This window comes from Erythrobacter tepidarius (assembly GCF_002155695.1).
Taxonomy (GTDB): Bacteria; Pseudomonadota; Alphaproteobacteria; order Sphingomonadales; family Sphingomonadaceae; genus Erythrobacter; species Erythrobacter tepidarius.
The window spans coordinates 57672-113275 of record NZ_MUYJ01000013.1; the positions used below are offsets into that span (position 1 = coordinate 57672).

The 55604-nt window shown below is 66.0% G+C and carries 54 protein-coding genes and 1 pseudogene (2 of these 55 cut by a window edge); 20 read left to right on the top strand and 35 right to left on the bottom strand.

Annotation, left to right across the window (positions count from 1 at the left end; translation table 11 throughout):
- The 5 genes from scpA to BZF61_RS12930 all read right to left on the bottom strand — a co-directional run.
- Window positions 1-115, bottom strand: the 5' portion of a protein-coding gene (gene scpA, locus BZF61_RS12915) for a methylmalonyl-CoA mutase (RefSeq protein ID WP_086619803.1). 2039 nt of this gene lie to the left of the window's left edge; 115 of the gene's 2154 nt are visible here — the first part of the coding sequence; it begins with the start codon at window positions 113-115; its stop codon lies beyond the left edge, outside the window.
- A gap of 117 nt (window positions 116-232) precedes the next feature.
- A complete protein-coding gene (locus BZF61_RS12920; RefSeq protein WP_086619804.1) occupies window positions 233-1018 on the bottom strand; it encodes an enoyl-CoA hydratase-related protein in 786 nt (261 codons plus the stop codon).
- Window positions 1019-1035: 17 nt separating this feature from the next.
- Window positions 1036-1488, bottom strand: a complete 453-nt coding sequence (mce, locus tag BZF61_RS12925; RefSeq protein ID WP_086619805.1) for a methylmalonyl-CoA epimerase — start codon at window positions 1486-1488, stop codon at window positions 1036-1038.
- The gene (locus BZF61_RS15650; protein WP_143737055.1) at window positions 1488-1730 is read right to left on the bottom strand and encodes a hypothetical protein; all 243 of its coding nucleotides are present in this window, start codon (window positions 1728-1730) and stop codon (window positions 1488-1490) included. Before BZF61_RS15650 ends, mce begins: the two co-directional genes overlap by 1 nt.
- Complete coding sequence (locus BZF61_RS12930; protein WP_086619806.1) at window positions 1727-3259, bottom strand: acyl-CoA carboxylase subunit beta; 1533 nt, start codon at window positions 3257-3259, stop codon at window positions 1727-1729. The genes BZF61_RS15650 and BZF61_RS12930 overlap by 4 nt, the downstream gene beginning before the upstream one ends.
- A gap of 91 nt (window positions 3260-3350) precedes the next feature.
- Here BZF61_RS12930 and BZF61_RS12935 point away from each other — a divergent pair, with 91 nt between their 5' ends.
- A complete protein-coding gene (locus BZF61_RS12935) occupies window positions 3351-4454 on the top strand; it encodes an NAD(P)/FAD-dependent oxidoreductase (RefSeq protein ID WP_169711968.1) in 1104 nt (367 codons plus the stop codon).
- Window positions 4455-4773: 319 nt separating this feature from the next.
- On the opposite strand, the pseudogene BZF61_RS16040 reads toward BZF61_RS12935, so the two are convergent.
- The 5 genes and pseudogenes from BZF61_RS16040 to pgi all read right to left on the bottom strand — a co-directional run.
- A pseudogene (locus tag BZF61_RS16040) lies at window positions 4774-5271 on the bottom strand (class I SAM-dependent methyltransferase); the annotation flags it as partial.
- A 97-nt stretch (window positions 5272-5368) separates the two neighbouring features.
- Window positions 5369-6721, bottom strand: a complete 1353-nt coding sequence (gene gorA, locus BZF61_RS12945; RefSeq protein WP_086619809.1) for a glutathione-disulfide reductase — start codon at window positions 6719-6721, stop codon at window positions 5369-5371.
- A 124-nt stretch (window positions 6722-6845) separates the two neighbouring features.
- Window positions 6846-8354: a DEAD/DEAH box helicase gene (locus tag BZF61_RS12950; RefSeq protein WP_086619810.1), complete on the bottom strand. Its 1509-nt coding sequence runs from the start codon at window positions 8352-8354 to the stop codon at window positions 6846-6848.
- 324 nt (window positions 8355-8678) lie between these two features.
- Window positions 8679-9074: a hypothetical protein gene (locus BZF61_RS12955; protein ID WP_086619811.1), complete on the bottom strand. Its 396-nt coding sequence runs from the start codon at window positions 9072-9074 to the stop codon at window positions 8679-8681.
- A 238-nt stretch (window positions 9075-9312) separates the two neighbouring features.
- Window positions 9313-10875: a glucose-6-phosphate isomerase gene (pgi, locus tag BZF61_RS12960; protein WP_086619812.1), complete on the bottom strand. Its 1563-nt coding sequence runs from the start codon at window positions 10873-10875 to the stop codon at window positions 9313-9315.
- A gap of 49 nt (window positions 10876-10924) precedes the next feature.
- Here pgi and lepB point away from each other — a divergent pair, with 49 nt between their 5' ends.
- From lepB to era, 3 genes are all read left to right on the top strand, one after another.
- A complete protein-coding gene (gene lepB, locus BZF61_RS12965) occupies window positions 10925-11761 on the top strand; it encodes a signal peptidase I (RefSeq protein WP_086619813.1) in 837 nt (278 codons plus the stop codon).
- Window positions 11716-12441 (top strand): ribonuclease III, encoded by a 726-nt coding sequence (gene rnc / locus BZF61_RS12970; protein ID WP_086619814.1) that lies wholly within the window; start codon window positions 11716-11718, stop codon window positions 12439-12441. Before lepB ends, rnc begins: the two co-directional genes overlap by 46 nt.
- Before the next feature lie 121 nt (window positions 12442-12562).
- Entirely contained in the window at window positions 12563-13489 is a 927-nt protein-coding gene (gene era / locus BZF61_RS12975; protein ID WP_086619815.1) for a GTPase Era, read from the top strand.
- 146 nt (window positions 13490-13635) lie between these two features.
- Here the strand turns inward: era and BZF61_RS16100 are convergent, their stop codons facing one another.
- The 5 genes from BZF61_RS16100 to plsY all read right to left on the bottom strand — a co-directional run bounded on the left by BZF61_RS16100 (window position 13636) and on the right by plsY (window position 19410).
- Window positions 13636-14295 (bottom strand): response regulator, encoded by a 660-nt coding sequence (locus BZF61_RS16100; protein ID WP_342742815.1) that lies wholly within the window; start codon window positions 14293-14295, stop codon window positions 13636-13638.
- Window positions 14296-14297: 2 nt separating this feature from the next.
- Window positions 14298-14588, bottom strand: coding sequence for a hypothetical protein (locus BZF61_RS15790; RefSeq protein WP_086619816.1), 291 nt, complete (start codon window positions 14586-14588; stop codon window positions 14298-14300).
- Between the two features lie 90 nt (window positions 14589-14678).
- Window positions 14679-17228, bottom strand: coding sequence for a type I DNA topoisomerase (gene topA, locus BZF61_RS12990; RefSeq protein WP_086619817.1), 2550 nt, complete (start codon window positions 17226-17228; stop codon window positions 14679-14681).
- Between the two features lie 412 nt (window positions 17229-17640).
- Entirely contained in the window at window positions 17641-18792 is a 1152-nt protein-coding gene (dprA, locus tag BZF61_RS12995) for a DNA-processing protein DprA (RefSeq protein WP_086619818.1), read from the bottom strand.
- A 30-nt stretch (window positions 18793-18822) separates the two neighbouring features.
- Window positions 18823-19410 (bottom strand): glycerol-3-phosphate 1-O-acyltransferase PlsY, encoded by a 588-nt coding sequence (gene plsY, locus BZF61_RS13000; protein ID WP_245804638.1) that lies wholly within the window; start codon window positions 19408-19410, stop codon window positions 18823-18825.
- A gap of 134 nt (window positions 19411-19544) precedes the next feature.
- On the opposite strand from plsY, the gene murI reads away from it, so the two are divergent.
- The 3 genes from murI to BZF61_RS13015 all read left to right on the top strand — a co-directional run bounded on the left by murI (window position 19545) and on the right by BZF61_RS13015 (window position 22496).
- Window positions 19545-20342 carry a glutamate racemase gene (gene murI / locus BZF61_RS13005; RefSeq protein WP_086619819.1) on the top strand — a complete coding sequence of 266 codons (798 nt, stop codon included), beginning with the start codon at window positions 19545-19547 and terminating at the stop codon, window positions 20340-20342.
- Between the two features lie 158 nt (window positions 20343-20500).
- Window positions 20501-21721: a 5-aminolevulinate synthase gene (gene hemA, locus BZF61_RS13010; RefSeq protein ID WP_086619820.1), complete on the top strand. Its 1221-nt coding sequence runs from the start codon at window positions 20501-20503 to the stop codon at window positions 21719-21721.
- 82 nt (window positions 21722-21803) lie between these two features.
- The gene (locus BZF61_RS13015) at window positions 21804-22496 is read left to right on the top strand and encodes a nitroreductase (protein ID WP_086619821.1); all 693 of its coding nucleotides are present in this window, start codon (window positions 21804-21806) and stop codon (window positions 22494-22496) included.
- A gap of 217 nt (window positions 22497-22713) precedes the next feature.
- Here the strand turns inward: BZF61_RS13015 and BZF61_RS13020 are convergent, their stop codons facing one another.
- The 6 genes from BZF61_RS13020 to BZF61_RS13045 all read right to left on the bottom strand — a co-directional run bounded on the left by BZF61_RS13020 (window position 22714) and on the right by BZF61_RS13045 (window position 28470).
- Complete coding sequence (locus BZF61_RS13020; RefSeq protein WP_086619822.1) at window positions 22714-23919, bottom strand: type III PLP-dependent enzyme; 1206 nt, start codon at window positions 23917-23919, stop codon at window positions 22714-22716.
- 259 nt (window positions 23920-24178) lie between these two features.
- Window positions 24179-24706: a YbjN domain-containing protein gene (locus BZF61_RS13025; RefSeq protein ID WP_086619823.1), complete on the bottom strand. Its 528-nt coding sequence runs from the start codon at window positions 24704-24706 to the stop codon at window positions 24179-24181.
- Window positions 24707-24744: 38 nt separating this feature from the next.
- A complete protein-coding gene (locus BZF61_RS13030) occupies window positions 24745-25938 on the bottom strand; it encodes a carboxynorspermidine decarboxylase (protein ID WP_086619824.1) in 1194 nt (397 codons plus the stop codon).
- Complete coding sequence (locus BZF61_RS13035; protein WP_086619825.1) at window positions 25938-26291, bottom strand: DMT family protein; 354 nt, start codon at window positions 26289-26291, stop codon at window positions 25938-25940. The genes BZF61_RS13030 and BZF61_RS13035 overlap by 1 nt, the downstream gene beginning before the upstream one ends.
- Window positions 26288-27187, bottom strand: a complete 900-nt coding sequence (locus BZF61_RS13040) for a peptidyl-alpha-hydroxyglycine alpha-amidating lyase family protein (protein WP_245804639.1) — start codon at window positions 27185-27187, stop codon at window positions 26288-26290. Before BZF61_RS13040 ends, BZF61_RS13035 begins: the two co-directional genes overlap by 4 nt.
- 56 nt (window positions 27188-27243) lie before the next feature.
- Complete coding sequence (locus BZF61_RS13045; protein ID WP_086619827.1) at window positions 27244-28470, bottom strand: saccharopine dehydrogenase family protein; 1227 nt, start codon at window positions 28468-28470, stop codon at window positions 27244-27246.
- 232 nt (window positions 28471-28702) lie between these two features.
- On the opposite strand from BZF61_RS13045, the gene BZF61_RS13050 reads away from it, so the two are divergent.
- The 5 genes from BZF61_RS13050 to BZF61_RS13070 all read left to right on the top strand — a co-directional run bounded on the left by BZF61_RS13050 (window position 28703) and on the right by BZF61_RS13070 (window position 32550).
- Window positions 28703-29656, top strand: coding sequence for a threonine ammonia-lyase (locus BZF61_RS13050; RefSeq protein WP_086619828.1), 954 nt, complete (start codon window positions 28703-28705; stop codon window positions 29654-29656).
- A gap of 78 nt (window positions 29657-29734) precedes the next feature.
- The gene (locus tag BZF61_RS13055; protein WP_086619829.1) at window positions 29735-30949 is read left to right on the top strand and encodes a BtaA family protein; all 1215 of its coding nucleotides are present in this window, start codon (window positions 29735-29737) and stop codon (window positions 30947-30949) included.
- On the top strand, window positions 30949-31590 hold the full coding sequence (locus tag BZF61_RS13060; protein ID WP_169711969.1) for a class I SAM-dependent methyltransferase: 642 nt from the start codon (window positions 30949-30951) through the stop codon (window positions 31588-31590). The genes BZF61_RS13055 and BZF61_RS13060 overlap by 1 nt, the downstream gene beginning before the upstream one ends.
- Window positions 31591-31661: 71 nt before the next feature.
- Window positions 31662-32117, top strand: a complete 456-nt coding sequence (locus tag BZF61_RS13065; protein ID WP_086619830.1) for an MAPEG family protein — start codon at window positions 31662-31664, stop codon at window positions 32115-32117.
- 10 nt (window positions 32118-32127) lie between these two features.
- Complete coding sequence (locus tag BZF61_RS13070) at window positions 32128-32550, top strand: MAPEG family protein (RefSeq protein ID WP_169711970.1); 423 nt, start codon at window positions 32128-32130, stop codon at window positions 32548-32550.
- A gap of 21 nt (window positions 32551-32571) precedes the next feature.
- Here the strand turns inward: BZF61_RS13070 and trxB are convergent, their stop codons facing one another.
- A complete protein-coding gene (trxB, locus tag BZF61_RS13075; protein ID WP_086619831.1) occupies window positions 32572-33546 on the bottom strand; it encodes a thioredoxin-disulfide reductase in 975 nt (324 codons plus the stop codon).
- A 58-nt stretch (window positions 33547-33604) separates the two neighbouring features.
- Window positions 33605-34408, bottom strand: a complete 804-nt coding sequence (locus BZF61_RS13080) for a tyrosine-protein phosphatase (protein WP_086619832.1) — start codon at window positions 34406-34408, stop codon at window positions 33605-33607.
- Window positions 34409-34568: 160 nt separating this feature from the next.
- On the opposite strand from BZF61_RS13080, the gene BZF61_RS13085 reads away from it, so the two are divergent.
- Window positions 34569-35030 (top strand): response regulator, encoded by a 462-nt coding sequence (locus tag BZF61_RS13085; protein WP_086619833.1) that lies wholly within the window; start codon window positions 34569-34571, stop codon window positions 35028-35030.
- Here the strand turns inward: BZF61_RS13085 and BZF61_RS13090 are convergent.
- The gene (locus BZF61_RS13090) at window positions 35027-36685 is read right to left on the bottom strand and encodes an acyl-CoA dehydrogenase family protein (protein ID WP_086619834.1); all 1659 of its coding nucleotides are present in this window, start codon (window positions 36683-36685) and stop codon (window positions 35027-35029) included. The genes BZF61_RS13085 and BZF61_RS13090 overlap by 4 nt on opposite strands.
- Window positions 36686-37094: 409 nt before the next feature.
- On the opposite strand from BZF61_RS13090, the gene BZF61_RS13095 reads away from it, so the two are divergent.
- Window positions 37095-40427 carry a TonB-dependent receptor domain-containing protein gene (locus BZF61_RS13095; protein WP_086619835.1) on the top strand — a complete coding sequence of 1111 codons (3333 nt, stop codon included), beginning with the start codon at window positions 37095-37097 and terminating at the stop codon, window positions 40425-40427.
- 267 nt (window positions 40428-40694) lie between these two features.
- Here BZF61_RS13095 and BZF61_RS13100 read toward each other — a convergent pair whose 3' ends face one another.
- A complete protein-coding gene (locus BZF61_RS13100) occupies window positions 40695-41933 on the bottom strand; it encodes a GTP-binding protein (protein WP_086619836.1) in 1239 nt (412 codons plus the stop codon).
- 82 nt (window positions 41934-42015) lie between these two features.
- Here BZF61_RS13100 and BZF61_RS13105 point away from each other — a divergent pair, with 82 nt between their 5' ends.
- The 5 genes from BZF61_RS13105 (at window position 42016) to BZF61_RS13125 (ending at window position 45200) form a co-directional block, all read left to right on the top strand.
- The gene (locus tag BZF61_RS13105; RefSeq protein ID WP_143737060.1) at window positions 42016-42408 is read left to right on the top strand and encodes a MerC domain-containing protein; all 393 of its coding nucleotides are present in this window, start codon (window positions 42016-42018) and stop codon (window positions 42406-42408) included.
- Window positions 42409-42469: 61 nt separating this feature from the next.
- A complete protein-coding gene (locus BZF61_RS13110) occupies window positions 42470-42805 on the top strand; it encodes a hypothetical protein (protein ID WP_143737062.1) in 336 nt (111 codons plus the stop codon).
- A gap of 1 nt (window position 42806) precedes the next feature.
- Complete coding sequence (locus BZF61_RS13115) at window positions 42807-43436, top strand: ABC transporter ATP-binding protein (protein ID WP_086619839.1); 630 nt, start codon at window positions 42807-42809, stop codon at window positions 43434-43436.
- Window positions 43433-44662 (top strand): ABC transporter permease, encoded by a 1230-nt coding sequence (locus BZF61_RS13120; RefSeq protein ID WP_086619840.1) that lies wholly within the window; start codon window positions 43433-43435, stop codon window positions 44660-44662. The genes BZF61_RS13115 and BZF61_RS13120 overlap by 4 nt, the downstream gene beginning before the upstream one ends.
- A gap of 4 nt (window positions 44663-44666) precedes the next feature.
- Window positions 44667-45200: a DUF3299 domain-containing protein gene (locus tag BZF61_RS13125; RefSeq protein ID WP_245804640.1), complete on the top strand. Its 534-nt coding sequence runs from the start codon at window positions 44667-44669 to the stop codon at window positions 45198-45200.
- 9 nt (window positions 45201-45209) lie between these two features.
- Here the strand turns inward: BZF61_RS13125 and BZF61_RS13130 are convergent, their stop codons facing one another.
- From BZF61_RS13130 to BZF61_RS13175, 10 genes are read right to left on the bottom strand one after another with little or no spacing between them, the layout of a single operon-like run.
- On the bottom strand, window positions 45210-45983 hold the full coding sequence (locus tag BZF61_RS13130; RefSeq protein ID WP_086619841.1) for an enoyl-CoA hydratase-related protein: 774 nt from the start codon (window positions 45981-45983) through the stop codon (window positions 45210-45212).
- Window positions 45980-46384 (bottom strand): c-type cytochrome, encoded by a 405-nt coding sequence (locus BZF61_RS13135; RefSeq protein ID WP_086619842.1) that lies wholly within the window; start codon window positions 46382-46384, stop codon window positions 45980-45982. The genes BZF61_RS13130 and BZF61_RS13135 overlap by 4 nt, the downstream gene beginning before the upstream one ends.
- Entirely contained in the window at window positions 46381-48057 is a 1677-nt protein-coding gene (locus tag BZF61_RS13140; RefSeq protein ID WP_086619843.1) for an AMP-binding protein, read from the bottom strand. Before BZF61_RS13140 ends, BZF61_RS13135 begins: the two co-directional genes overlap by 4 nt.
- A gap of 2 nt (window positions 48058-48059) precedes the next feature.
- Window positions 48060-49463: an aldehyde dehydrogenase family protein gene (locus BZF61_RS13145; protein WP_086619844.1), complete on the bottom strand. Its 1404-nt coding sequence runs from the start codon at window positions 49461-49463 to the stop codon at window positions 48060-48062.
- A 13-nt stretch (window positions 49464-49476) separates the two neighbouring features.
- A complete protein-coding gene (locus tag BZF61_RS13150) occupies window positions 49477-51693 on the bottom strand; it encodes a TonB-dependent receptor (protein WP_086619845.1) in 2217 nt (738 codons plus the stop codon).
- 24 nt (window positions 51694-51717) lie between these two features.
- A complete protein-coding gene (locus tag BZF61_RS13155; protein ID WP_245804641.1) occupies window positions 51718-52188 on the bottom strand; it encodes a c-type cytochrome in 471 nt (156 codons plus the stop codon).
- Entirely contained in the window at window positions 52185-52742 is a 558-nt protein-coding gene (locus tag BZF61_RS13160) for a methylamine dehydrogenase light chain (RefSeq protein WP_086619846.1), read from the bottom strand. The genes BZF61_RS13155 and BZF61_RS13160 overlap by 4 nt, the downstream gene beginning before the upstream one ends.
- Entirely contained in the window at window positions 52742-53338 is a 597-nt protein-coding gene (locus BZF61_RS13165) for a thioredoxin domain-containing protein (RefSeq protein ID WP_086619847.1), read from the bottom strand. The genes BZF61_RS13160 and BZF61_RS13165 overlap by 1 nt, the downstream gene beginning before the upstream one ends.
- Window positions 53335-53835: a MauE/DoxX family redox-associated membrane protein gene (locus BZF61_RS13170; RefSeq protein ID WP_086619848.1), complete on the bottom strand. Its 501-nt coding sequence runs from the start codon at window positions 53833-53835 to the stop codon at window positions 53335-53337. Before BZF61_RS13170 ends, BZF61_RS13165 begins: the two co-directional genes overlap by 4 nt.
- On the bottom strand, window positions 53836-55008 hold the full coding sequence (locus tag BZF61_RS13175; protein ID WP_086619849.1) for an amine dehydrogenase large subunit: 1173 nt from the start codon (window positions 55006-55008) through the stop codon (window positions 53836-53838).
- 118 nt (window positions 55009-55126) lie between these two features.
- On the opposite strand from BZF61_RS13175, the gene BZF61_RS13180 reads away from it, so the two are divergent.
- On the top strand, window positions 55127-55604 hold the 5' portion of the coding sequence (locus BZF61_RS13180; protein ID WP_086619850.1) for a TetR/AcrR family transcriptional regulator. Its footprint extends 203 nt past the window's final position; only the first 478 of its 681 coding nucleotides appear in the window; it begins with the start codon at window positions 55127-55129; its stop codon lies beyond the right edge, outside the window.

The window sequence follows — 55604 nt, forward strand, 5'->3', positions numbered from 1 at the left end:
CGGTATAGAGCGGCTTGATCGCGAAGCCTTCGGGCGTGTGCCAAGTCAGGTCGCGGCCCTTCACTTCCTTGGCGGCGAGGGCGGTCCAGTCTTCGAGCGTGGGTTTTTGGGTCATGACTCTTCCAAAGCAAATTCGTCATGCCAGCGAAAGCCGGCATCTCGTGCCGCCCCAGGCCCCGGCGTTCAGCCTTCGGCTGTGCTTCGCAACCGCCGGGGTAACGAAGTGGTGGGCTTACTCCCCCCTGAATTCCGCTTTCCGCTTCTGGAGGAAGGCCATGCCACCCTCCATCGCATCCTTGGTTGCGCCGGCGATCCGCTGGGCCTCGGCCTCGGCGAGCAGCACCATCTGGAGGTTCTGATCGAGCGCGATCGCGATGTTGCGCTTCATCTGCGCGTAGGCGATCGTCGGGCCGTTCGCCAGCTTCTCGGCGAGCGCGCGGGCTTCGCTCATCAGGTCGGCATCCTCGACGCACTTGTAGACGAGGCCCCATTCCTCGGCCTGAGCGGCAGAAATCTTTTCGCCCAGCATCATCATCCGCGTGGCGCGCGCGCGGCCGATGGCGCGGGTGAGCAGCCAGGTCGAGCCGCCATCGGGCACGAGGCCGATATTGACGAAGGCCTGAAGGAAATAGGCGCTCTTGGCGGCAATGGTGAAGTCTGCCGCCAGCGCGAGCGAGCAGCCCACGCCCGCCGCCGGGCCGTTGACCGCGCAGATCACCGGCACGCTCGCGCGGATCAACTGGCTGATCGCGGGGTTGTAGTGATTGATCAGCGCCTCGTGGCTGCCGCCCTTGCCGCCCAGCGCCGAGCTATCGCCGCGCGCCGCAAGGTCTGCGCCCGAACAGAAGCCCTTGCCCTCGCCGGTGATCAGCACCGCACGTGCATCGCCCAGGTCGTAGAAGGACTGGCCCAGCTCGTCCGCCATCTTGGGCGGCATGGCGTTGAGGCGTTCCGGACGGTTGAGGGTGATGGTGAGCAGCGGGCCTTCGCGGGTGACGCGGATGGTTTCGTAGGACATTTCTCTCTCCCGGGGGTTCAGTTCGACCAGTGCGCGCCCTCCTTGGGCGTTTCCATGATCTCGGTAAGCATGCCGCCCATGTCCTTGGGATGGACGAAAAAGATAGGTGTACCGTGGGCGCCGATGCGGGTGGGGCCGAGGATCCGTTTGCCCATCGCCTCGAACTCCGAGCGCGCCTCGGCGATATCGGGCACCTCGAAGCACAGGTGATGCTGCCCGCCCAAGGGGTTCTTGGCGAGAAAGCCTGCGAGGGTGGAATTCTCCCCGAGCGGCTCGATCAGCTCGATTTGCGTTCCGTTCATCGCCCCGTCCGCGCCGGGCGTGTCGACGAAGCAGACCTTCACGCCCTGCTCTTCAAGGTCGAAGGGGGTGTGGATCTTGGTCGCGCCCATGACGTCGCGGTAGAAGGCGATCGAGTCCGCGATGGAGGGCGTGGCGACCCCGATGTGGTTCAAGCGGCCGAGTTTCATCATTTGGCTCCAAGAAATGCAGCGAGGCGATCATATTCGCCGATTGCCAGTACGACCGGGGCAACAAACCCGAAAAAGCTGATCAAGAGCATCGTCACCCAGAAGGCAGCCGGTTGCTCCTGCCGATGCAAAATGCGTCCTTCATAGGTGATCGCGCCCTTCTTCATCGACTTACGCAAGGCCCAAACACCCCAGATGGGCATGGCTGCGATAAAAACGACAAGGAGAAGCGGGTGGATCACAGCGGAATATTGTCATGCTTCTTCCACGGGTTCTCCAGCTGCTTCGTCCGCAGCTTCCTTAGCCCCAGCGCGATCCGGCGTCGGGTCGAGTGGGGGTGGATCACCTCGTCGATATAGCCTCGGCTCGCCGCCACGAAGGGGTTGGCGAAGCGGTCTTCGTATTCCTTGGTCCGCTCGGCGATCTTGGCGGGGTTGTCCTTTTCCTGGCGGAAGATGATCTCCACCGCGCCCTTTGCGCCCATCACCGCGATTTCGGCGGTGGGCCAGGCGTAGTTGAGGTCGCCGCGCAGGTGCTTGGAGGCCATCACGTCATAGGCCCCGCCGTAAGCCTTGCGGGTGATGACGGTGATCTTGGGCACGGTCGCCTCGGCATAGGCGAAGAGCAGCTTCGCGCCGTGTTTGATGATCCCGCCCAGTTCCTGCGCCGTGCCGGGGAGGAAGCCGGGGACATCGACGAAGGTGATGATCGGGATCTCGAAGGCATCGCAGAAGCGCACGAAGCGCGCGGCTTTCTTCGAGGAATTGATGTCGAGCACGCCCGCCAGCACCATCGGCTGGTTCGCCACCACGCCCACGGTGCGGCCCTCAACCCGGCCGAACCCGCAGATGATGTTGGCGGCATGGGCCGGCTGGATCTCGAAGAAATCGCCCTCGTCCAGCACCTTGGTGATCACCTCGTGCATGTCATAGGGCTGGTTGGCGTTCTCGGGGATCAAGGTGTCGAGGCTCATCTCCAGCCGGTCCCATGGATCGCTGGTCGGCAGCGTCGGCCCTTCATCGCGGTTCGAGAGCGGCAGGAAATCGAAGAAGCGGCGGGTCGCCAGCAGCGCCTCGACATCATTCTCGTAGGCGAGATCGGCCACCGAAGTCTTGGTGGTATGGGTGATCGCGCCGCCCAGTTCCTCCTGCGTGACGACCTCGTTGGTGACGGTCTTGACCACGTCGGGGCCGGTGACGAACATGTAGCTCGAATCCTTCACCATGAAGATGAAGTCGGTCATCGCCGGCGAATAGACCGCCCCGCCCGCGCAAGGCCCCATGATCAGGCTGATCTGCGGCACCACGCCGCTCGCCAGGACGTTGCGCTGGAACACCTCGGCATAGCCGCCCAGCGATGCCACGCCTTCCTGGATGCGCGCCCCGCCCGAATCGTTGAGGCCGATCACCGGCGCGCCGACCTTTATCGCGGTGTCCATGATCTTGCAGATTTTCTCGGCATGACGCTTGGACAGCGAACCGCCGAACACGGTGAAGTCCTGCGAGAAGACGTAAACGAGGCGCCCGTTGATCGTGCCCGAACCCGTCACCACCCCGTCGCCGGGGATGCGCTGATTTTCCATGCCGAAATCCATGCAGTCGTGCTCGACATAGGTGTCGATTTCCTCGAAGGAACCCTCGTCGAGCAGCACGTCGAGCCGCTCGCGCGCGGTCAGCTTGCCCTTGGCGTGCTGGGCGTCGATGCGCTTCTGGCCGCCGCCCATCCGGGCAGCTTCGCGGCGGCGTTCCATTTCGGCGATGTTGGCGGACACGCGAGGTTCCTCTCCTGTGGCTCTCTTGCCCCGGTGCGTTGCCTTAGCGCGTCCCAGGCGTCAACGTGGCAAAAGTGCGGGAGATGCGGTGATGCAGAGGGCGGATGTGCTGGTGGTGGGCGGCGGAATCGCGGGGCTTTCGCTGGCCGCACGGCTGGCGGCGCAGGCGCAGGTGGTGGTGCTGGAGGGCGAAAGCGCGCCGGGCTACCATGCCTCGGGCCGGAGCGTGGCTTTCGCGCATTACGGGCTCGGCAACGTGCCGGTGCGCGATCTCACCGCGCTGAGCATGGCCGAACTCGCCGCGCACGCGCATGTCCATCCCGCACTGCATATCGCCTCTGCCGACCAGATCGCGGCGCTCGATGCGCTGGAGGACGTGCACCGGCATTACGCTTGCGATTACGCCCGCATCGGCCCCGAGGAAGCCCTTGCGCTGATGCCCGCCCTGAGGCCCGAGGCCTGCGCGGCGGCGCTGGTCGATCGCGGTTCGCTCAAGCTCGATACCCACGCGATGCTCCAGGCCGCGAGCGCAGACGTGCGCGCCGGCGGCGGGCAGGTGATAACCGGCGCGCGGGTCACCGCGGTCGCGCGTGAGGGCGAGACATGGCGGGTGACCACCTCAGCCGGGGACTTCACCGCCCCGATCCTCGTCAACGCGGCAGGTGCCTGGGCGGATGAATTCGCACGGCTCGCGGGCGTGCGCCCCATCGGCATCGAGCCGCGCCGCCGCACCGTGATCAGCTTTGCCGCCCCGGAAGGGGTGGACGTAAGGGCCTGGCCCTTCACCAAGACCGTGGGCGAAGGCTTCTATTTCCTGCCCGAGGGCCGCAGCCAGATCCTCGCCTCGAGCATGGACCAGACCCCGTCCGAACCCTGCGATGCGGCGCCGGAAGAACTCGACATCGCCATCGCCGCCGACCGGGTGGAACGGGCAACCACCCTCGGCATCCGCCGCATCCCCCACAGCTGGGCGGGTCTCAGGAGTTTTGCGCCGGACGAATTGCCGGTGGTGGGCGAAGCGGCCGGCGCACCCGGCTTTTTCTGGTGCGCAGGCCAGGGCGGCGCGGGGTTCCAGACCGCGCCTGCCCTCTCGCGCATCGCGGCAGCGGCGGTGCTGGGCCAGCCCTTGCCTGACGATTGTGCGCAGGCAGGCCTGACAGCGGCGATGTTTTCGCCCGCCCGCCTCGGCGCGTAACGCGGTACTTCGCCAGCCTGCCGCTGAACACCACGCGACCGGCCAGCACCGGCGCCAGCGGCGCCAGCGGACGCATCAAGGCCCGCTCGATCCGTGCCGCCCAGCGCAGGCGCGACGGGTAGAGCCGACCTTCGAGGATGTTGAACCAGTCGGTCTCCACACCCGTCAGGCGCGCGGTGACGAGCGCAAATTCGTGCTCGTCGATCTTGTGCTCGTCCGCGGTGATGTAGGGCGTCTCGCCGCTGTAGATCCAGCGCCGCATCCGCGGATAGAGCACCCGCCGAACCGGGCCGCTCTCGCGGATGGCTTGCAGGCGGGTATGGGTATAGAGCTCGTCGCCGACAACCTGTGCGCCGGGCTTCAGCACCCGCGCGATCTCGGCCACGGTCGCGGCGATATCGACATGGTGCAGGATATCGACGAACACCGCGGCATCAAAGCTGTTGTCGGGATAGGTCAGGGCCTCGGCGGGCATGGCGGCGAAGGCGACATCCACCCCGCTGCGCCTTGCGCGGGCCTCGGCGATGGCGAGGCTTTCGGGCGAGAGATCGCAGGCCGACACGCGCGCGCCCAGCTTGGCGATACGGACCGCATCGTCGCCGAACCCGCAGCCCAGCACCAGCACCGCCTTGCCCGCCAGATCGCTGGCGAGCAGGCGGTCATACATCGACCAATAGGCATTCCACGGCCGCCGCGCGGTGCTGACGATGACGTCGTCGGCCACTGGACGCAGCGCCTCCTCGGCAGCATTCGCGGCGTGTTTGCGATGATATTCGAGCTCGCGCTGCTGACGAGCCGTGAGGACGGTGCTGGACATGGCCCACAGATAAACCGTCCGGGGCAAGGCCGTCTTGCCCGCGTTGGGCTGCTGTGCCGGAATGGGTCGGCACGCGCTGCCAGACTTACCTGCCCCTCTATTTGAACAGCACCAGTTCCTCGGCCATGGTCGGGTGGATCGCGATCGTAGCGTCGAAATCAGCCTTGGTGAGGCCCGCCTTCACCGCGATCGCAGCGGCCTGCATGATCTCGGGCGCTTCGGGGCCGATCATGTGGATGCCGACGATCCGGTCGTTCGCGGCATCGACCACCATCTTGTAGAGGCACCGCTCGTTGCGGCCCGCCACCACGTTCTTCATCGGACGGAAATCGGCCTGATAGACCTTGATGCTGCCGAGCCGGTTGCGCGCCTCGCTTTCGGTCATGCCGACCGCGGCGATCGGCGGGTGGCTGAACACGGCGGATGGCACGCAGGAGTGATCGACGGCATAGGGCTGGCCCGGGCCGAACACGGAATCCGCGAAGGCCTGGCCTTCGCGGATCGCAACAGGGGTGAGCTGCACGCGGTCGGTCACGTCGCCAACGGCATAGACGTAAGGCACATTGGTGCGGCTGAAGGCATCGACCACGATTTCGCCGCGCGTGCCGATTTCGACCCCGATGGCCTCCAGTCCCAGCCCCTCGCTATTGGGGACGCGCCCGGTGGCAACCATCACGCAGTCGAAGATGCGTGGCTCCTGCCCGGTCAGCTTGACCAGCAGCGTGCCGTCTTCCTGTTTCTCGATATGCTCGAGCTCGGCCATGAACAGGAACTCGATGCCCTTGACCATCGCAATCTGCAGCAGCCTGTCACGCAAGGCCTCGTCATAGCCGCGCAGGATCGTGTCGGAGCGGTTAGCAACCGTCACCTTGCTGCCGAACTCGTTGAAGATACCGGCGAATTCATTGGCGATATAGCCCCCGCCGGCGATCAGGATACGGCGCGGCAGCCGCTCGAGATGAAACGCCTCGTTCGAGGTGATGACGTGTTGATTGCCGGGGAATTCGGGAATGTGCGGGCGCGCGCCCGTGGCGATGAGGATATGCGCGGCAGTGACTTGCCGGCCGCTTGCCAGCGTGATCTGGTGATCGCCGGTGATCGTCGCGCGCTCGTTGAAGATGGTGACCTTGTGGTTGGACAAAGTCTCGCCGTAAAGCCCTTCGAGCCGGGCGACATCGTTCTGCACATGATCGCGCAAGCGTTGCCAGTCGAAGCTCTTGCCTTCGATGTTCCAGCCGAACTGGCGGGCGTCCTCGAGATCCTCGGCGAAATGCGCGCCATAGACCAGCATCTTCTTGGGCACGCAGCCGCGGATGACGCAGGTGCCGCCGACGCGGTATTCCTCGGCCACTGCCACCCGTGCACCGTGCGCGGCAGCGACGCGGCTCGCGCGCACGCCGCCAGAGCCTGCCCCGATGGTGAAAAGGTCAAAATCGTACTGATCGGCCATGGGCGCGCATCCTCCTGTGAGTGCTCGCGGGCTATAGCCCAAGCAAGGAAGAATTCCAATGGCAGGGCGAACAGCAGGCCTCCCGGCCTTTCACCCTTGCCGCTGGTGCGGCTACACGGGAATGTCAGGCGCTCGCGGCGCGGGAACGGCCGGCATCGCCACGGCCACGGCCGCGGCGGTTGCGGCTGCGATTGCCGCCGCCATTGCCGCCGCCATTGCCCTGGCCATGCCCTTGCGGGCGGGCAGCGCCCTTGCCGGCATGCGCGGGTTTGCCGCCCTGCGGCCGGCGATCGCTTTCCGTCCGGCGCGCTTGCGCGTGCGGGGCGCGGCGCTCGCCTTGCGGGCGTCTTTCGCAGCTGTGCTCGCCCTGTCGGGGGCGATGCTCGCTCTTGGAGGCCCCGCGCTGGCCGAGTGGACGCGGCTGCACCCGCTTTACTGGCTGTCGCGGTGCAGGCTTTTCCGGCCCGACACCTTCGACCACCGCGCGGAAATTGGCCGGCAGCGGCAGGCGCTCCGGCTCCGCGCCGGTCGTCTTGCGAATGTCCTTGAGATAGGCCCGCTCGTCCTCGGCACAGAAGGCAATCGCCACCCCGTCGCGCCCCGCGCGCGCGGTGCGACCGATGCGGTGGACATATTGTTCGGGCACGTTGGGCAGCTCGAAATTGATCACATGGCTGACGCCCGGAATATCGATCCCGCGCGCGGCGACATCGGTCGCGATCAGGATCGGCACGCGCGCCTTGCGAAATTCATCGAGCGCACGCTGGCGCTGCGGCTGGGACTTGTTGCCGTGGATGGCGTTGGCCTCGATGCCGGCCTGCGCGAGCTTCCTCACCACCCGGTCCGCGCCGTGCTTGGTGCGGGCGAAGATCAGCACGCGCTCGATCACGCCGGGCACCGCGTGGCGGCCCTTGAGGATCATTTCCAGCAAGGACAGTTTCTCGTCCTGCTGCACCATCAACAGGTATTGCGCGATACGCTCGGCCGTGGTGCTTTCGGGCGTCACCGAAACCTGCACCGGATTGTGGCAATAGCCGCCCACCAGCTCCCTGATTGCCTTGGGCATGGTGGCGCTGAAGAACAGCGTCTGGCGCTGCTTGGGGGCGAGCTCGCGGATCTTGCGCAGCGCATGGATGAAGCCGAGGTCGAGCATCTGGTCAGCCTCGTCGAGCACGAGGATCTCGATGCCGGAGAGGTTGAACGCCTTCTGGTCGACCAGATCGAGCAGGCGGCCGGGCGTGGCGACGAGGATGTCGGTGCCGCGGTGCAGCTTGTTGCGATCCTTGCCCACCGAAGTGCCGCCGACGATGCACTGCACCTTGAGACCAGCGAGCGCGCCGTAATCCTTGGCGCTGTCGGCGATTTGGACCGCGAGTTCGCGGGTGGGCGCGAGCACCAGCATCCGGCAGGATTTGAACGGGATCGGCTTGTCGGCCTCGCGCAGACGATCGATACCGGGGAGCATGAAGGCGGCGGTCTTGCCCGTGCCGGTCTGGGCGATGCCGAGCAGGTCGCGCCCCTTGAGCACCGGCGGGATCGCCTGTTCCTGAATCGGCGTGGGCGCCGTATAGCCCTTGATAGCCAGGGCCTGGAGCACGGGCTGCGACAGCCCGAGGTCAGCAAATGTTGTCATGTAAACTCGCATTGTGTGCGGCGCGCCTGCGTCAATCCTGAACGGATGACGGGCGCGGCGCGGGGGTTGAAACCGCCCGCGTGAAAAGGGAAGTCCTGAGAGAGAACCGAGGCGCGGCCGGGGCGGATGTTTTTTGGAATTCCGCCGCTTCACGCATGGCTAGCGCGCTTCGATGGGGCGCATGTGGGGGATGCGCAGCCAAAAGTCAAAGGATTATCGATCGGGCGCAATCACCGTGGCGAAGGGGATCTCTCCGGGATAGGTTCCGCGGGCCGGTTCGCCCCGTGCATCACGCGTCGGAGCAAAACGCCAATCCTTCGCGCATCAATCCTTCTCGCGCATTTCCACGTAGTTGAGACGACCCTCATAGGTCCCCTCGACCGGCTGGCCATTGGCATCCAGCGCCGGTTCGAAGCTGTGGTGCTTGAGCAGCACTTCGCACAGCTTTTCATTCACGTAGTTCATGCGGAACCTTTCGGTCAGGTGACATTCGGTCGGTGCGCCCGTCGCATCGACATCGAGCCGGTAGCCCACCTCGCGGCGCCAGACCCTGAGGCGCGAGGATGCCGTCAGGAATTCGCGCTCGCCATCGAAAGAGATCAGCCGCGCCGGCCTGGCCTTGGAGCGCGCCGTGCTGTCCGCCGGATCATCCTGTGCCTCCAGCGCGGAAGCGGTGCCGAGGGCGAACAGAATGGTGGCAGGCAGCATCAGATTTTTCATCACAAGGCCCCGGAACAACGAAAGCGGACAGGCGCGGGGCCGCGACGATAGCCGTTCGGCCCGGAGACGCAAATCTTCCGCGGCAAAGCGGAAAATTCGGTGCGAAATGTCCCGCACCGGGCGATGCTGTGGCCGTTTCTTGCCGACGCGCGCAAATTTGCGCCTTGCCGGCAAAATATTTGCAATGGCGCACCGCGAAGCAGCGCGGCCGGTGTGGCACGCGCGCATCAGCGCCGCGTCAGGCCAGACCCGCCGCCGCCATCAGCGCTCTGGTGCTGGGATCGAAGTCTCCCTCGCCCGCATCGATCTGCTTGGCGATCGCCTTGCCCAGCTCCACCCCGAACTGATCGAAGGGGTTGATTCCCATCAGCACGGCATTGGCGAAGGTGCGATGTTCGTGGAAGGCGATCAGCGCACCGAGCGCGGCCGCGTCGCAATCATCGACGAGGATCGTGGTCGAAGGCCGGTTCCCCGGATAGGCGCGCGCCGGATCGTGGGAAGGCTTGCCCGCCATCAGCGCTGCACCCTGCGCCAGGCAGTTCATCAGCAAGGTGCGATGATGCACCGGATCGAGCGCGTCGCCCGACGCGATTGAGGCAATGAAATCAACCGGGATTAGATGCGTGCCCTGATGCAGCAGCTGGAACACCGCGTGCTGCGCGTCGGTGCCGACCCCGCCCCAGGTGACAGGGGCGGTTGGCCCGTCGACCGGCTCGCCATCGAGCGTGACGCTCTTGCCGTTCGATTCCATTTCGAGCTGCTGAAGATAGGCAGGCAGCAGCGCGAGGCGCTCGTCATAGGCGAAGACCGCGCGCGTCTGACACCCGTGCAGACGGGTGTAATACTGATCGGCAAAGGCGGCGAGCAGCGGGGCGTTGGCGCGGCCCTCGGTCGTGCGGAAATGATCATCGACCGCCTTGGCACCGGCCAGCATGGCGGAAAATTCCTCCATCCCCACCGCCAGCGCGACCGGAAAGCCGATCGAGGAGAACAGCGAATAGCGCCCGCCCACGCTTTCGGGGAATGGCAAGATGCGGGTCTCGTCCACCCCCCATGCGACCGCCTTGTCCGGCGCGGCGGTGAGCGCGACGACCCGTCCGCCGGGATCGGCGATGCCATTGTCCGCCAGCCACTTCAGCGCGCTCGCGGCGTTGGTCATGGTCTCGATGGTGGTGAAAGTCTTGGAGGCGACCGCAATCAGCGTGGTCTGCGGATCGCAGGCGGCAAAGGCGCGTTCGAGCGCCAGCCCGTCGATATTCGAGACCACGTGAACCTCGACCAGCGCCAGATCGCGGGTCAGCGCGTCGATCGCCAGCGCCGGGCCGAGCGCCGAGCCGCCAATGCCGATCGCGATGCAATGGCGCACTTCGCCGAGCGCGCCTTCGTGGATCGCGGCGACCAGCATCCCCATGCGCGCAAGCAGCGCCTCGGCCTCCTCGACCTGGGCCTCGGTGCCGCTGCCCCGAAGCGCTGCGTGGGTGGCGGCGCGGCCCTCGGTGACATTGACAATCCCGCCGGAAAACAGCGCCTCGCGCGCCGCGGCAAAGCCCGATGCGGCGGCCAGAGCCTCGAAGGCCGCGAGTTCGGCCTCGCCCAGATGGGTCTTGGCGAAGTCGATGATCATGCCCGCCTCTGCCGCGCTACCGGGCGCAAGCGACCATGCGATGCGCCGGGTCATGGCTGCCGCGCGCCCGGGATCGGCGGCGAACAGCGCAGCCAGCGACACCGGCTCCAGCGCCCGCAGGCGTGTCCATGCCGCGGCGACACCTGACGTGTCGCGCGCCCATCCCGATCTGCTCATCGCCGTTCCCCTTTGCGCATGTCTGCGGCGGCGAGTAAGGGCAGAGGCGATGGATGTTAAGAGCCAATCTTTCACGGACCCCCGGCTTGCTGCCGCAGTCGCGCCGCGCCGCCGGGAAGGTGGCGGATTCGTCTGGTTTCTCATCAAGTTGCTGGTGGTTGTCCTGGCGCTTCGCGTATTCGTATTCTCGCCTTTCTCGATCCCTTCGGAGAGCATGCTGCCCCGGCTGATGAAGGGGGATTACCTGGTTGCGGCCAAGTGGCCCTACGGTTTTTCGCGCCATTCGCTGCCCTTCGATCTGCCCCTGCCCGCCGGCCGCGTGCTGGCAAGCCCGCCCGAACGCGGCGACGTGGTGATCTTCAAGCACCCGGTCGACGGCAGCGACTACATCAAGCGGGTGATCGGCCTGCCGGGCGATTCCGTGGCGGTGATCGGCGGGCAGGTGGTGCTCAACGGCCAGCTGGTGGAGCGCAAGCCCTTGCACGATTTCCTCGCGCCGATGTCGCCCAATACCGGCTGCACATGGGGCGGCAGGGTGGTGCAGCTGAAAGACCGCAGCGAGGCCTGCGCCTACCGCCGCTTCCGCGAGAGCCTGCCCGGCGGCAGGCGCTACGAGGTGCTCGATTTCGGCCTCACCCCAGGCGACAGCTTCGCCCCCGTCACCGTGCCCGAGGGCATGATGTTCGTGATGGGCGACAACCGCGACAATTCGCGCGACAGCCGCTGGCCAGCGGCAGCCGGCGATGCGGTGGGCCTCGTCCCGCTTGAGCGGCTGGTGGGACGCGCCGGGATCATCGTCTGGTCAACCGACGGCAGCGCCGAGTGGGCCAAGCCCTGGACATGGTTTTCCGCCACCCGTTGGGCCCGGATCGGAGCAAGCCTGTGACCGGACTCGATCGCGCCACCCGCGAATGGCTCGAAGTGCAGGGCTTTGCCGTGCGGGACGAAGCGCCCTGGCTCGAAGCGCTCACCCACGGCAGCTTCAACGGCGCGGGCGGCGGGGCGACCGATTACCAGCGGCTCGAATTCCTCGGCGACCGCGTGCTCGGCCTGGCGGTTGCGAGCTGGCTCTACCGCGCGGGCGACGCGCCGGAGGGACGGCTCTCGCAGCGCCTCAACGCGCTGGTCAGCGGGGCGACCTGTGCGCGGATCGCGCGGCGGATCGGGCTGCCCGCGCATATCCGGCTCGGCAAGCAGGCCCGCGACGATGGCGGGGCGGACAGCGAGAAGATCCTCGGCGACGTGATGGAGGCGCTGATCGGGGCCTGCTTCATCGAGAACGGCTTCGATGCCGCGCAGAGCGCCGTCTATCGGCTGTGGGCGCGCGAGCTGGAAGGCGATCTCGGCAAGGCCAAGCATCCCAAGAGCGCGCTGCAGGAATGGGCCGCGGGCAACCGCCGCCAGATGCCGCAATACGAGGTGATCGACCGTTCCGGCCCCGATCACGCGGCGCGCTTCACGGTGCGGGTCTCGATCCGCAATGTCGGCGAGGCCGAAGCCACCGCCTCGAGCAAGAGCGCGGCGGAAAAGCTTGCTGCCAAGGCCTTTCTCGAGCGGTTCGGCTAGATTTCGTTCACCAAATGTTTCACGTGAAACATCGCACCGGCCGGCCCACCGGCGCGAATGAGCCGGCCATGGTCGCGCGCCGCCCTTCGACAAAGCCGGGCGCTTTCGATATGAGCGCCCCATGACAGATACCACCCCCAACCCGTCACGCTGCGGCGTGATTGCCGTGCTCGGCGCGCCCAATGCCGGCAAGTCGACGCTGGTCAATGCCCTCGTCGGGCAGAAGGTGGCGATCACCAGCGCCAAGGCGCAGACCACCCGGGCACGGATGCTGGGGATTGCCCTGCACGCGCTGGCCGACGGCACGCCGGTGCAGATGATCCTGGTCGACACCCCCGGCATCTTCGCCCCCCGCCGCCGGCTCGACCGGGCGATGGTCAGCGCGGCCTGGGAAGGCGCGGAGGCCGCCGATGCGGTGCTGCTGATGGTCGATCCCGTTAAGCAGCGTCGTCACGAGCTTGAGCCGCTGCTGGAGACGCTGGCAGGGCGGCCCGAGCGCAAGATCCTCGTCCTCAACAAGGTCGATCGCACGCGGAAGGAACCGCTCTTGGCATTGGCGCAGGAGCTTACCGGCAAGGTCGATTTCGCCGAGGTGTTCTTCATCTCCGCGCTCACCGGTGAAGGCGTGCCGGAGATGAAGGAGGCGCTCGCGCAGATGATGCCCGAGGGCGCGTGGATGTATCCCGAAGACCAGGTTTCCGATGCCTCCGAACGCCTGCTTGCCGCCGAGATCACCCGCGAACAGCTCTACCGGCAACTCCACGAGGAACTGCCCTATGACAGCGCAGTGCGGCCCGAGAAATACGTGGTGCGCAAGGACGGCAGCGTCGAGATCCACCAGCAGATCGTGGTGGCCCGCGACAACCAGCGCGCGATCGTGCTCGGCAAGGGCGGCGCGAGGATCAAGGCGATTGGCGAGGCCGCGCGCAAGGAACTGTCCGAGATGCTGGGCGTGAAGGTGCACCTGTTCCTGCACGTGAAGGTGCTGGAGAACTGGGCCGAGGACAAGGAGATCTTCGCGGAAATCGGGCTGGACTGGGTGCGCTAGGTGCAGGCCGAAAGCGGTCCCCGCCCAAGTCCATTGCGGCGGTGATACCCCTTGGCGCTGTGCCCATTTTCGTCACCCCAGTGCCGACCCAAACCAAGGGCCGCATGACGCCGCACTGGCGAGGAAGGGCGTGACGCGGGCGTGCCTCAGCCCTGCGCCAGCTTCTCCAGCTTCGCCTTCAAGGCCGCCTCGTCGAAGGGCTTGACGATGTAGTCGTCCGCCCCGGCGGCGATGCCGTCGTGGATGTCCTTGGCCTCGCCGTTCGAGGTGCAGAACACCACCACCGGCTCCTTGGGCGTGGGGATGCTCCGCAGGCGGCGCACGAAGGTGATGCCGTCCATTTCAGGCATATTCCAGTCGGTCAGCACCAGATCGGGCATCGCCTTCTGGCAGCGCGCCAGCGCCTCCTCGCCGTTCTCGGCCTCGATCGGCACGTAACCGAGGCTGAGCACGATCTTGCTCGAAACCTTGCGGATCACCCGACTGTCATCGACGATCAGACAGGTCTTGGCGGCGGCAGCCGGAGCGGGGCGGCCGGCGTAGCGGTCGCGCATCACCTTGGCGGCAGCGACGATCGAATCCGTGTCGCCATCGGGCGCCGCAGGCGGGCGCGGCGGCAGGTCATCCACCGCAGCAGCGGCTGCCGGCGCGGTTGGCCGGGGCGCAGCCGGTGCCGCCGCGGGCGCTGCTTCCCTCTGCGCCGATCCGCGCGCCTTTTCACTTTGGGCAAGCTTTTCGGCCAGGGTCCTGCCTTCGATACCGCTGCGGCGATTCGGGCCGGTATTGCGCTTGATGAGGTGCTGCACGGTCAGCGCCCTCCGCCGATCGAGGCATAGCCGGCCTCGTAAGCCCCGTAGCCCTCGCCATATCCTTCGCTGACCGAGCCGGCGCCCTCGCCAGGGGTCATGCGCACGTGCAGATAGGGCATCCACACATCGCCGAATTCGGCCTTCTGATACCACACGTCGAGCACGTCATAGCTCGCCCACATCCCGTCGGGTTCGCGCAGACGCAGCCCCTCGCCGATGCGCGGCACTGCGGCAAAGCGGATGCGGGCCTGGGTCTGGTGCGTCTCGTTCTGGACTTCGATCTCAATCACGGTGCAGCCCCTGGTCTTGAGGCTAACGTGATAGGCGGGAATGCTTTATGATTTACCAACGCAGCGGCACCGCGCGGTGCGGCCAGGGCGCTATTTCGCCGCCTTTTTTGCCGGTGCCTTCTTTTTGGCGGGCGGCTTCCTTGTCGGCGCGGCCTTCTTCCTGGCCCCGGCCTTGGCCGAACCCTTGGCCGCGCGCGAGTCGATCAGCGCGATCGCTGCTTCGAGCGTGATATCCTCGGGCTTCACATCGCGCGGAATCGTGGCGTTGGTGGTGCCGTCGGTGACGTAAGGCCCATAGCGGCCCGGCATCACCTTGATCTCGGCCCCGCTGGTCGGGTGCGCGCCGAGCGCGGCGATCGCCTCGGCCTTGCCGCGCGCCGCCGCGCCGCCTGCTGGCGCCTGGGCGAGGATATCGACCGCACGGTTCATCCCGATTTCGAACACCTCGCGGGTGGTGGCGAGCTTGCCATACTTGCCATCGTGCCTGAGGTAAGGCCCGTAACGCCCGATATTGGACTCGATTTCCAGCCCCGTTTCAGGATGCACGCCGACGATGCGCGGCAAGCCAAGAAGCTTCACCGCCCAATCGAGATCGAAGTCGTCCAGATCCTTGGGGATGCTCGCGCGCTTGGCGTCCTTGCCCTCGCCCAGCTGCACATAGGGTCCGAAGCGGCCCGACTTGCGATAGATGTTCTCGCCGGTTTCGGGGTGCTGGCCGATGATGCCGTCCTCGGCCCCGCCCTCGGCCGCCCCACCCGGCTGGGCAAAGCGGCGGGTGTATTTGCATTCCGGGTAGTTCGAACAGGCGACGAAAGCCCCGAATCGCCCGCCACGCAGGGAAAGCCTGCCGCCCGATCGGCCTTCCGCCGCGCACAGCGGACAGGCGCGCGGGTCGGAACCGTCCGCGCGCGGGGGGAACAGGAAATCGGAGAGATAATCATCGAGCGCCTCGGTCACCTCCGAGGGCAGCTTCTCCATCACCTCATCGGCCTTGGGCTTGAAGTCCTTCCAGAACCGCGCGAGCAGCGCCTTGTAGTCCTCGCGGCCGTCGGACACGACATCGAGTTCGTCCTCCATGCCCGCGGTAAAGTCATAGGCGACATAGGTCGGGAAGAATCGTTCGAGGAAGGCGGTCAGCAGCCGGCCCGATTCCTCAGGGAAAAAGCGGTTCTTCTCGATCCGGACATAGCCGCGCTCGCGCAGGGTCTGGATGGTCGAAGCATAGGTGGAAGGCCGGCCGATGCCGAGCTCCTCCAGCCGCTTGACCAGCGAGGCTTCGGAAAAGCGCGGCGGCGGCTGGGTGAAGTGCTGCATCGCCTCGACCGCACGCTTGGCGGGCGAGTCGCCCTTGCGCATCACCGGCAGCAGGCCGCCATCCTCGTCTTCGCTGTCGTCCAGCCCTTCCTGATAGACCGCGAGGAAGCCCGGAAAGCGGACCACCTGGCCGGTGGCGCGCAATTCGTGGCTACCGGTGACATCGCGCAAGGTGACGGTGGTGCGTTCGAGCTGCGCGGCGGCCATCTGGCTTGCCATGGCGCGCTTGAAGATCAGGTCGTAGAGCTTGGCCTCGTCGCCCGTGCCGGCGCGTTCCCGTGTGAAATCGGTCGGCCGGATCGCTTCGTGGGCCTCCTGCGCGTTCTTGGCCTTGGTGCTGTAGAATCGCGGCTTTTCCGGCAGATAGGCCCCATCATAACGCGCTGCGATGGCATCGCGCAGGGCGTGGATCGCGCCCATGTCCATTTGCACCCCGTCGGTGCGCATATAGGTGATCGCGCCGGCCTCGTAGAGGCTCTGGGCAAGGCGCATGGTGTGCTGCGCCGAATAGCCCAGCTTGCGCGCGGCTTCCTGTTGCAGGGTCGAGGTGGTGAAGGGCGGCGCGGGGTTGCGCTTGAGGGGCTTGGTCTCCACGCCCTCGACGGTGAAGCGCCCGGCTTCCACCGCGGTCTTGGCCGCAAGCGCGATGCCTTCATCCCCAAGGCTGAGCTTGTCCAGCTTCTCGCCCTTGTAGGTGACCAGCCGTGCATCGAACTGCGTGCCGTCATGCTCCATGTGCGCGACGATGGTCCAGTATTCCTCTGGCCGGAAGGCCTCGATCTCCCGCTCGCGCTCGACGATCAGGCGCAGCGCGACCGATTGCACGCGGCCCGCGCTCTTGGCTCCGGGCAGCTTGCGCCACAACACCGGCGAAAGCGTGAAGCCGAACAGATAGTCGAGCGCGCGGCGGGCGAGGTAGGCATCGATCAGCGGCTGATCGAGCGCGCGCGGGCGCGCCATCGCCTCGGTCACCGCCTGCTTGGTGATCGCGTTGAAGGTGACACGGTCGACCTGCTTGGGCAGGCTCTTGCGCTGCTTCAGCAGCTCCTGCACGTGCCAGCTGATCGCCTCGCCCTCGCGGTCGGGGTCGGTGGCGAGCACGAGGCGGCTTGCCCCCTTGGCGGCATCCGCGATCTCCTTGAAGCGGCTCTGCTTGTCCCGGTAAAGTTCCCAGTCCATCGCGAACCCCGCCTCGGGATCGACGCTGCCATCCCTGGCAGGCAGATCGCGAACATGGCCGTAGGAGGCGAGAACCTTGTAGTCCTTGCCCAGATACTTCTCGATAGTCTTGGCCTTGGCGGGGGATTCGACGATGACAAGCTGCATGGCGGCTGTGGAGAGGTCCCTTACGTGTACGTGTGCGCGAGGGTGGGGCCGGTGCAAGTAGGCCGTCAAGCGGCTTGTGTGAAGCCAAAGCCTTGGGGGATGGCGCAGCCGAGCAGGCCCTTGATCCTGCTGCTTTGCGCGCCGTCGCGAACAGGCCCTGCCCGCGCGCCGCGACACGGGCGAAGGCGGTGATCACGCGGGCGAAGCGCCAGAACCGCGGCAGAAACGGCGCGGCGCGGCCCGTCGGTCGCGCGCATGACAAAGCCGCAGGCGGCCTGAGGAACCGGGAACGCGGCATCACCCCGGCCAGTCCGCTTGCCATCCGCCGCGCCGGAAACTGCCGGTCTGGCCCGCAAGCGGCGGGTGCAAGGCTCGCCGGAATCGCTTTCGTGTCGCGCGCCAAAGCGCGATGTCATGCCGCCTCGCCCGCGCCCGAGCGTCGCACCGTGCCATCTTCTTCACGCACCAGCTCGCCCGCGAGTTCGAGTTCGAGCAAGGCCATGTGCACCTCGGCCACGCTTGCGCCGGACTGGCGGATCAGCTCGTCGATGCCCACCGGCGCATGGGTCAGCAGGCTGGCGATGTCGCCGGAAAGATCCACACGCGCCTCGCCCCAGTCGAGCTTGGCGAGTTCGGCATAATCGAAGTCGCCCGGCTTCTCGCTCACCCGCAAGCGCGAGCGCGGCGCGCCGGTGAAGCCGTGCAGCAGCTCGATCACATCCTCAGGCCTCTGCACCAGCACCGCGCCTTCGCGGATCAGCTCGTTGCAGCCGAGACTGCGCGCATCGAGCGGGGAGCCGGGGATCGCCATCACCTCGCGCCCCGCCTCGCCCGCGAGACGCGCGGTGATGAGGCTGCCCGATTGCGGCGCGGCCTCGATCACCAGCGTGCCGAGCGCCAGCCCGGCGATGATGCGGTTGCGCGAAGGGAAATGCCGCCCGCGCGGCTCGGTGCCGGGCGGCTGCTCGGCGATCAGCAGCGCCTCGGTCGCGATGCGTTCCTGGAGCTGCGCGTGCTGCGGGGGATAGGCGATGTCGATGCCGCTCGCGATCACGCCGATGGTCTGCGGGAAGGCGCCTTCATGCGCCGCGCCGTCGATGCCGCGCGCAAGGCCCGAGACGACGGTGAAGCTCGCCTCGGCCAGCGCGGCGGCGAAATCGCGGGCGAGCTTGACGGCGCCCGCGCTGGCATTGCGCGCGCCGACCAGCGCCACGCATGGCTCCGAAGCCAGCGCGAGACGGCCCCGGCAGGTGACAATCGGCGGGGCGTTGTCGAGCTCGGCCAGCAGCGCGGGGTAACCGGGCTGGTCGTGGAACAGGTAGCGTGCCCTCGCTGCGCGCACGGCAGCGACCTCGCGCTCGATGGCCCCGACGGGCGCCGGGCAATATGCCCCCCGCCCCCGGCGCGCGAGATCGGGCAGCGCATCGAGCGCCGCCACCGCCGTGCCGAAGCGCGCCAGCAGCTGGCGATAGCTGACCGGACCGATATTCGGCGAGCGCAGCAGGCGGATACGCGCGAAAGCCTCTTGCTGCGAGAGCACCGGCTGCGCCCCCCCGTGCTCCATTAGACGTGCTCCATCAGCCGTGCGCCGGCACTACGGCCTGCCCGCGGAACCAACCTTCGGCTCCTCGCCCCGCATCAGCCGGCCGATGTTCTCGCGGTGCCGGACAAACACGATCGCCGCGATCGCCCATAGCGGCGCCACGATCTGCGGGAAGCCCATGCCCCAGGCGACCAGCGGCGCGGCGATGACGCTGACCAGCGACGACACGCTGGAAATCCGGCTAATGGCGAGCGTCGCCCCCCAGATCATCGCGCAGACGAAGAACGCCGGAAAGGCCAGCGCCCCAAGCGCGCCGGCCGCGCTGGCAAAGCCCTTGCCGCCCTTGAACCTGAGCCAGGGCGTGAAGCAATGCCCGGCCACGGCCGCGACCGCGGCGATGCCTTCCGCGCCGGGCCACCAGGCCTTGGCCACCAGCACCGGCACCACCGCCTTAGCCGCATCGAGCAGCACGGTTGCTGCCGCCAACCCCTTGTTGCCGGTGCGCAGCACGTTGGTCGCACCGATGCTGCCGCTGCCGATCTTGCGCACGTCGCCCAGCCCGGCAGCCCGGGTGAGGATGAGACCAAAGGGCACCGAGCCGAGAACGAAGCCCAGCAGCGCGGCAAATACAGCGTCCAATCTCTCTCTCCCTTCGGGGCGAAGCTTGTCGAACCCCCGCACTTCTTCTAGCGCAACTTCTGTAAGGAAAAACGGCCGTTGGGCAATGCCCGCCGACGGTTGCGACAAGCGCGGGGCAATCGGATCTGAGGAACTTGGACACATCCTCCCCCATCCTGCTGTTCGATTCCGGGGTCGGCGGGTTGACCGTCTATGACGCACTGCGCGAGGTGCTGCCGCAAGCGCCGGTGATCTATGCCGCTGATCTGGCGGGCCTGCCTTATGGCAGCAAGACCGAAGCGCAGATCGCCGCGCGGGTGGCGGGGCTGCTGGGGCGCATGGCCGAACGCTTTCGCCCGCGCCTGATCTGCATCGCCTGCAACACCGCCTCGACCATCGCGCTCGGCATGGTGCGCGAGGTGCTGGAGGTGCCGGTCGTCGGCACGGTGCCCGCGATCAAGCCTGCCGCGGCCCTCACCCGGACTGGCACCATCGGCCTCGTCGGCACCGAGGCGACCATCCGCCAGCGTTATGTCGATGACCTTCAGAGCCGGTTTGCCGCCGACAAGCGCCTGCTGCGCATCGCCGCCCCCGCGCTGGTGGGGGCAGCAGAGGCCAAGCTGCGGGGGGAAGCGGTCGATCCGGCGGTTATCGCCGATGTGCATGACCGGCTGGCAGCCATGCCCGGCGGCGCGGCGATCGACACGCTGGTGCTCGCCTGCACCCACTTCCCGCTGCTGTCCGAGGAGCTGGCCGAAGCCTTCGGCCCGCAGGTCGCGCAGGTCGACGGAGCGCAGGGCATCGCGCGGCGCATCGCGCATCTGCTCGAAGGGCAGAGCCTCGCCATCGCCGGCGCCCCCAACCGCTTCGTCGTCACCGGCCCCTTGAGCGGCGCGGCGGGGCTTGAGGCAGCGCTCGCCGCGCGCGGTTTCGGGCCTGCCGAAGCCTTCTGAAGCTTGCGAAACGCTCGCAAAGATCGCTGTGGCAAAAGGCCCCCTTACGCCTTAGATATCGTGCTGAAACCATCCGTCGCCGCGCGGGTTGTCGGCGGATAGATCAGGCAGGATCCAGGGCGGCGCTCGCCGGGCGCGCCCCAGCTGAAGAGACGCGTGTGAACTACAATCAGATCTTCGATCAGGCGATCGAGCGCCTGCATGAGGAAGGCCGCTACCGCGTCTTCATCGACATCATGCGCAACAAGGGTGCCTATCCCAACGCGCGCTGCTTCCACGGCCACAACGGCCCCAAGCCGATCACGGTGTGGTGTTCCAACGATTACCTGTGCATGGGCCAGCACGAAAAGGTGATCGACGCGATGGAAGCCGCGCTGCACGATGTCGGGGCCGGCTCGGGGGGAACCCGCAATATCGGCGGCAATACGCACCTGCATGTCGAACTCGAAGCCGAGCTTGCCGATCTCCACGGCAAGCAGGCCGCGCTGCTCTTCACCAGCGGTTATGTCTCGAACGACGCTACTCTCTCGACGCTGGCCAAGCTGCTGCCGGGCTGCGTCATCTTCTCCGACGAACTGAACCACGCCAGCATGATCGCCGGGATCCGCAATTCGGGCTGCGAGAAAAAGGTGTTCCGCCACAATGACGTGGCGCATCTGGAAGAGCTGCTGGCGAGCGTCGACATCGAAACGCCCAAGCTGATCGCCTTCGAAAGCGTCTATTCGATGGATGGCGATATCGCCCCGATCCACGCGATCTGCGACCTCGCCGAGAAATACAATGCGCTGACCTATATCGACGAGGTTCACGCGGTGGGCATGTATGGCGCGCGCGGCGGCGGCATCAGCGAGCGCGACGGCGCGGCACACCGGATCGACATCATCGAAGGCACGCTGGGCAAGGCCTTCGGGGTGATGGGCGGCTATATCGCAGCCTCCTCCAAGGTGGTGGACTGCATCCGCTCCTATGCGCCGGGGTTCATCTTCACGACGTCGCTTTCGCCGGTGCTGGTGGCGGGAGTGCTGGCCTCGGTGCGGCACCTCAAGCAATCATCGGAGGAGCGCAATGCCCAGCAGCGCGCCGCCGCGCTGCTCAAGCTGAAGTTTACCGAGGCCGGCCTGCCGGTGATGGATTCGGTCACCCACATCGTCCCGCTGATGATCGGCGATCCGGTGCGGGCCAAGACGATCAGCGACATCCTGCTGGCCGAATACGGCATCTATGTTCAGCCGATCAACTTCCCCACCGTCCCGCGCGGAACCGAGCGGCTGCGTTTCACGCCGGGGCCGTTCCACACCGAAGCGATGATGGACGAGCTGACCGCGGCGCTGGTGGAAATCTGGGATCGTCTGGAACTCAAGCTGGCCGAGGCGGCATAGGCCCCTTCCCGTGCCATAGCCTGCTTTGAGCCGCGGCCCGGCTGCGCTAACGCCTTTCCCGAGACAGATTCGGGAGCGAACAATGGGCGGCACGCCTGACCAGACTTACGCCGAGGTCGTCCTTGGGCGGCGCAGCATCCGCGGCTACCTCGACAAGCCCGTCCCGCGCGCGCTGATCGAGGAAGTGCTGGAAATGGCGATGCGCTCGCCCTCGTCGATGAACACCCAGCCCTACCACTTCCACGTCATCACCGGCGAACCGCTCGACCGGATCCGCAAGGGCAACACCGAGCGGATTCTCGCTGGCGAGCCCGATAGCCGCGAGTTTCGCAAGGGCCGCCCGTTTCAGGGCATCCACCGTGATCGGCAGGTGGCCTGCGCGATCCAGCTGTTCGAGGCGATGGGCATCGCCCGCGACGACAAGGCGGCGCGGCAAGACTGGGTGCTGCGCGGCTTCCGCCAGTTCGACGCGCCGGTCTGCGTGATCATCACCTATGACAGGGTATTGTCCGATGCCGATGACACCGTGTTCGATTGCGGCGCGGTGACGACCGCGCTGGTCAACGCGGCATGGAGCAAGGGGCTGGGCTGCGTGATCAACTCGCAAGGGATCATGCAAAGCCCCGTGGTGCGCGAACATGCCGGCATCCCGGATGATCAGGTGATCATGAAAGCGGTAGCGATGGGCTGGCCCGATCCCGATTTCCCGGCCAATCCGGTGCGGATCACCCGTCGCAGTGTCGCCGAAGCGGCGCGCTTCATCGGCTTCGACTGAGCGCGCCCCCCGGCCAAGCTGCCGCACCGCTCGCCGGCTGGCTTCGCCTGGTGCTTGCCTAGTGAAGAGCGGCCGATGGTTCAGGCGGCCGGCCGCGGCGAGCGCCGCGACCCGTGCCGGCGGCACGCGCGATGGCTTCTTCGCCATGGCGATGGCGCGCCAGACCGGCTGCGGGATCGCTGCCGCCCCGCGCCGAGGCCGGGCGGCAGCGCAAGTCCTAGCGCAAGGACACCACGTTGTCGGCGGCCTCGCGCTGGCGCGAACCGTCGAACATGCTCATCATCGGCTCGTCGGCCACGGTCACCACCGCCGCCGCGCCATAGCCGTTGAAGCCGGTCTTCATCGCCGCGCCATAGGCGCCCAGCATCCCGATCTCGATATAGTCGCCCGCCTGGATGTCGGCCGGAAGCCGGAATGGGCCCTTCATGTAGTCGGCATCGTCGCAGGTCGGCCCATAGAAGGCGAAGTCCTGATCATCCTCGATCAGGTCGTCCTCGAGCGCGCGCACCGGGAAGCGCCACGCGACGTGGGCGGCATCGTAGAGGGCGCCATAGGCGCCATCGTTGATGTACAGCTCCTCACCGCGGCGCTTGTTCACCTGCACGATCATCGAGCTGTATTCGGCCGAAAGCGCGCGACCGGGTTCGCACCACAGCTCGGCGTTGTAGGCAATCGGCAGGGCCTCGAAATGGCGGGCGATGATCGCGAAGTAATCTTCCATCGGCGGCGGTTCGAGCCCGGGGTAGGCGCTCGGGAAACCCCCGCCTACGTCGATCATGTCGATCACCACCGAGGCCTCGGCAATCGCCGCGCGGGTGCGGTCGAGCGCCTGAACGAAGGCGAACGGGGTCATCGCCTGGCTGCCGACATGGAAGCACACGCCCAGCCAGTCGCAATGCTGGCGGGCTTGCTGCAGCAAGGCCGGCGCCTGGACGAGATCGCAGCCGAACTTGCTGGCGAGGCTCAGCTCCGAATATTCCGACGAAACGCGCAGCCGCACGCACAGGCGCAGATCGCGCGGCGCTTCGCGGGTGACGGGGTGACGGCAAGCCTCGACGATCTTCTCCAGCTCCTCGACCGAATCGAGGCTGAAGGTGCGCACGCCATGGGCGAAATAGGCTTCTCTGATCGCCGCCGGGGTCTTTACCGGATGCATGAAGCACAGCACCGCCTCGGGCAGCAGGTCGCGCACCAGCCGCACCTCGGCAATCGAGGCGACATCGAAATGGGTAATACCCGCGCTCCACAGCACCCGGATGAGATCGGGCGCCGGGTTGGCCTTGACCGCATAGAGCACCTTGCCCGGAAACTTCTCGACAAAGAAACGGGCAGCGCGCCGCGCGGCGTGCGGGCGGTTGAGGATAACGGGTTCGTCCGGGCGGAGATCGCGGACTACAGCCAGTGCGTCAGGATAGATGTGCAACTCAAGGGACCCCCAAAACGGTTCTGTTAAACCATAAAACGACAAGCTGCCTTGCGGTTTGGAAGTCCCCTTGGGGCAGCGGAAGCGCGCAGATAGGGCCTGGGGGCCGAAATGCAAACAAAAAATGGGGCTGCGCAGCCGCAAATGTTACTTTTTCGAGACACCCTCGCCAACATGACCGGAATGTGACGGAAATCACAGGATTTCCGGCGACCCGCTGATGCAGGCATGAGCGATCAGAATGGGATTTTGCGGGCCCTCAGCTGCCCGTGGACGGCTGCTGCGCAGACTCGCCGGCTGCGACCGGATAGGCCTCGCCAATGAGGCTCAGCAGCACTTCGACATTGGCGCGCAGATTGGCCATGGTGACCCCCTCGTCGAGCACGACGTAACGGGTGAAGCCGAGCGACTTCTGCTCGAAATCGGCCCACACATTGAGCGCGGCATATTCGCTGTTGGCCTTGGCGATCGTCTCGTAGGTGGTGGCCGGCGGCAGATCGAACTGCACCTGCATCAGCACGCCCTGGCAGCCGGACACGCCGTTCATCCCGCAGGCCGTGCCGAGCAGGACATATTTGAGCTGATCGCGGTCTTCGGCGAGCACCACGATCTGCCCGCCCTCGCCTTGTTCGAGCACCTGATGCCCAAGCGCGCCGACCAGAGCCGCCAGATCGGCGGTGTCGATCGACTTCACCACCCGGTCAGGCACGAAATCCTGCGCCGCAGCCGGGGTCGCCAGCCCCGCCAGCGCCAGCGCGCCCACCACGCACCATCCTGCAAACCCCATCAAGCCTCCTGCAGCATCGCTGCCGGGCCTTCCCCGGATCAGCTCAGGCGATCCCTGAAATCCTCGTAGTCGAATCGCCTGATGCAGTCGAGCGCGTCGGTCTCGCTGTCCCACAGCCAGATGCTCGGCAGCGCCACGCCGTTGAAGGTATTGGTTTTGACCATCGAATAATGCGCCTGATCGAGGAAGGCGAAGCGCGCACCGGGTTCGGCGGGTACCGGCAGGCGATAGTCGCCGATCACGTCGCCCGCGAGGCACGATGGCCCGCCCAGACGAATCGGGATCATGCGTTCATCCTGCAATTCGCCCAGCATCGCCGGGCGATAGGGTGCCTCGAGCACATCGGGCATATGGCAAGTCGCCGAGATATCGGTGATCCCCACCGGGATCTCGTTGAAGTGCGTGTCGAGCAGCGTGCCGACGAGAATCCCGGCATCGAGCGCCACCGCCTCGCCCGGTTCGAGGATGATCTCGCAGCCGGTGTCTTGCGCTGCATCCTTGAGGAATTCGACCAGTTCCTCGCGCTGGTAATCGGCGCGGGTGATGTGGTGGCCGCCGCCCATGTTGATCCATTTCAATTGCCCGTAGAACGGCTCGATCACGTCGAACACCCGGTCCCAGGTCGCCTTCAATGGCTCGAAATCCTGTTCGCACAGGTTGTGGAAGTGAATGCCCTCGATCCCTTCCAGATGTTCCTCGGTCAGCTGGTCGAGCGGAAAGCCGAGGCGCGAACCGGGGGCGGAGGGATCATATTTGGCGACCTCGCCGGTTGGAACCTGCGGATTGATGCGCAGCCCGACGCTGACGGGCGAACCGTTCGCCGCCGCAGCATCCAGGATCAGCCGCGCGCGCTGGTGCTGGAAGGGCGAATTGAAGATCACGTGATCCGAAAGCCGGCAAATCTCCTCCAGCTCCTCGGGCTTGAAGGCGGCGGAATAGGTCGCGATCTCGCCATCGTAGAACTCGCTCGCCAAGCGCGCTTCCCACAGGCCGGAGGTCGACACCCCGTCGAGATATTCGCCGATGATCGGCGCGACCGACCACATGGAAAAAGCCTTGAGCGCAGCAAACACCTTGATGTTCGCCCCCTCGGCTGCGGCCGCATCGCGCACCGCGGCCAGCACCCGGCAATTGGCGCGCAGCTTGGCGGCATCGACCACGAAGGCAGGGCTGTCGACCCGCGACAGATCGAAATGGGCAAAGGCGCCCGGATCACCGGCCTTGGTCTGCATCAGCCGAGCGGGCTCTTGAAGATCATGAATGCGCCTCCTGCAATCAGGGCAAAACCGAGAAGCTGGCTCGGCCCCGGCGTCTGTCCGAACAGTGCCCAGGCCACCAGCACGAATGCGCCGAGAGATAGGACCTCCTGGATGGTCTTCAATTCGGCAAGCGAATAGTGGGCGATGCCGATCCGGTTGGCGGGCACCGCGAGGCAATATTCGAACAGCGCGATTCCCCATGCCAGGCCGATCGCGGCGAGCATTCCCAGCGAGGGCTGTTTGAGGTGGTAATACCACGCGACATTCATGAGGATGCCCGATGCCGCCAGCAGCAGAATCGGCCAGAGCGCGGCGAGACTCGTCATTTCACCCCTCCGCCTGGCAGCTTGAAGCGCACCACGCGCCCGCCCGCCACATCAGCGAGATAGGCATGGCCGTCCGGCCCGAGCGCAAGATCGTGGCCGAGGCTGGCATCCTTGCCCGGCAGGCCGATATCGTAGGATGCCTCGATCGTTCCATCGGCGGCATAGACGCGGATGATCGCGCTCTTGCGATCGGCGCCGTCGCGCCCCTCGACCGCGAGCAGCCGTCCGCCGCCGAGAGGCTTGAGGCCGTAGGTGTGGTTGCCTGCGCGCGCGGCCCAGCTGGCAAGCTCCTTGCCGTCGTGATCATGGACCGCGATCCGCGCATGTTCACGGTCGGCAACGTAGATGTGCGCCTCGTCCACCGCCACCGCATGGGCGACCTTGAACGCGCCCCAGTCGCGGATGAAGGTTCCTTGCGGGGAGAACTCGGCGACGCGGGTGTTGACATAGCCATCGGCGACGAGCACGCGGCCCGGCAGAAAGGCGACATCGGCCGGGCGGCCGAAATGGGCAGCGTCCTGCGCGCTGACGCCGCGTTCGCCGAGCGTGAGTTCCAATGCACCTTCGGGCGAGAAGCGCATCACCTGTTCGCGCGCGACATCGGTGATCCACACCTTGCCTTCCGGGTCGATCGAGATGCCGTGCGGCATGATGAATTGCCCCGCCCCCCATTGCGCGAGCAACCTGCCGTCAGGCGCAAACTTGAACACGGTTGGCTCGTCGATCGGCGCGCTGGGGAAAGGCTCCTCCCACTTGCGTCCGGCGCGGTGCAGCACCCAGACATTGCCAGACGGGTCGACATCCACCCCGCTGGCCTCGCCAAACGGCGCACCCTGCGGAATGGTCGGCCAGTCGGTATCGACCGCCAGCCTGGGCACGTCCTCGGGCGGGGGCATGGCAGCATCACAGGCCGCAGGCGCAAGGGCTGCAGCCGCGGCCCAGACCAGACGCATCAGAAATCCACCGGCCCGGCCATTTCCTCGACCGTCCACGGCAGGCCGTGTTCGTTCAGCATCGCCATGAAGGGATCGGGATCGAGCTGTTCGATGTTGAACACGCCTTCCCCCCGCCACTTGCCCTGCACCATCAGCGCCGCGCCGATCATCGCCGGCACGCCGGTGGTGTAGGAAACCGCCTGGTTGCCGGTCTCCGCATAGGCCGCCTCATGCGAGCAGATGTTCTTGATGTAGAACGTCTTTTCGCCGCTGCCATCCAAGGCTTCGCCGGTCGCGATCACGCCGATATTGGTGTTGCCCTTGGTGGTCTCGCCCAGCGTTTCGGGCTTGGGGAGCACCGCGGCGAGGAATTGCAGCGGGATGATGTCGCGGCCCTGATACTTGACCGGCTTGATCGAGGTCATGCCGACATTCTGGAGCACGGTCAGATGGGTGATGTACTGGTCGCCAAAGGTCATCCAGAAGCGCGCGCGCTCAAGCTCGGGGACGAACCTGGCAAGGCTTTCCAGCTCCTCGTGATACATCAGATACATGTTCCTCGGGCCGACCGCCTCGAAATCGAAGGCGACCTTGGTGCTCATCGCCGGAGTCTCGACCCAAGCCCCATTCTCCCAGTGGCGCGCCGGGGCGGTCACTTCGCGGATGTTGATTTCCGGGTTGAAATTGGTGGCGAAATGCTGGCCGTGATCGCCGCCGTTGCAATCGAGGATATCGAGCTGGCGGATCGTCTTCAGCTTGTGCTTCTTGAGCCACATGGTGAAGACGCTGGTGACGCCCGGATCAAAGCCGCTGCCCAGCAGCGCCATCAGGCCAGCGTCCCTGTACCGCTCGTGATAGGCCCACTGCCACTTGTATTCGAACTTGGCCTCGTCCTTGGGTTCGTAATTGGCGGTGTCGAGGTAATCGACGCCCGCTTCGAGGCAGGCATCCATGATCGGCAGGTCCTGATAGGGCAACGCGAGGTTGACGACGAGGCCCGCACCGGTCTTGCGGATCAGGTTGACCATCGCCGGGACTTCCTCGGCATCGATTTCGTAGGTGGCGATATCGCGCCCGCAGCGCTCCTTCACCGACGCCGCGATCGCATCGCACTTGGCCTTGGTGCGGCTGGCAAGGTGGATGTCCGGGAAGATATCAGGGTTGAACGCCATCTTGTGGACGCAGACCGAACTGACCCCGCCCGCACCGATGACCAGAACCGTGGGGGACTTTGCTGCCGACATGAGCGGAACCTTTCGTGAAGCGATGCGAATCTTGCGTCGCCCTCTAATCGAATGCGCGGGTGGGGACAAATGATCCCCGTTTCCTACCGGGCGATGTTGACGCAGCTTGCGCCGATGACCTGTCGGCACCTGCTCTCCTGCCCCTCTCCCGCGATTGAGGCTTTGCGCGCGGCGCAGTTTTCTGTTTCAGGACTGTGTCTCATGTGTCTCCAACAGACAGGTTTCAACGTCCGTGGCTGAACGAATCCCCACAACCCAAGGCGTGATCGCTGCTGCCGAGGCTGTCGCCGCGATCCTGCCGCCCACCCCGCTGCTGCCGGTCGCGATCGGCGACGTGCAGGCATGGGTGAAGGCCGAGGTGCTGCAACCGATCGGCGCGTTCAAGATCAGGGGTGCGTGGTGGCGGCTCTCAAGCCTCACCGCGGCCGAGCGCGCAGGCGGTGTCGTGGCGGTGTCCTCGGGCAACCATGCGCAAGGGGTGGCCTGGGCGGCCAAGCGGCTCGGCATCCGGGCGACCATCGTCATGCCGCATGACGCGCCGGCGGTGAAGCTGGCCAACACCCGGATGCTGGGGGCCGAGGTGGTGCTTTACCGGCGGCCGCAGGAAGACCGCGACGAAGTGGCCGCGCGGCTGATCGCCGAGCAGGGCGGCACGCTGGTACATGCCTTCGGCGATCCCTGGGTGATCGAGGGTCAGGGCAGCGCAGCGATTGAAATCGCAGCACAATTGGGCCGCGCACCCAGCCGCATCATCGCCTGCTGCGGCGGCGGCGGGCTGGCAGCAGGGCTGGCGCTCGGCGCGCCGGGCAGCGCCATCCACCTGGTCGAGCCGGAGGGCTGGGACATGGTCGGACAGGCGATTGCGGCGGGCGCACTGGTCCACGCCGCGCCACAAGCACCCAAGACCATCTGCGACGCGCTGCAACCGAATGCCACCAAGCCCTTGAACCTCGCCCTGCTCAAGGGCCGGGCCGAGCCGGGCGTGACCGTCACCGACGCCGAGGTGCGCGCGGCGCAGCGCTTCGCCTTCCATCAGCTGCGCCTCGTGGTCGAGCCGGGCGGGGCGGCGGCGCTGGCGGCGGCCCTGGCGGGCAAGGTGCCGGTGGACGAAGACACGGTCATCATGCTCACCGGCGGCAATGCCGATCCGGCGGACTATGCGGCAACGATTGCCGGAAGCGCCTAGGCCTGTGGAAACCGTCATACAGGCGACACGCTGCGGCCATATGGCGGGCCAGACGCAATCACCGGGACAGCACGGCACATGGCGACACAGGCAAAGCGGATCATCGAGGATGCGGTGGTCCGCAAGGATGCGGGGCTGGCCGACAAGCTGCTCGACAAGGCCTTCGCGCTGGCCTTCAAGGGGCTGGTCTATGCCCAGATCTGGGAAGACCCGGTGGTCGACATGGAAGGGCTCGCGATCGCGCCGGACAGCCGCGTGATGTGCATCGCCAGCGGCAGCTGCAACGCACTGTCCTACCTGATCGCAAATCCGCAAGCCGTGACCGCGGTCGATCTCAACCGCGCCCACGTGGCGCTCGGCCGGCTCAAGATCGCCGCGATCCGCCATCTGCCGAGCTACGAGCGGTTCCACCGCTTCTTCGCCCACGCCGATCACAAGGAGAATGCCGAAGTCTATCGCAGCATGATCGCGCCGCACCTCGATTCGGAGAGCCGCGCCTATTGGGAAAAGCGCGATCTCCGCGGACGGCGACGCATCAACTACTTCACCCGCGGGATCTACCGGCAGGGATTACTGGGCAATTTCATCGGCGTGGCCCATCTGTTCGCCAAGCTCTACAAGATCGACCTGTCGCGCGTGCTGGCCGCCTCGACGCTTGAGGAACAGCGCGAAGTGTTCGAACGCGAGCTGGCACCCGTGTTCGAGAAGCGCTTCATCCGCTGGCTCACCGATCAGCCCGCCTCGCTGTTCGGCCTCGGCATCCCCCCGGCGCAATTCGCGCACCTAGCGGGCGATGAACGCATGGCCGAAGTGCTGCGCCGGCGGCTGGAAAAGCTCGCCTGCGACTTCGCGGTGAAGGACAACTATTTCGCCTGGCAGGCCTTCGGGCGCGGCTATGACCGCTCCGAGGCCGCGCCGTTGCAGCCCTATCTCCAGCGCAGCAATTGGGACACGATGAGGGAGCGGGTGGAGCGGCTGGAGGTGGTCCGTGCCAACATGGTGGAGTGGATCGGCATGCGCGAGCCGGCGAGTGTGGATCGCTTCGTGCTGCTCGATGCGCAAGACTGGATGAACAATGCCCAGCTCGATGAGCTGTGGGGCAGGATCACCCGCGCCAGCCGCCCGGGCGCGCGGGTGCTGTTCCGCACCGCTGCCGAGCCGAGCCTGCTGCCCGGACGGCTTGGCGAGAGCATCCTGTCGCGCTGGCGCTATCTCGACGAACTCTCCGCCGATCTCACCCGCCGCGACCGCTCGTCGATCTATGGCGGCGTGCACGTGTACGAGCTGGCGTGATGGCCAGCCGCGGCACCGCGCACGCCGCGCTGATGGACGAGGTCTATCGCGGCCAGCGCCACATCTATGACCTGACGCGCAAGTACTATTTGTTCGGACGCGACACCCTGATCGCAGGGCTGGATGCCACGCCGGGGATGCGGGTGCTGGAGGTGGCCTGCGGGACAGGGCGCAACCTGGCCAGAACCGGCCAGGTGTGGCCGGGGGTGCGATTGTTCGGCCTCGATATCTCCGCCGAGATGCTCAAGAGCGCGCGCGCGGCGCTGGGCAGCCGGGCGCGGCTGGGCGAAGGCGATGCCTGCGCATTCGACCCGCAAGCCCTCTTGGGCGAGCCGCAGTTCGAGCGGATCGTGCTGTCCTATTCGCTCTCGATGATCCCCGACTGGGAGGCCGCACTGGATCATGCCGCCAGCCTGCTGGCACCGCGCGGCGCGCTGCACATCGTCGACTTCGGCGACCTGGCCGGACTGCCCTCGCCGCTCGCGGCGCTGCTGCGCGCTTGGCTGGCGCGCTTCCATGTCACCCCGCGCAAGGCTCTGCCCGACGCCGCTGCCCGCATCGCCGCCGCGCGCGGGCTTGAGCTCACCAGCAGGCGGGGGCCGCTGGGCTACTGGCAGTTGCACGTGCTGACCCGCGGATAGGTTGCAATTGACAATCTGGCATCCGCTCCGCAGGAAGCATCCCCAGAAAGACCATTGGGAGGGAATGTCACATGCTGGCACAGATGCTGGCGCCCGCAGCGGTGCTGGTGGTGTGGACGCTGATCGTTCTGGTCTGGATTATTCCAGCGCGCTTCGGAGCGGTGGCAAAGATCGCCGATAAGTCGGTGCTGCCCAACAAGCGCGGTGTGCGCGGCGCCGATCTGGAAGGCGTGCTGCCCGACAAGGCCAACTGGCCGGCGCACAACTACGCCCACCTCGTCGAACAGCCGACCTTGTTCTATGTCACCGTGGTCATCCTCGCGCTCACCGGGCCGGGGGCGCTTGATGTGACGCTCGCCTGGGCCTATGTCGGCCTGCGGATCGTGCATTCCTTGTGGCAGATCCTCGTCAACACCATCCCGGTGCGCTTCGTGCTGTTCATCGCTGGCACCATCGCGCTGATCGTGCTGGCGGTGCGGGCGGTGATGGCAACGCTTCTGGCCGACCCTTCGGCCCTGCCCGCTTAGGGAGGCTCGCATGATCGGAATGGACATTCTTCAACCCGTCGTCGCGCTGCTGGCCTGGACGATGGTGATGTGGGTCTGGATGTATGCGACCCGCATCCCGGCGATGACCAGAGCGGGAATCAAGCCCGATGACGCGCGCAACACCGGGGCGCTGGGCTCGCTGCTGCCCGAACAGGTGCAGTGGAAGGCGAACAACTTCAACCACCTGCATGAATCCCCGACATTGTTCTACGCAGTCGCCATCGTGCTGGCGATCGTCGGACAAGGCGAAGGGTTCAACACCACGCTCGCCTGGGCCTATGTCGGCCTGCGGGTGCTGCACTCGATCGTGCAGGCGACCATCAACAAGGTCGCCATCCGCTTTTCGCTCTATGCGCTCTCGAGCCTCGTGCTGATGGCGCTGATCCTGCACGCGGGGATGGCAGTTTTCTGACGCGCGGCCCGCCGCGCAGGATTACTCCGCGGCCTCGGCCTGCCTTGCCCCGGCATGTTGGCGCGCGGCGAGGAAGCGCTCGCCGTCAAGCGCGGCCATGCAGCCCATGCCCGCCGCCGTCACCGCCTGGCGGTAAACATGGTCGGTCACGTCGCCGGCAGCGAATACGCCGGGGATCACGGTCTTGGGCGTGCCCGGCTCGGTCAGCAGATAGCCGCCCTCGTCCATTGGCAGCTTGCCCTTGAACAATTCGGTCGCCGGCGCATGGCCGATCGCGACGAAGGCGCCATCGACTTCCAGCGTCGAGGTCTCGCCCGTAACCGTGTCCTTGAGCACGAGGTGGTGGAGCAAGCCGCCCGCACCCGCCTCGAAGCGCTCGACCGTCTTGTTCCACAGCACGGTGATCTTGGGATTGGCAAAGAGCCGCTCCTGCAGGATCTTCTCGGCGCGCAAGCTGTCACGGCGATGGATCAGGGTGACGTCGTCGGAATGGTTGGTGAGGTAGAGCGCCTCCTCGACCGCGGTGTTGCCGCCGCCGATCACCGCCACTTTCTTGCCGCGATAGAAAAAGCCGTCACAGGTCGCGCAGGCCGAAACCCCCTTGCCACCCAGCTCCTGCTCGCCCGGAACGCCCAGCCATTTCGCCTGCGCCCCGGTGGCGATCACCAGCGTCTCGCCGATATATTCATCGCCGCTGTCGCCAATCGCACGGAACGGCGGGCCATTCTCCAGATCGACCGAGACGATCGTGTCCCAGATCATGCGCGTGCCGACATGCTCGGCCTGGGCCTTCATCTCCTCCATCAGCCAAGGGCCTTGCACCACGTCGCGGAAGCCGGGATAGTTCTCGACATCGGTGGTGATGGTGAGCTGCCCGCCGGGCTGCAAGCCCTGCACCACGATCGGTTCGAGCATTGCGCGTGCGGCATAGATCGCCGCCGTATAGCCCGCCGGGCCGGAGCCGATGATGAGCATCTTGGTCTGATGGATGGCCATGGGTGTTTGCCTTCGTTTGAATTTCAGTTGCGCGATATGGGGTGCAGGGGCGCGATTGTCACGCCACCAGCTTCGCGCGCAGGCGGGCCTTGCGCGCCTCGTCCACACCCAAGGCCTGCGCGAGATAGGTGTCGAGCGAGCCGTGATCGCGGGCGACCACGGCAAAGTAGGTCTCAATATATTCGGGCTGCACGCCCAGCAGATAGTCCAGCGCTTCGGGCGCGATGGCACCATAATGCGCCTCGATCCGCGCAAGCGACTGGCGTTCGAGGATCTCGCGGGTGGGCGCCTCGTTGGTGCGCAGGAATTCAGCCACCACGTCGTCGCGATGCACCCCCAGCACGTGGAGCAGCAGGCTCGCGGCCATCCCGGTGCGGTCCTTGCCGGCAAAGCAATGGACAAGGCTGCCCCCGTCGCGTTCGTCGAGCGCGGCAAAATAGCGCGAGAAGATCGAAATCATCGCCGGATTGACCGGCATCCGCCGGTAGACCGCCAGCATCCGCTCGCGCGCCTTCTGCGGTGTCATCACCTCCTTGCCGCCCCCGCCTTCGTGCGGCGGCGAATTGCTGGTCTCGCCCTGATGGGCGATCACCTCGGCGGCAAATTGGGGGTGGCGGCGGCAGGGGAAAGCCGCACGCTCGCTCGTCCCGCGCAGATCGATGACGGTGCGGATATCGAGCGCATGGAGCAGTTCAAGATCGGCTTCGCTCGCCTCCATATGCTGACCCGAGCGGAACAGCAGGCCGGTGCGCACGCGCCCGCCGCCCGGCACGGCATAACCGCCATAGTCGCGCAGGTTGTGAATCCCCTCGGCCGGCAGAAAGGGGGAGAAGGCATCGTCGGCAGAGAATTCGCGAATCATCGCTTAAGACATGGCAGCGCCGGATGACAGCGGCAAGGCGGCAAGGCGGCGAGGCGCAGCGCCGGCGCTAGGGGCAATTGCGGAGCGCCGCGGCAAGCCGTCCTTGAACATGGCATGGTTAACAGGGCAGCCGGAAACAACCTGAGAAAAGCCCGATACGATGGCCCGCATCCTGATTGTCGATGACGACGAACTTATCGCCGAACGGGTGAGCGAGGTGCTGATCGATGCCGGCCATGCCTGCGGTTGGGTCACCAGCGCCGAGGCCGCATGGGACTGTCTGCGCCGCAAGCAGCCCGACCTCGTGCTGCTCGATCAGACCATGCCGGGCGAATCCGGCCTCTCGCTGCTGCGCCGTTTGCGCCAGTCCGCGCGCCACTATGATTTGCCCGTGATCATGTTCACCGCCGTGGGCGGCGATGCCGACGAAGCCCGGGCGATCTATGCCGGGGCGCAGGACTTCATCCGCAAGCCCTTCGATCCCGCGCTGCTGGTGCGGCGGGTGGAGCGCATGATCCGTTTGCGCGGCGACCGGCCGCGCCATGTCGATCTCAAGACCGCACTCGGCCTCGACGGCGAGCGCATCGCGCCGCCGATGGCACTGGCTCGCAGGATCCTCTAGGCGGCCTTGGCCTGCGCCTGCGCGCCCAGCAGTCCGCGTCCGATCACCTGCGCCTGGATTTCGGCTGCGCCTTCGAAGATGTTGAGTATCCGCGCATCGCACAGCACCCGGCTGATCGGATATTCGAGCGCATAGCCATTGCCGCCATGGATCTGCACCGCGTTGTCCGCCGCCGCCCAGGCGGTACGTGCGGCGAGCAGCTTGGCCATGCCCGCCTCGATGTCGCAGCGCGCCTCGCGGTCCTTGGCGCGGGCGGCGAGATAGGTCAGCTCGCGGGCCATGACGATGTCGGCCACCATCAGCGCGAGCTTGTCGGCCACGCGCGGGAAGGCGATCAGCGGCTGGCCGAACTGCTTGCGCCCCAGGGCATAGTCCAATGCCAGATCGAAGGCATTCCACGCGACACCGACGGCGCGCGCGGCGGTCTGGATTCGGGCACCTTCGAAGGTCCGCATCAGCTGCTTGAAGCCCTGCCCCTCGCGTCCGCCCAGCAGCCCGTCGGCTGCCACGCCAAACCCGTCGAAACCGAGCGCATATTCTTTCATGCCGCGGTAGCCGAGCACTTCGATCTCGCTGCCGTCGATCCCGGCATCGGGAAACGGCACCTCGGGCGTCCCGCGGGCCTTGGTGGCGAGCAGCATCGAAAGGCCCGGATAGCCCGGCTGCGCGGGATCGGTGCGTACCAGCATGGTCATCAGATCGGCCCGGGCCGCGTGGGTAATCCAGGTCTTGGCGCCCGTCACCTTCCAGCTTCCATCGGGCTGCCGCTCGGCGCGAGTGCGCACCGCCGCGAGATCGGAACCCGTATCGGGCTCGGTGAAAACCGCGGTCGGCAGGCAGGAGCCATCGGCAATGCGCGGCAGGAAGTGCGCCTTCTGTTCGGGCGTGCCGTTGTGGGCGATGAGCTCGCCGGCAATCTCCGAACGGGTGCCAAGGCTGCCGGCGCAGATCCACCCGCGCGAAAGCTCCTCGGACACCACCGCCATCGCCAGCTTGCCCAGCCCGAGGCCGCCATGCTCCACCGGAATGCACACGCCAAATACGCCGAGCTGCGCCATTTCGGCGATCACCGCATCGGGGATCAGCGCGTCGGCCAGGTGCCAGCCATGGGCGTGCGGCCTGATCCTTTCGGCGGTGAAGGCGCGGAACTGTTCGCGCACCAGATCCAGCGTCTCGTCGCCCAGGGTTTCATCGGGCCGTGCGCCATCGGCGAGGAGCGCTGCCAAGGCCGCGCGCGTCTCGGTCGTGCTGCCCTCGCCAAGCAAGCGCGCGACCGCCGGATCCGCAGTCAGCGCGCGCGCCTCAGCCTCGCAACCGAAGGCCGAAGGACGCACGACTTCGCTGGCGCTCATCGGCAAACCGTAAGCGATCTGGCCAAGCGCCTCGCCCAGAGCGATCCGCAGCGTGAGCGAATCGGCCTCAGTGAAGCGGCCCGCACCGGCCGCACGCGCGGCCCAGTCGCAGGTCGCCTCGATCGCCGCAAGCGTGGCCGCTGCCCAGGCGAAACCATGCACCGCGTGCTGCTCGCGCGCGATTAGGGCCGGATCGGGCACGCCGCGTGGTGCCACCCGCTCGTTCAGCCGGTGCCGCACCGCATCGCAATATGCCCGCGCTGCCGCGATCGCCGCACGCGCTTCACCGATCCATTCGCTCATGCCGGGGGTGCTAGCAGAGCGAGCCGGGCGAAGCGAACCCGCAAAAACATCACCCTCGGCGCATGCCGGGGCCGTCCCGCCTGCGGCAGTCACCTGTTGCCGTTGAGCGACACTCGCCAACCAAAATCCGGCTTATCCCGCAATACAGGCCGTAAACGGGTTGTCCGCGCGGCTGGCCTGCGACAATTTTCATTCACTTTGTTGCACGATTTTGCAGCAAAACCTCTCATCGGGGTGACCCAAGCCGGACAGCGCAGCGCTTCGGCCGGCACCTCACGCAGGACGAACCGGGCAGTTTCATTCGCGGGCGATGGTCGTCGCGCCCGATTTGAGCTGTGTCGCGCAACTTTGGCGGCCCTACCTCGGGCTCAGCCGCGATCTCGAATGACGACCTACGCGAGGAGCCTCAATGCGTTATTCCGCCCTTACCCGCCAAACTTCGTCGCTGTCGGCGCTTGCCGCTGCACTGCTCGTCACCGGGCTCGCCCCGGCGAATGCACTGGCGCAGGACAGTGTCGCCGAAGAGTCCGCGAGCGATGAATCCGCCAGCGAGCAGATCATCGTCACCGGCTCGCGCATCGCACGCGATCCCAACGCAGCGGCGCCGCTGCCAATCAGCACGCTCGATGCTGAGGATTTCCGAAATTTCGGCGCGACCGACGTGACTGCCGCGCTGCGCCAGATCCCGGCGCTGATTGCGTCGGGCACGGTGGCCGACTCGCTCGAACGCGGCGGTGGCGGCGTGGGCCAGGCGACGCTCAACCTGCGCCAGCTCGGCTCGAACCGGACGCTGGTGCTGGTCGATGGCTGGCGTCACGTCTCGGGTGTGGCCGGTTCGCAGACGGTCGACGTCTCTACCATTCCCAACGCCCTGATCGAGCGTGTCGAAGTGCTGACCGGGGGCGCATCGGCGGTCTATGGCGCGGATGCGGTGACGGGCGTGGTCAACTACGTTCTCAAGCGCGATTTCGAAGGCATCCAGCTCGACGGGCAGATGGGGCTTTCGACCAAGGGCGACGGCAAGAGCTATCGTCTCGAAGGTGTCATCGGCCAGAATTTCGCGGAAGGCCGGGGCAACATCACCTTGGCGGCCGGATACACGCAGGATGACGAGATCCTGCTGGGCGACCGTTCCTTCACCCGCGACAACGGACGCGGCAACAATTCGACCACCTATGCCAACCCGCTGCGCCGCTTCCAGCGCGGGGACATCAACCCGGCCACCATGCCGAACTTTGCCAGCCGCTTCCGGCTTGGCGGCCCGGGCCCGAACAACACCCGCTTCCCATTCGGTCCGCTGATCCCAACCCCGGCGCAAGTCGCCACGCTGTTTCCCGGCGGCATCACCCCAGCCGAACAGGCGCTGGTCGACCGCGCGGCCAACGCGCCGGCCTTCGTGATTGGCGCCGATCCGCGCTTCGCCATCTCCTCAAACGCCGGCCTCGTGTTCCGTAATGATTTCGATTACTTCTCGGCCGATGTGAACAACAACGGCATCCCCGACTGTAACGAAAGCTACATCGGGCGTACCGGCTTCGGCGGGGGTGGCTGCTACGTGACCACGCCGGAAGGCGGCGTGCGGCCGTTTGTCGACGGCATCATCGCCACCGCCTCCAACCAGTTCAGCGGTGATGGTGCGGTCGAGCGGACCAACGAAACCTCCTTGATCCCCGAATCCGAGCGCATCTATGCCAACCTGCGCACCAGCTTCGAATTCTCGACAGCTGCCCGCGTCTGGCTCGACGCGAAGTATGTCCGCACCAACACCACCAGCCGCAACAACTACAACAGCTTCTACGACAGCCTGTTCATCGCGCCGGATAACCCCTTCATTCCGGACGTGCTTCAGGCCGATGCGGACGAAGCGGGCGGTCTGCGCATCAGCCGCGACTTTCTTGATCTGGGGCCGGGCATCTCCACCTCCAAGCGCGAGACCTACCGGATCGTCGGCGGTATCGAAGGCGAGATTACGCCGCACCTGAAGTATGAACTGGTGGGCAACTACGGGCGCAGCGACAACGCTGATACCTTCAGCAACTCGGTGCTGTACGATCGCCTCTTCGCCGCAATCGACGTGGTGACCAACCCCGCCAATGGCCAGCCGATCTGTCGCTCGACGCTCGATCCGACCGCGCCTCCGCATCCCGGTTCGGAATTCTTCCCGGTGATCGCACCCGGCTTCTTTACCTTCCGTCCGGGTGACGGCCAATGTGTGCCGGTGAGCCTGTTCAACGGAGTCAACTCGGTGAGCCAGGCGGGTGTGGACTTCATCACCACCCCGACCACCGATCGCTTCCGTCTCGAGCAGACCGTGGTGACCGGCCTGTTGAACGGCGACACTGGCGCCTTCTTCAACCTCCCGGGCGGGGCGGTGCAGTTCTCGCTGGGCGCGGAATACCGCAAGGAAAAGTCGCGGTCGCGCTTCAACGATCTGCTGCTTGGCAACCTGCCCGAAGGTTCGCCGGCAGGCCCGGCCGGCACCTTCATCGGCGACATCTCGGACAACCAGTCACTGCTGTTTGACGCCCAGACCCGCCAGTTCAATTCCGGCGGTTCTTTCGACGTGGTCGAAGTGTTCGGGGAAATCCTCCTGCCGGTGCTGTCCGACACGCCGTTCTTTCACGAACTCACCTTCGGTGCGGCTGGTCGCTATGCCGATTACTCGACCGTGGGCGGCGCCTTCACCTGGAATGTCAACGGCATATGGGCCCCGGTCGAGGACATTCGCTTCCGCGGCACTTACGCTCGGGCCATCCGCGCGCCCAACATCTCGGAACTGTTCGATCCCCAGCAGGGCGCGACCTTCCGGCCTTCCGACCCGTGCGATGCCAACCTGATCGATGACACGCCCAACCGGCGCGCCAATTGTATCGCGGAGGCGATCGCGCTCGGCTTCAATGCCGACTTCATCAACGGCAACCCCGGCGCTGGCATCTCGCCCTACGAAGATCCGCTTACCGCGCGCTTCTCGGGCACCAGCGGTGGCAACCCGAACCTGAAGGAGGAAACCGCCACCACCTGGACGGTGGGCACGGTGATCAAGCCACGCTTCCTGCCCGGCCTTTCGATTTCGGCGGACTATTATGCGATCGAGATCAAGGACGCGATCCAGGCCGTGACCGCGCAGGATATCGTCAATTCCTGCTACGACCTGCCGACCTTCCCGAACGACTTTTGCGACCTGTTTGAACGTAACGGACCGGGTTCGGCAACGCCTTTCGGTTTCAACTTCCTGCGCCAGACCCAGATCAACTTTGCCAAGCTGGAAACGCGCGGGGTCGACTTCCAGGTCAACTACGGCTTCGCGTTGGGCGAGAACAACTTCAACCTCAATGTCGGTGGCAACTGGACCGAGCGGCTCAACCGCTTCTTCGATCCCGTTGATCCGACCTTCGTCAATCCGGGCCTGCGCGAGCTGGGCGCTCCGGAATGGTCGGGCTACGGCTCGGTCACCTGGAACCGCGGCGACTTCACTCTCAACTACGGGGTGCAGTATATCGGTTCGACGGCGGTTGCCTCGGTCATCCAGATCGAACGCATCCAGGAGGAATTCGGCCCGGCTGGCTTCGCGCCGGAATACTGGCTGCACAACCTCGCCTTCAATCTCGATGCCACCGACGAGATTACCTTCTACGGCGGCATCAATAACCTGACCGACGAGAAACCCTACTTGTCGAGCTCGGCCTACCCGGTCTCGGGCATCGGACGGACGATGTTCCTGGGCATAACGGCGCGCTTCTGATCACGCGCCTTCGGGCGTGACCACGGCGGGCGGAGCAGGCGACACCCTGCTCCGCCCTTTGGCATTTGGGGGCCTGAGCGGCAAGCGGTGCGCCCAAGCCGCTATCGGCACCGGGGATATCTCGTGCGCGTTGGGCGCCACGCAACCGAACGCCGCAGCAATCTCGCGCCCGGTAAGGCCATTGCCGAGCCGCAAACCGGTCGCAGGCGCAGTGCTGATGCGCCCAAGCCAGAGCCAAAACTTCGCGCCGGCTCAAGGTCGCGCACGTCAGGCATCGACGGGAACGGCCGCATCGCCCCAAGCGGGAAAGGGATCGTTGAGGCGTTCCCATTTTTCGGGCGTGAATTCGTCGGTCGGGACAAGGCAGGCATCCAGCGCTGCGGTGATCGCCGCCTTGTCGAGCCCGATGCCGATGAACACAAGCTCCTGCCGCCGGTCGCCCCAGACCGGGTGCCACTGCTTGACGACGAATTGTTCGAAGGTGCCGTCGTCGGGCCAGCGGTTCTTGGGCACTGCGGCCCACCAGCGGCCCATGCGGCTCACCGTCTTCTGGTGCCCGGCAATCGCCAGCTCGCCGAGGAAATCGGTGCGGGTAGCAAGCCAGAAATGCCCCTTGGCGCGGATCACCCTGTCGAGCGCATCGCTGGTCAGGAAGCGGTAGAACATCGCCGGATGGAACGGGCGGCGGGCGCGATAGACGAAGCTTTCGACGCCATATTCCTCACTCTCGGGGCGGTGGCTGGCATAGTCGAAAAGCTCCTTCATCCACAGCGGGTGCTGTTCGGATCGCTCTTCGTCATAAAGGCCGGTATCGAGGATCGCGTCGAGCGCGACCTTGCCGAAGTCGGCCTCTATGATGCGTGCATCGGCATTGAGCGAGGCGACCACCTTTTTGACCATGGCGAGCTGTTCGGGCGGCACGGCGCTGGCCTTGTTGACGATCACCACGTCGGCGAATTCGATCTGTTCGACCAGCAGGCCCACCAGGCTGCGATCATCGCCTTCGCCCGCCGTCTCGCCGCGGGCCGAGAGCAGATCCGTGCTCGAATAGTCGGCCAAGAGGTTGAGCGCGTCGACCACCGTCACCATCGTATCGAGCCGCGCGACATCGCCAAGGCATTCGCCATATTCGTCCCGGAACGAGAAGGTCGCGGCCACGGGCAGGGGTTCCGAAATCCCGGTGCTTTCCATCACGAGGTAATCGAAGCGGCCCTCCTCGGCGAGCTTGCGCACTTCCTTGAGCAAGTCGTCGCGCAAGGTGCAGCAGATGCAGCCATTGGTCATCTCGACCAGCGTTTCCTCTGCGCGGCACAGCGCCGCCTCGCCGCCGCGCACCAGATCGGCGTCGATGTTGACCTCGCTCATGTCGTTGACGATCACCGCCACCCGCTTGCCTTCGCGGTTGGCGAGGATGTGGTTGAGCAGCGTGGTCTTGCCTGCGCCGAGGAAGCCCGAAAGCACGGTGACGGGCAGGCGGGAGTCGGCAACGGGGGCGGAAAGGGTCATGTGCAAATCCTGTCGTCTGGTTCTTGCAGTGGCGCGCGGGCTTTCTATGTAATGATGTATCATTACGCAATAGGGGCAACATATGGCAAGTTCACCTTCGCCGGCGCCGGACAAAGCGCCGTGGCATCGCTTCGGCATGGGACTATCGGTGTTATGCCTGCTACACTGTCTCGCCCTGCCCTGGTTGCTGACGAGCCTGCCGGTGGTGGTGTTTGCCGCCCTGCCGGAACCCTTGCGCCATAACGAGTGGTTCCATGCCGCGCTGATCGGGCCGGTGCTGCTGGTGAGCGGACCGGTGCTGCTGCGCGGCGCGCCAGGCAAAGCGCAGACCATGATGGTGCTTTCGGCCTTCGCTGCGCTGATGGGCGGTCTGTTGATGGACAACGAGATCGGCGAACGGGGCCTGACCATGACCGGCGCAGGTCTGCTGCTCGCCGCCCATTGGAGCCGCTTGCGCCAGCACCATCGGCATTAATCCGGAGGACAAGGCAAGGTGCATGGACGTTCCTGGAAATGTTGTGTTATATCATCTAGCGATGACAATAACGCGTATTGTGCTCGCCCCCGTCGCTTGGCTGTTTGCCTTCCTGTCCTTCGCAAGCCCCGCGCAGGCCTGCGATCTTGACGGCCTGGCAGGAATGTTCGGCTCGCACAGTCTCAATCCCTTTGCTGGACGCATGGCAGGGATGCAGCCCCCTGTCGGGCAACCGGCGGCCCCGGCCGAGCAGTCGCCGCAGGCCGCCGCGCCCGAGCGGCAAAGGCAAGACCGCCGCGAAGCACCTTCGGAGGCAAAGACAGAGCGCCCCAAGCTCTCGGAAAGCCGCGATGGCAACGGCTCCATCAGCGCCGACAACAAGGTGTTGCTCATCTGAGATGATGCTTACCGTGCGCAATCTGAGCAAGGCCTATGCGGGCCGGCAAGTGCTCCTAGATATCTCCCTCACGCTGAGAAGTGGCGAAAAGATGCTGCTGCTCGGCCCGTCCGGTTCGGGCAAATCGACGCTGCTCGCCTGCTTGTGCGGCCTTGCCCAGCCCGACACCGGCAAGGTGACACTGGACGATGCTCCGATCAATGACGCCATCCGTCGCCGCCACTTCGGGATCGTGTTTCAGACACTGCGGCTGGTCTCGGCCCTTTCTCTAAGCGCCAATCTCGTGCTGGCGCAAAAGCTCCAGACGGGACGCAGCGATCCGGCACTGATCGCGCACCTGCTCGAACGGCTCGGCATCGCCGGGCGAGCCAATGCCCGTCCGCATCAGCTGAGCCAGGGCGAAGCGCAGCGCGCCGCGATCGCCCGCGCGCTCGCCGTGCGGCCGGCGATCCTGGTGGCGGACGAGCCTACCTCGGCGCTCGATCAGACCAATGCCGCGATCGTCGCAAGGCTGCTTGCCGATCTCGCCGACGAGGCCGGTGCGGCGCTGATCATCGCCACCCACGACGAACGGCTGCGCCCCCACGTGCCGCGCACACTGACGCTGGCCGAAGGGCGGATCGCGGCATGATTTCGCTCGCGCTCGCCTATCTGCGCGATCGGCCGCTGACCAGCTTGCTCAACATGGTGCTGCTGGGGATCGCGGTCGCCATGCTGGTGCTGCTGCTGCAACTCGGCACCCAGGCCAATACCCGCTTGGCGCGCGATACGGCCGGCATTGATCTGGTGGTTGGCGCCAAGGGCTCGCCGCTCCAGCTGATCCTGTCGAGCGTGCTGCATGTCGACCAGCCGACCGGCAACATCCCGATCCAAGCCCGTGCGCTGGTCGAGCGCGATCCGGCCGTGGCGCGGGTGGTGCCGCTCGCTCTGGGAGACAATTTTCGCGGCTACCGGATCGTTGGCACGGACGCCGGCTTCGCTCAGCTTTACCGCACGCGGCTGGCCGAAGGCCGCGCCTTTGCGGCTCCGATGGAGGCCGTGCTGGGCGCGGAAGTGGCCCGCGCGACCGGGGCAAGACCGGGCCAGAAGTTCACCGGCAGCCACGGCCTGGGCAGCGAAGACGGACAGGACCAAGGCCATGATCACGCACCCTTCGTCACGGTGGGCATCATGGCGCCGACCGGGGGTGTGGCCGACCGGTTGATCCTGACCAGTGTCGAGAGCGTGTGGCAGGTTCATGGTATCGAAGCCAATCACGAGGAAGGAGCTGGCGAACACGATCACGAACACGAAACCGGCCCCGATGCGCTCGAACCCGAGCTTACTGCGCTGCTCGTGACCTACGGCAATGCGGCCGGCGCGCTGCGGGTGCCGGCGATGGTCAACCGCCAGAGCGCTTTGCAGGCCGCCGTCCCCGCGACCGAGATGGCAAGGCTGCTGGATCTGGCCGGCGCGAGCTTCGATGCGATCCGCGTGTTCGGCTGGCTGCTTGCTGCCATGGGCGGACTTGCAATCTTCGTCGCTCTGGTCGGCATTGCCCGGGCGCGCGAAGGCGATCTGGCGCTGCTGCGGGTGATGGGGGCGACCAGAGGCCAGGTGTTCGGCACGGTGATGCTCGAAGGCATGCTGACAGCCCTCGCGGGCGCTGTGACGGGCTGGATTGCGGCGCACGGTCTGATCATGGCGGCGCGGCAGACCTATCCGACGCTGGCCGAACTCGGGCTTGTCCCATGGCAACCGCTCCCCGCCGAATTGGCAGTGCTCGCAGGCGTGGTGGGGATTGGTGCGCTCGCCGCGCTGTTGCCCGCGCTCACCGTCTATCGCCTTGATCCTGCACAGATTCTGGCAAGGATTTGATCCGATGATTTCCTCTGACACGATCGAACTGGCACTCTGGCGCGGCGCATTGGTGATGCTGGCGGCGCTGGGGCTTGGAACCATCGGCCCGGCCACCAGCGCGCAGGCCCCCGATTACAAGGCCGGGCGCGTGGTCGAGGACGTGTGGAAGCCCGCCGCCACGCCCAAGGGCGGGGTGTCATGGAAGGTGCTCGAATCCACCGGTGAGACCACCCGCACCGACGCGCAGGGCTTCATCGTCTCCAAGCCGCGATTCACCCCGCAGGTGAAGGCGCTAGCGGGCAAGCGCATCACGGTGGCGGGCTGGATGATGCCGCTCACCACGGGCAAGACCCAGAAGCATTTCGTTCTGCTCGGTTATCCGCCCGGCTGTCCGTTCCACTTCCACGCCGCCCCCAACCAATTTATCGAGGTCTACGCCGACACACCCTTCCCGACCAGCGAGACACGGGTGTTCACGGTGAGCGGGGTTCTGGAACTGACGGGCTACGATGAAAGCGGCATCTTCTATCGGCTGCGCAAGGCCCGCCCGGGGTAGGGCCGTACCTCACCAGCGCGGCGGACGCTTTTCCAGAAAGGCGGCGATGCCCTCGGCCGCGTCGGGATGGAGGATGTTGGCAAGCGCCTCGCCCTGAACGAATTCATAGGCCTCCTCCAGCGGCAGACGGCACTGGCGCTGGAACGAGCGCTTGCCCCTGCGCAGCACCGAAGCGGGCTTGCTGGCGATGGTGCGAGCGAGGGCATCGACTGCCGCGTCGAGTTCGTCCACCGGATGCACCGCATTGACAAGGCCGATGCGCAGCGCGTGATCGGCCGCGAACAGGCTGCCAGTTGCCAGCATCATCATCGCGTGTTTGCGCCCCACGGTCCGCTCCAGCAGCACCTGCGGCGTATGGCACCAGAAGCCGATATTGACCCCGGGCACGGCGAAGCGCGCGGCAGCCGACGCCAGTGCCAGATCGCAGGCTGCCACCAGCTCGCAGCCCGCGGCGGTAGCGACGCCTTCGACCTTGGCGATCACGATCTGCGGCTGCGCCATCACCTGCCGCATCAGGGCGACCAGCCCGGCAAAATCCGCGCGCAAAGCCTCCTCGTCAGGCTCGCCGGTGAATTCGGTAAGATCGTGCCCGGCGCTGAAAATCCGCCCGCCCGCACCGGACAGGACGATCACCTTGATATCCTCGCGCGGGGCCAGCGCCGCAAGCTCGGCGCGCAATCCCGCCACCAGTCCCGCCGACAGGCTGTTGCCCTGCCCGGGACGGTTCAGCACCAGCCCGGCGACCGGCCCGTTCTCCTCGCGCAGGACCAAGGCAGCGCTCATTTCAGCGCCATCAGATAGTCGACGATCGCCTTGCGCTTGGCGGCATCCTTCACCCCGGCAAAGGCCATCTTGGTGCCCGGTACCACCGCCTGCGGGGCGGCGATGAAGCGATCCAGGGTGTCACGGTTCCAGACCACCTCCGCCTTCTTCATCGCAGGCGAGAAGGCATATCCGGCCACCGCCCCCGCGCGCGTGCCCGCCACCCCGTAAAGATTGGGGCCAAAGCCCGACCGCTCGCCTTTCTTGACCGCATGGCAAACCGCGCAAGGCGCGAAGGCGGCAGGTGCAGCGGGCGGCGAGGCAGCCGCCGCCGCAGCAGCAGCGGGCGGCGAGGCGAGCGCAGCCAGCGCCGCGAGCGGGGCGGCGGTGGCGGCAGCGAGCAGAAGCAAGGTCTTGGTCATCGGGTCGATCCCTGATCCGGGGACTTGGGGGCCGGTGATGCGCTGGCCGACAATTCAGCCTCCATCACCTTGCGCATCTCGATCTTCTGCGCCTTGCCGGTGACGGTCATGATGAAGCTGTCGACGATCCGCACATGGCGCGGCACCTTGTAATGGGCGATCTTCCCTTTGCAGTGGGCGATCACGTCCTCTGGGAGGAGCTGCACGTCGGGGCGCGGGATGACCCAGCAGCATACTTCCTCGCCATAGACCTCGTCCGCCACGCCGAACACCTGGGCATCGGCGATGCCGGGATGGGTGAGGAGATATTCTTCAATCTCGCGCGGGTAGATGTTCTCGCCCCCGCGGATAATCATGTCCTTGATCCGCCCGGTGATCCGGACATAGCCGTTTTCGTCCATCGTCGCGAGGTCGCCCGAATGCATCCAACCTTCAGCGTCGATTGCCTCGGCGGTCTTTTCGGGATCGTCCCAATAGCCCAGCATCACCGCATAGCCGCGCGAGCAATATTCGCCCTGCTCGCCGCGCGGTAGGGTCTTGCCATCAGGGCCGATGATCTTGGCCTCGGCATGCGGGTGGACGCGGCCCACCGTCTCGACCCTTTCGGTCAGCGGATCGTCGGTCGCGGTCTGCGTGGTCAAGGGGCTGGTCTCGGTCATGCCGTAGCCGATGGTGACTTCGCGCATGTTGAGCTTGTCCATCACCCCGCGCATCGCGGTGACAGGACAGGTCGCCCCGGCCATGATCCCGGTGCGCAAGGTCGAGACGTCGTAATCGCCAAGCCCGGTCTGGCCGAGGATGGTGATGAACATGGTGGGCACACCGTAAAGCGCGGTGCAGCCTTCGGCCGCAACCGCCTGCAAGGTCGCGACCGGATCGAAGGACTCGCCCGGATAGACCATCGCCGCCCCGCTGGTGAGCGCCGCGAGGTTGCCCAGCACCATGCCGAAGCAGTGGTAGAGCGGCACCGGAATGCAGATGCGATCCTCCGGCCCGACCTTGATCGTCTGCGCGGTGAAATAGCCGTTGTTGAGGATATTGTGATGGGTAAGCGTTGCGCCCTTGGGAAAGCCGGTGGTGCCGCTGGTGAACTGGATGTTGATCGGATCGTGGCACGAAATTCCGGCAGCCGCGGCCGCGAGGCGCGCAGGATCGCGTGCGACGCGCAGGTCGTCCCACGCCTTGAAACCCTCATGCCGTTCCGCGCCCAGCGCCACCATCAGTTTCAGATGCGGCAAGCGCTCTGGCCCCAGCTCGCGCAGCATCGCGATATAGTTGCTGGTCTTGAACCGCGCGGCGGTCACGAGCGCGCTGCACCCGACCTTGTTCAGCGCATATTCGACCTCGCTCATGCGATAGGCCGGATTGATGTTGACGAGGATCGCGCCGATTTTGGCCGTGGCAAACTGGATTACCGCCCACTCCGCGCAGTTGGGCGCCCAGATGCCGACGCGATCGCCCTTGGCAACGCCGTGGTCGAGCAGCCCGCAGGCAACCCGCTCGGCCTCGGCATCAAGCTCGGCCCAGCTCATGCGGATGCCCTGATGCATCGAGACCAGCGCCAGCCGCTCGCCCCAGCGCGCCGCTGCGGCCGTCAACGCCGCGCCGATGGTATCTTCAAGAAGCGGGGGCGATGTCGGCCCCTTGGCATAGCTTTCCCTTGGGCTTTCCATTTTCACCGCGCCACGTTGATGACCTGGATCTGGGTATATTCTGTCAGCCCTTCGACCGACTGCTCAACCCCGAGGCCCGAGTTCTTGAACCCCGCCATCGGGATGTGCGGGCCGATGGCGACGTGCTGGTTGACCCACACCTGCCCGCTTTCGATCCGCCCGGCAATCTGCGCCGCTCGTGCAATGTCCTTCGACCACACCGATCCGCCGAGGCCATAGTCGCTGCGGTTGGCCCGCGCGATCACGTCCTCGACATCGTCGAAGGAAATGACAGGCAGGATCGGACCGAACTGTTCCTCGTCGACGATGGTGTGGCCGTCCGAAACGTCGCGCACCACCGTGGGGCGCAGGAAATAGCCGTCGCGCTCCAGCACTTCGCCGCCGGCGATGATCGTGCCATCCCGGCGGGCGGTTTCGAGGAAGGCTTTGACCTTCTCGAATTGCGCCTTGTTCTGGATCGGGCCGATCGTGGTGCCTTGCTCCAGCCCGTCGCCGACGATGGCTTCCTCGGCGAGCCGCGCCAGTTCGGCACACATGGCATCGTAGATGTCGGCGTGGACATAGGCGCGCTTGATGGCAAGGCACACCTGCCCGCAATTGAGGAAGGCATTGGCGAAGATCGCCTTGGCCGTCTCGCGCACGTCGACATCCTCTAGCACGATCGCCGGGTCATTGCCGCCCAGCTCCAGCGTGATGCGCTTCAGCGTGTTCGCACCCGATGCGACAATCGCCTTGCCGGTGGCGGTCGATCCGGTGAAGCCAACCTTGGCGACATCCGGGTGACTGGTGAGATAGGGGCCGAGGTCGTTGGCATCGGTGATGATGTTGACGACGCCCGCAGGGAAGATGTCGCGGCAAAGCTCGCCCAGCCGCAGAGCGGTGACAGGGGTGGAGGGCGCAGGCTTGAGCACGATCGCGTTGCCCGCCAGCACCGCCGGGCCGATCTTCCAGCAGGCCACCAGCAGCGGGAAATTCCACGCGATGATCCCGACAATCACGCCCAAGGGCCGATGCTGGACGGCAACATAGCCTTTCTCGTCGTCCTGAATCACCCGATCGGGCAGTTCGAGCGTCGCGTAGTGGCGCAGATAGCCCTCGGTCCAGGCGACCTCGCCGATGGCTTCGGGCAACGGCTTGCCCTGTTCCTGGGTGATCAGCCGGGCCAGCTCGTCCCTGTTCGCCGCGACCGCATCGGCGAGTGCGACGAGCCGCGCCTGCCGCTCGCCGAAGGGCACCCCCGCCCAGCCTGGCAGCGCCGCTTTGGCCGCCGCGATGGCAGCATCGGCATCGGCCTGCGAAGCGCGCGGCACACGGACGAAGGGCGCGCCGGTTGCGGGATTGATGACATCGAGACAGGCGCTGCCCTCCACCAGCCTGCCGCCGATCAGCATCCGGTATCCGCTCATCCTGCCATCTCCCCTAGAACGTCGTGCCGAGCGTCACGCCATAGGTGCGCGGTGCTGCGACATGGTTGTAATCGAACCCGAACCCGGCCAGCAGATCGACCCGCGAGGTAAAATAGAACGCGTTCGTCAGGTTCTTGCCCCAGACCGAGGCGTTGAACCTAGCGTCGGCGCTCTGCCAGCGGATGAAGCCCGAAAGCAGCGCATAGTCGTCCTGTTCGAGGCGCGGGGTGTTGACCACGTCGAAGAACTGGCTGGCGGTGTAGGCGAGGTCGATCGTCCCGCTGAAACTGCCGGCATCGCCTTCGTAGAAGGTCGCGTCGACCCCGATCGAAGCGGTCAGCGCGGGGGCGTTGGTGAGATCGTTGCCCGCAACGTTGACCCCGCTCACCGTGCCGCGCTGGATCCGGGTGTCGAGCACGCCGAGGCTGCCGCGCAAGGTGAGCGCGTCCGACGCCCGCGCGGTCAGTTCCGCCTCGCCGCCCCAGATTCGCGAGCGCGGTATGTTGAGCAGGGTCTGTGCTGCCGTGGTGGGATCGACATTGATGAACTGCTGGTTGCGATACTTGTAGTAGAACGCGGCGAGATTGAGCGTCACCGCACGGTCGGCGAACTGGTTCTTGGAACCCAATTCGAAGGAATCGACTTCCTCCGCCTTGGCGACGTTCAGCTCCGAGGGATCGAAGAAGGCCTGCGCGTTGAAGCTCGGCGCGCGGAAGCCGCGGCTGTAGGTGGCATAGATGAGGTTGTCCGGCGTCACCTGGAAATCGACCCCGATCTTGCCCGACAGGTCGCTGATGCCATAGCTGAGCGGGCTCGCCGGGGTCGGGATGGTCACCCCCAGCACCGCACCCGAAGGCCCGATCTGCTGGGCGATGAAATTGGGCTGACGGCCGGTGTCGCGGGTGAAGCGCAGGCCCCCTTTGAGCGCGACCATATCGCTCAGTTCGAAGCTCATGTCGGTGTAGATCGCGAAGCTTTTCTTGATCTGGTCGAAGCTGTTGCCGAACTGGCAGGCCTCGCCCGCGGTGGTTGCGGCGCAATCGGCATCATCGACATCCCCGTCGCCGTCAACATCCCCGCCCGAGGCGACATCCTGCGCGATCTTGAAGGTCGAGGCGTTGAACACCTTTTCGCGGTTGTAGTAGGCGCCGACGATGAAATTGAACGGCCCGTCGAAGTCGCTCGACAGGCGCAGGTCCTGTGCGATCTGGTTGGCGCGGGCGAAATAGGGGATTTCGAGCAGCGCGATGCCCTGCCCATCGGTGTCCTCGACGAAATTGAGGGTGCCTTTGTCCCACGAGCTGATGCTGGTCAGCGACAGCGTGTCGGAGAGGTCGATATTCGCCGTCAAGGCCAGCGAATAGGTGCGCGCCCGGCGGCGCGTGGTTTCGTTGGCAGCGATCTCGCGCCGCTCGAGGCCCGGCCGGTTGACCGCTTCGGGCTGCGCGAAGATTCCGTAATTGCGCGGGTTCTGGTAGCTGGTCGAGGCGCGCAGGGTAATGTCGACCCCATCGGAGGGTTCGAAATAAAGCGCCGCACGCAGGCCATATTCGCGGAGGCTGGCAAGATCGGGCTTGCCCGGCAGCACATTGTCGAACCAGCCGTCGGCCCGTGCGAAGGTGCCCGCCACCCGCAGCGCGGCATTTGCGCCGATCGGGGTGTTGATCGCCCCGTTCACGTCGATCCGGTCGAAATTGCCGTAGCCGAGGTTGAAATAGCCCTCTGTCTGCCCGAGCTTGGGCGCGCGGCTGATGAGGTTGACCGCGCCCCCGGTGGTGTTCTTGCCGTAGAGCGTTCCCTGCGGCCCGCGCAGCACCTCGACCCGTTCCTGATCGAACAACGCAATCCCGAGCAGCGCGAAATTGCCCTTGTAGACCTCGTCGTAATAGGTCGCGACCGGACCCGACTGGTTGAGGCTGAAATCGTTGAGCGAGACGCCGCGCAGGGCGAAGATCGGGGTATTGTCGCCCACGGTCGAGGTCAGCTGGAGGTTGGGAACCATGGTCACCAGCTCGTCGATCTGGGTGGTGCGGCCCCGCTCCAGCGCCTCGCCCCCGACGGCAGAAACCGAGATCGGCACATCCTGAAGATTCTCAGCGCGCTTGTTGGCGGTGACGATAATCTCGCCGGCCTGATCGCTTGCGGCCTCTTGTGCCGAAGCCGATCCGGCCAGACAGGCCGCAAGGGCGATGCTGGGGACGGAAATAGCCCACAAAACGGGTTTACGCATGACATACCCCCTTCCTCTTTGCGTTCAATCGCCTTGCGCACGATCTCCTATTGCAGTGACAAGGCTGGCTCTGGTTGCCTGCCGTTCCAGCCGGATGGGACGGCGGCGCAGTTGGGCGATCTCGGCAGCGGAATAGGGCGCGAAATCCGCAGGCACATGAGCGCGGTCAAAGCGCAGCACCGTCCAGTTCAGCAGCTGCGCAAGCCGCGCATCGCTGAGATCGACGGAGGCCACGCCCGGCACCCGGGCAAGGAATTCGCGCCCGCCGGGGACATGCAGAAAACGCGCCACCTCGCCTTTCAGCGGCGGCGTATGGGCGATGTCGCCGCTGCCGTCGGGCTGGTGACAGCCCTGGCATTTAAGGATGTAGTCGATCCGTGCCTGTTCGGGGTTGGCCACACCCGGCATCGCCGCGGGTGCAGCCCCCGCCTGCCCGACCACGGCAAGGGCGCACAGGCCGAGCGCCGAAAGCAGCAGGGCAGCCGGGCCGCTCACCCGGCATCCTCCGTGGCGACACCGACGATCACCGCCAGCGAGCAATTGTAGATGCTGCTCTCGGTACCGAGGCACCAATTGTAGTCGTTGTTCGCCTGCGGGCGGACCTGCGGACGATCGCCCTCGTTGCGGTTGCACAGGCATTGTCCGCATGACGAGGCGCCGCAGCAATCATTGTAACTGATCACATAGGCGCGGCCATCAGCCGGATTGGTGCAGGTGCCGATCCAGGTGATCGGGCTGACCTCGGTGCCGGGCGGACAGGAATTGACGGTGCCGCCGCAGCACGAACACAGAAAGCCGTCGATCGCGCAGTAGCGCCAGTAATCGCAGGAATTGCGATCGCCCGGATCCTGCTCCGAACCCGAAGTCACCGGCACGCGGCCAGCGGTGCCGCCCCCGTGGGCCGGCGTCGCCGCGCGCGCCACCGGAAGGGCAGGGATCGCCGCCGCGCCGGTCACCGCTATTCCCAGCCACGCCAGAGAAGAGCGCCGCGAGGTGCCACGCGCGAGGCGGCGGGCCAGCCTTTCGGCGAAGTTGTCGAACCCGGCCATCAACGCATGCTCCCTTCACGGCGGGCGAGGTAGTCCTGCAACGAGGCCACCCCGCGTTCCTTGGCTTCGAACAGGCTTTCGAGATGTTCGCGGCTATTGACGAGACCGAGGGCGGCAACGCGCCCGCCTTCATCGAGCAGCACGCCATAGGGCAGCTTGGCCACGCCGAAGCTGCGGCCCAGCGCCTCGGACAGCACCAGCGGCAGGTGGGCGATATCGTACTGGGCCAGCATCCGGCGATAGGGGGCCTCGTCTCCGTCCCCGGCGATTACGATATCGAGCCAGTCGCTTTCCGCCCGGGCCGAGGCGCGCAGCACCGGCAGCAGAGATTTGCACATCGGGCAATCGGGCGCGGCGAAGAACAGCAGTTGGCTGCGCGCCGCGCGCTTGCCGCCGATGGTGATGCTGCCGCCGTCGGCGGTGCGCAGGGTGAGCGGGTTGGGCACGTCGCCGACCTTGACGCGCTGATGCAAGGTCAACGCGCCGGCAGGCGCAATGCGCTCATGCAGGATGCCAACCTGCCGCGCCAGCGCGGCTACCAGCACCGCAAGCACGATGACGGCCACCCACAGCAGGATCTGCGATGCGAGGATCATGATCTGGCTCTCCTGTCCGGTTGTTCAAAGGCCGGAAGCGCGGCCAGTTCGGATGCCGCCAGCCACAACGCGAGAAGAGCAGAGGCGGCGAAAGGCGTTTCGATGGTCCAGCCGGCGGGCGGAACCCATGCGCAGGTCGCTGCCAGCGCGGCGAGCACCGCCGGGCGCAGGATCGTCAGCCAGCCCACCGGCTTTTCGCGGCGTTGGAAGTCGCAGCCGCAATCGAGCACCGCGCCGCGCCGGCGCAGCAGTGCGACGGCATAGAGCGCCCAAATCATCGCCGCGCCAGCCGCGCCTGCGGCCAGCGTGGCGGGGATCAGCAGGGCCAGCGCGGCGAGTCCTTCAAGCACCGTGACAAGGACCAACACCAGCACCGCCAGCGGCGCGGGCAGGCCCAATAGGCGGGCGACCGCATGGGTCAGACGCTCGCGTTGCAGCGCCTTGTGCACCGCTGCGCCAAGCAGCACCAGCGCAAGGAAGAGAGCCAGCGCCGCCATCTAAGGCACCACAGTGATGACGGTGGGATTGAAGGCGGCAGTCGCACCCAGCTGGCGCAGCAGCGTGCCGTCTGCGGCCGAGAACACATCGATCTGCCCGTCGGGGCGCGCGGCGATCAGGCTCGGGTTGGCCTCGCGGGTGACCGCGATCGAGGTGGCAAGCCCGCCCAGATCGATGCGGCGCAGGCGCTTGTCGGCGACCGGGTCAATTACCCAGACCTCGGTCCCGCCGTCCTTGTGGCTGCCCTCGCGCCCCTTGGGGCTCATCAGCACATAGAGCAGGCCCGCCGCATCGCTGGCAATGACCTGCCAGCCGCCCGGACGCCATTGCGGGCTGCCGCCCTCGGCCTTGCCGACATGGGCCGGAGCAGGCAGCGGTCGGGCGACATCGCCGGACAGGTCATAGCCGCGCAATTGTCCGGTATAGCTGACGAACCATGCCGTCTGGCCCACCATCGCCGGCATCCCGAAAAGCGGCTGCGTGTCGATGTCGTGGGCCTTCTCGATCACCTGCGAGGAGGCGACCGTGCCATCGGCTGCCAGCACCAGCGATATCATCGAACCATCCGCGCACATGCTGGAAAAGCCACGGCTGCCGGTGGGATGGATATGGGTGCAGCCCGGCAGATCGATTTCGCCCAGCACCTTGCGCCCGTCGAGGTCGACCACGGTTACCGATTGCGCCGGGGTAAAGTTGGCCACCAGCGCCCATTTGCCGCCATTGGTGAGCTGGAAGGTGCCGGTGTAGGTGACCGACTGTTGACGCTTGCCTCCGGGCAGCACGATCTCGCCCTTGGGCAGCAGCGTGGCGGTGTCCCAGATGGTGATGACATCGGTCCGCTCGCCGCGGGTCAGGCGCGAGTAAAACGTCTCGGAGGTGTAGATCTCGCGCTTTTCGGGCGCATAGAGCATGTTGGCGAACTGCGCCGCGCGGACAAAGCCCTTGAGCGAGCCTTGCGGGTTGGCAGTATCGATGATCGCGATCCGACCGTCGACGATGGCGTTGAAGTGGAAATCGTGCACCAGCGCCCAGCTTTTCGGGTAGTCGGCCGGGAGGGTCTCGACCTGCATCAGCTCCTCGGCCGGCAGCGGCGGCGGATTGTTTCCCAGCGCGGGCGCGCCGAACATGGCGCCGGCCAGAACCGCAAGACCAAGTGAAGCACTGTGCACCATGCATCCCCCTGCCGCATGACCGTCGTATGATCGGCGGGGAAATGCTCTCATTGAGCAATAAAGCTTGTCAAGTGTCCTAATTTGGACGATTGTCCATTATTCAGAGCCGGGAGAATCCATGCCCTACTCCAATCTAGAAACACGCAAATTCAAGAATATATCCATTGCCGAACTCGCCTTCCCGGCGCGTGAAGGGGGCTATTCCAAAGGTCACGAAACGCGCGAGCAGATCCTCTCCGCGGCGCTGCACCTCCTGGTAGAGGAAGGCTACGGCGCGCTGACGATGCGGCGAATCGCGGCGGCGTGCGGCCTCAGGATCGGCAACCTCACCTATCATTTCGCAACCCGGGAGGAACTGATCCGCGCCCTGCTTGATGCCCTGATCCGCGCCTACGAGATCGAATTCGACGCGATCCTGCAGTTCACCGATGAACTACCCGAAGAGCGTCTGGCCGAAGTCTGCGGGCTGATTCTCGAAGACATCCGCACCAAGAAAACCACCCACGTCTTTCCCGAATTGTGGGCGCTCGCCAACCATGATCGCTTCGTCCTCGAACGAGTCCAGGAACTCTACACCCGCGCCCGGCGGTCGCTGC

Excerpts from the sequence above, each read along its gene's own strand:
- BZF61_RS12920 (WP_086619804.1), bottom strand. The coding sequence starts at position 1,018 with ATGTCCTACGAAACCATCCGCGTCACCCGCGAAGGCCCGCTGCTCACC.
- mce (WP_086619805.1), bottom strand. The coding sequence starts at position 1,488 with ATGAAACTCGGCCGCTTGAACCACATCGGGGTCGCCACGCCCTCCATC.
- BZF61_RS12935 (WP_169711968.1), top strand. The coding sequence starts at position 3,351 with ATGCAGAGGGCGGATGTGCTGGTGGTGGGCGGCGGAATCGCGGGGCTT.
- gorA (WP_086619809.1), bottom strand. The coding sequence starts at position 6,721 with ATGGCCGATCAGTACGATTTTGACCTTTTCACCATCGGGGCAGGCTCT.
- BZF61_RS12950 (WP_086619810.1), bottom strand. The coding sequence starts at position 8,354 with ATGACAACATTTGCTGACCTCGGGCTGTCGCAGCCCGTGCTCCAGGCC.
- BZF61_RS12955 (WP_086619811.1), bottom strand. The coding sequence starts at position 9,074 with ATGAAAAATCTGATGCTGCCTGCCACCATTCTGTTCGCCCTCGGCACC.
- pgi (WP_086619812.1), bottom strand. The coding sequence starts at position 10,875 with ATGAGCAGATCGGGATGGGCGCGCGACACGTCAGGTGTCGCCGCGGCA.
- lepB (WP_086619813.1), top strand. The coding sequence starts at position 10,925 with ATGGATGTTAAGAGCCAATCTTTCACGGACCCCCGGCTTGCTGCCGCA.
- rnc (WP_086619814.1), top strand. The coding sequence starts at position 11,716 with ATGGTTTTCCGCCACCCGTTGGGCCCGGATCGGAGCAAGCCTGTGACC.
- era (WP_086619815.1), top strand. The coding sequence starts at position 12,563 with ATGACAGATACCACCCCCAACCCGTCACGCTGCGGCGTGATTGCCGTG.
- topA (WP_086619817.1), bottom strand. The coding sequence starts at position 17,228 with ATGCAGCTTGTCATCGTCGAATCCCCCGCCAAGGCCAAGACTATCGAG.
- dprA (WP_086619818.1), bottom strand. The coding sequence starts at position 18,792 with ATGGAGCACGGGGGGGCGCAGCCGGTGCTCTCGCAGCAAGAGGCTTTC.
- BZF61_RS13015 (WP_086619821.1), top strand. The coding sequence starts at position 21,804 with ATGGGCGGCACGCCTGACCAGACTTACGCCGAGGTCGTCCTTGGGCGG.
- BZF61_RS13025 (WP_086619823.1), bottom strand. The coding sequence starts at position 24,706 with ATGGGGTTTGCAGGATGGTGCGTGGTGGGCGCGCTGGCGCTGGCGGGG.
- BZF61_RS13030 (WP_086619824.1), bottom strand. The coding sequence starts at position 25,938 with ATGCAGACCAAGGCCGGTGATCCGGGCGCCTTTGCCCATTTCGATCTG.
- BZF61_RS13035 (WP_086619825.1), bottom strand. The coding sequence starts at position 26,291 with ATGACGAGTCTCGCCGCGCTCTGGCCGATTCTGCTGCTGGCGGCATCG.
- BZF61_RS13040 (WP_245804639.1), bottom strand. The coding sequence starts at position 27,187 with ATGCCCCCGCCCGAGGACGTGCCCAGGCTGGCGGTCGATACCGACTGG.
- BZF61_RS13045 (WP_086619827.1), bottom strand. The coding sequence starts at position 28,470 with ATGTCGGCAGCAAAGTCCCCCACGGTTCTGGTCATCGGTGCGGGCGGG.
- BZF61_RS13055 (WP_086619829.1), top strand. The coding sequence starts at position 29,735 with ATGGCGACACAGGCAAAGCGGATCATCGAGGATGCGGTGGTCCGCAAG.
- BZF61_RS13060 (WP_169711969.1), top strand. The coding sequence starts at position 30,949 with ATGGCCAGCCGCGGCACCGCGCACGCCGCGCTGATGGACGAGGTCTAT.
- BZF61_RS13065 (WP_086619830.1), top strand. The coding sequence starts at position 31,662 with ATGCTGGCACAGATGCTGGCGCCCGCAGCGGTGCTGGTGGTGTGGACG.
- BZF61_RS13070 (WP_169711970.1), top strand. The coding sequence starts at position 32,128 with ATGATCGGAATGGACATTCTTCAACCCGTCGTCGCGCTGCTGGCCTGG.
- trxB (WP_086619831.1), bottom strand. The coding sequence starts at position 33,546 with ATGGCCATCCATCAGACCAAGATGCTCATCATCGGCTCCGGCCCGGCG.
- BZF61_RS13080 (WP_086619832.1), bottom strand. The coding sequence starts at position 34,408 with ATGATTCGCGAATTCTCTGCCGACGATGCCTTCTCCCCCTTTCTGCCG.
- BZF61_RS13085 (WP_086619833.1), top strand. The coding sequence starts at position 34,569 with ATGGCCCGCATCCTGATTGTCGATGACGACGAACTTATCGCCGAACGG.
- BZF61_RS13090 (WP_086619834.1), bottom strand. The coding sequence starts at position 36,685 with ATGAGCGAATGGATCGGTGAAGCGCGTGCGGCGATCGCGGCAGCGCGG.
- BZF61_RS13095 (WP_086619835.1), top strand. The coding sequence starts at position 37,095 with ATGCGTTATTCCGCCCTTACCCGCCAAACTTCGTCGCTGTCGGCGCTT.
- BZF61_RS13100 (WP_086619836.1), bottom strand. The coding sequence starts at position 41,933 with ATGACCCTTTCCGCCCCCGTTGCCGACTCCCGCCTGCCCGTCACCGTG.
- BZF61_RS13105 (WP_143737060.1), top strand. The coding sequence starts at position 42,016 with ATGGCAAGTTCACCTTCGCCGGCGCCGGACAAAGCGCCGTGGCATCGC.
- BZF61_RS13110 (WP_143737062.1), top strand. The coding sequence starts at position 42,470 with ATGACAATAACGCGTATTGTGCTCGCCCCCGTCGCTTGGCTGTTTGCC.
- BZF61_RS13115 (WP_086619839.1), top strand. The coding sequence starts at position 42,807 with ATGATGCTTACCGTGCGCAATCTGAGCAAGGCCTATGCGGGCCGGCAA.
- BZF61_RS13120 (WP_086619840.1), top strand. The coding sequence starts at position 43,433 with ATGATTTCGCTCGCGCTCGCCTATCTGCGCGATCGGCCGCTGACCAGC.
- BZF61_RS13125 (WP_245804640.1), top strand. The coding sequence starts at position 44,667 with ATGATTTCCTCTGACACGATCGAACTGGCACTCTGGCGCGGCGCATTG.
- BZF61_RS13130 (WP_086619841.1), bottom strand. The coding sequence starts at position 45,983 with ATGAGCGCTGCCTTGGTCCTGCGCGAGGAGAACGGGCCGGTCGCCGGG.
- BZF61_RS13135 (WP_086619842.1), bottom strand. The coding sequence starts at position 46,384 with ATGACCAAGACCTTGCTTCTGCTCGCTGCCGCCACCGCCGCCCCGCTC.
- BZF61_RS13140 (WP_086619843.1), bottom strand. The coding sequence starts at position 48,057 with ATGGAAAGCCCAAGGGAAAGCTATGCCAAGGGGCCGACATCGCCCCCG.
- BZF61_RS13145 (WP_086619844.1), bottom strand. The coding sequence starts at position 49,463 with ATGAGCGGATACCGGATGCTGATCGGCGGCAGGCTGGTGGAGGGCAGC.
- BZF61_RS13150 (WP_086619845.1), bottom strand. The coding sequence starts at position 51,693 with ATGCGTAAACCCGTTTTGTGGGCTATTTCCGTCCCCAGCATCGCCCTT.
- BZF61_RS13160 (WP_086619846.1), bottom strand. The coding sequence starts at position 52,742 with ATGGCCGGGTTCGACAACTTCGCCGAAAGGCTGGCCCGCCGCCTCGCG.
- BZF61_RS13165 (WP_086619847.1), bottom strand. The coding sequence starts at position 53,338 with ATGATCCTCGCATCGCAGATCCTGCTGTGGGTGGCCGTCATCGTGCTT.
- BZF61_RS13170 (WP_086619848.1), bottom strand. The coding sequence starts at position 53,835 with ATGGCGGCGCTGGCTCTCTTCCTTGCGCTGGTGCTGCTTGGCGCAGCG.
- BZF61_RS13175 (WP_086619849.1), bottom strand. The coding sequence starts at position 55,008 with ATGGTGCACAGTGCTTCACTTGGTCTTGCGGTTCTGGCCGGCGCCATG.